Raw genomic sequence first — 57,671 nt, 5'->3', positions numbered from 1 at the left:
TGGTAGATCCAGCTGATGTCCCGTCGACTGTCACCGACGGATCAGGGTGGGTGCGGGAGCGAGAACCAAGCGCGCCGGAGTTGTCCGGTTCGTGAAACGACGACACGGAGGTAATGAATGAGCACGCAGAAGACGGCGATCGTCACCGGGGCCGCACGGGGGATCGGCGCGGCCGTGGCCAAGCGTCTGGCCGACGACGGACTGGCGGTGGCCGTCCTGGACCTCGACGCCGACGCCTGCGCCGACACCGTCAAGGCCATCACCGACGGCGGTGGCAAGGCCATCGCGGTGGGTGCCGACGTCGCCGACGAGGCCTCGGTGAACGCCGCGGTCGAGAAGGTCGTCGCCGAACTCGGCAAGCCGACGGTGGTCGTCAACAACGCGGGCATCACCCGTGACAACCTCCTGTTCAAGATGACTGTCGACGACTGGGACGCGGTCATGGCGGTTCACCTTCGCGGCGCGTTCAACGTCACCAAGGCTGCTCAGAAGTACATGGTCGAGGCGGAGTGGGGACGCATCGTGAACCTGTCGAGCACCTCGGCCCTGGGCAACCGCGGCCAGGTCAACTACTCGGCGGCGAAGGCGGGCATGCAGGGATTCACCAAGACCCTCGCGATCGAGCTCGGCCGGTTCGGCGTGACCGCCAATGCCATCGCACCCGGATTCATCGAGACCGAGATGACCGCGGCGACCGCCGAGCGCGTCGGTGTGCCCTTCGAGGACTTCAAGCGCGCCGCAGCGGGCCAGATCCCGGTCAACCGTGTCGGTGTGCCCGAGGACATCGCGCACACCGCGTCGTTCTTCATCAGTGAGGGTGCGGGCTTCGTGTCCGGCCAGGTCGTCTATGTGGCCGGCGGCCCCAAGGACTGATCGGTCTCAGGCCTCGTTTCGACGACGCGATCCCGACCGGAGGCGCGAAGTCGAAACGAGGTCGCGCCGACGTGAGTGCCGCGGTGCTGTGGCACAATCGTCAGCGCAGTGATCCGCCATGGTGTAATCGGCAACACTCCTGATTTTGGTTCAGGCATTCTAGGTTCGAGTCCTGGTGGCGGAGCTCATGAGTCGAGGCGTGTTCGCCGATCTCAGCTACTCGCAGGTGAGCGGGTGGTTCGCGGGAGAGCAGTTCCTGCTCGACATCCGAAGTTCAGGTGGACAGCAAGTCTTGGGCGGTCTACGTCCTACCTTGTTCTTCGCGGCGATTGCGGACCCGGCCATACGGCTATCACCGCTACCGCTTCAGTAATTTACGGCTATGAATGCTACGTCTTGGTGGATGTGGATTTGTCCGGCAGTGGGTGATCGGTCATCGCGGTCCGCTGACACTGGGACTAGCAACCGCCGACCGTATACTTCGGGACCAGTCGTTCGCATTTCGCATGCCGCTTCACAGTTTTAATTACCCGGGATCGGCGGGTGGCACATGTTGATTTGAATCCGCGGTACTGGCGTCCGGGTACATCTCGGAATACGCGTCCATTACCGGATGTGTGCTCTGATGTTTGACTGGCGCCGGAGGGAGCCCGTGTTTCTCTCGGAATCGGTTGATTACGATCAGCCCGTAAATCATCAGCGCCAATAGATACGTTTCGACCTCATCTCTTGTGATTGTCACCGTTTGGCCAGGCGTGAAGCGGCCGCCGCCGGAATCATCGAAGTAGCGCTTATCGGCGACACCAGCACGGTGTGCCCACACGTTGCGGTCCTGCTGAGCGTGCAAGATTGCAGACTTTATGATTCGTGGAACGTGGCCGTTCAGGCCTACCAACTCGAGTTGGGATTCAAACTTCCCGACGCCCCGGCTGTTCGAACGCTGGGCGCTCACGGCGTCTTTCAATACGCGATCGAGCATGTGCTCATCATCGAGCTGGAGAAAGGTGCTGATGGGGTATCTAGTCTTATTGAAGCACGGCATATCGAGGAGGCTTCGATCATGGGCTATTGCCGCCTTGCAGACATCCTCGATGTACGCTTCAAATCCTCCCCACAGTGATAAGAGAACTAGAGCATTCGTGAAATGAAACTCGGCATCCATTTCACGCTGCGCTTTTGCCCCAGCCTCGACTATTACAGCCTTCTTATCCGCATCCAGATTGATTTTAAATAGTGAAGCTATCGGTTCCGGGATCGAACCCAGCAGTGATGCGACTGGAACTAGCGCCTGGACTGCGGCCTGCGTCGTCCGGAGATAGTCATAACCGCGCTCGAAAAAGGTTATCCAAGTAATGCTCGCAACTCCAAGTCGCGACTGCGTGAATTCGAGTTCGGTCATTGTGATCGAAGGCATATAGTTACTCTCGTTAGTAGGCGGGTTCTTGCTATCCTCGACAAGATAAGTTTAAGACTCTCATAACAGTTCAACGTTCGATCATCGATCGAAATCTCCCATCGTGGAGGATGCTTATCTAGGCGAGGGGGCTCGATAAATGTATTTTCGGGCGAAGGCGTTAGTCGTCAATCTTAATCACCGTGTTTCGCGGTTGAAAATCTACTCCGTCTGATTATTCCTGCATAAGAAGGCGGAATTTCCAACTTGTTCAATTTCGAGTTCGTATCAATAAAATTGAGTCCGCATGTCCGAAAGCTGCAAACAGCGTCTGCGGAATCAATTCAACCGAGGCGGAGCTCTGTCGGCTATCTACACGAGTTGCGCCGAGAAAAACACTAACTAGCACCCCAAGATGGGATAAACTCAGGGCGCCGACGACGCAATTTAGGTTTCGGTGAACTTTCGGCTGCAAGGAAGCGTACCTTCTGGGCGGCGAGCTCTTTCCAGGCTGGTTCGCCGTCCCACTTTCGGGGTGAGCACCACTTGCGAGCGCGTGATTCGTACGCAAGCAACCAATCGTCGCTTGACAAGGCGCCATCGGATTCGGCTCGGCGCCGAAGGGTAGAAAGATCGACGCCGGCTAGGGATACTGGCCTCTGCGAAACTTCGTGCGACAGAAGTATCAGAGAGCAGTTGTCATCCATTGCAGCAACTTTTTGCGCGACGGACGCATCGAGCGGCAATTCAAGCCGCTGCAGAGTGGCTAAAGCCCATGCGACTTCGAAACCGTGGTCCAGCGGCGCATGTTCCTCACATATCTGATTCAGGACTTCGCAGGTCAAATCGTCGCTTGCGTCGAGTCCGCGGTCCTTTGCAAAGGACATCACTTGGTGGACATGTCTCAGCGAACTCGGCTCTTGGACCGCTGACGCAAGAACGCAGTCCCGATACAGAGGCCAAGAATGATCGCCGGCGGGGAACGGGTCACATCGCTTAATTGCGTAGCTAAGCGCTCCGATGTCTGGTCTAACCCTTGACATTTCGAACGCCTGGCTGAATAGTTCAACAACGTCATTAGATAAATTTGAGTCGTTGTCGTCCCGGTATCGAGCATTACGTAACTGGGACACCCACGGTTGTTCAGGCATCTCGATACCCGTCGAAATTCCAACCTTCAAAGGATTGAGCGATAGCTCGTACCGTGCAAGTGCTATTTCATACTCTCCCAAGATCTCGGCAGCTTGATCATGCGTCTTGGCGAAAACAGTCATATCATCACCGAATCGATATGCGTGCGACGCAAACCACGAACCAAAGCTCGGGTTCTTTGCCATATATTCGTCGACGCGAGCCAAGATTATTTCTGACACGATCCACGAGGTGTCTGGGCCAATTGGAATTCCGACTGTTTGGCCGTCTCGACAGTTTCGCAAAAATTTGTCAAGTTCGGAACCAAGGCATTTAACCCTCCGGTTAGCCTTCGCCTTTGACTTTCCCCTAATCGCCCAGTCTACGGCGTGGGTGTATATCGAGGGATAGAACTGGCTAATGTCGGTTTTGATCGTGAAACGGCCGCCGGGAATTCTGCTCATTGTTTCGAGTTGACGGGTCTTGCCTTGTGTTGCGCGGCCTACCAATGAGCGGTAGGCAGCTTTCCTGCGCACTGGTCGGCCGAGAGATACTGGACTGCGTGCTGTAATTCTTTGTAATTTGTCCCAGTTCGCCGCGCAGATATTCGAGACGTGAAACTGGGCGAACGGGTTCGGAATCTCGGTGGAACGACGGGTGCCGCCGACACGTGCGATGCTGAAACGTGTTGCTTGGACGGGGTACGAGGGTTTCGGCGCTGTCAGACGGGGAAGTGCTTTGGAGAGCGAATCTGATGAAAACGCCAGCGGAATTTCACGCGGCAGGTACCCGCGTTGAAGGCTTGCAGTGAGCAGCATCGGCGTAGCCTACACGATTATCAGGCCCGCGTTGGGGACTATTTCGGTGCTGATCACGCGAATCTCTGAATCCGTCTCAGCGCTTACGAAACCTAAAGTTCGCCACGAAAGCGCAGCGCTCACTCCGACTTGCTCCCGACGACCTTCATGAAGTCGGCGCGCGGTCGGGCGATTGCCCTCCTGCCGGAGAACCTCAGCCCGCCGGTCGCGCCAGCCCCAGATTGTCCCGCAGCGTGGTGCCCTCGTAGTCGGTGCGATACACGCCGAGTTCTTGCAGGACCGGCACCACCTCGTCGACGAACCGGTCGAGCCCGCCGGGCACGATGTGGGGCACGAGGATGAAGCCGTCCGCGACGTCGGCCTGCACGAAGTCGTTGATCGTGTGCGCGACGGTCAGCGGCGAGCCGACGAATGACTGGCGGCCGGTGACCTCGATGATGAGTTCACGCGTCGTCAGGTTCTTCGCCTCGGCGAGGTCGCGCCACTCGCGGGCGACGGCGACCGGGTCGCGGTGCATACGCACGCTCGCTCGTCCCTTCGCGACCGTGTTCTCGCCCGGGACCGGATCCTCCTGCGGGAGCGAGCCGTCGGGGTCGTGGGCGGAGAGATCGCGGTTCCACAACTGCTCCAAGAACTTGATCGCAGTCTGCCCGCTGACCTGCTGCAGGCGCACCTCGTGGGCGAGTTCGGCGGCCTGCGCGTCGGTGTCGCCGACGACGAACGTGGCGGCGGGCAGCACCAGGAGTTCCTCGGGACGCCGGCCGTGGGAGGCGAGCCGCCGCTTGACGTCGGCGTAGAAGGCTCGGCCCGCGTCGTAGGTGGCGTGCCGGGAGAAGATGGCGTCGGCGGTCGCGGCCGCGAACTCCCGTCCCTCATCGGAGTCCCCGGCCTGGAAGATGACCGGCCTACCCTGCGGCGGACGAGGGGTCGGAAAGTGCCCGTGGATGTCGAATTGCGAACTCGTGAAGTCGAATTCGCCGGCATCCTCACGAGCCAGGAATCGGCCGCTCGAGGTGTCGGCGAGCACGTCATCGTCGCGCCACGAGTCCCACAGCGTCGCCGCGGCGGTGAGGAATTCCTTGGCGCGTGCATAGCGCTGGTCCTCGGGCAGATAGCCCCCGCGACGGAAGTTCTCGCCGGTGAACTCGTCCCACGAGGTCACCACATTCCAGGCCGCGCGTCCGGCGGACAGATGGTCGAGGGTGGCGAATTGCCGTGCGACGTCGACGGGTTCGTTGAAGGTCGAGTTGATGGTGCCGGTCAGGCCGAGGTGGGTGGTCACCGCGGCCAGGGCGGACAGGACGGTGAACGTGTCCGGTCGCCCGACCACGTCGAGGTCGTAGATCAGCCCGTTCTGCTCGCGGAGTCGCAGGCCTTCGGCGAGGAAGAAGAAGTCGAACTTCCCGCGCTCGGCGGTCTGGGCGAGATGGACGAATGAGTCGAACTCGATCTGGCTGCCCGACGCCGGGTCGCTCCACACCGTGGTGTTGTTGACCCCGGGGAAGTGTGCGGCGAGATGCACCTGCTTGGTCATGCGACACCGGCCTTTCCAGTGGCGAATCGGTTGGACGGGCGGTCGAGGCCGAGGTGTCCGCGCAGCGTCGACTCGGTGTATCCGGAACGAAAGAGGTTGCGGCGTTGCAGTTCCGGTACGAGCCCTTGCGTGATCGCGCGTAGGTCCTCGGACAAGGCGGCCGGGTGCAGCCGGATACCGCTGATTCCCGCCACCGCCGCCCAGCGTTCGATCTCGTCGGCGAGTCCGGTCGGTGTACCGGTGAACGCAGCACTGTCGGGTGTGAACGGTTCACCGGCCCAGTCGTCCAGTTGAGCCCGACGCCCTTCCGCCTCCTCGTCCGATGCGGCCAGCACCACGGACAGGTCGACGAACAACAGTGCGGGATCGTCGATCTCACGACCGGCGTCCGAATGGGCGGCACCCACGGCGTCCACCGCGCGCACGGCGTCGTCGACATCGCGGGGGCTGATGAACCCGACATCGGCACCCCGCCCGATCACCTGTAGGTCGGTGGGATGTGCGCCGGTCGCGGCGACGACCGGCCGCCCCTGCGGCGGGCGCGGGGTGATGGCGGGGCCCCGCACCGAGAAATGGTCCCCGGCGAAGTCGATGTAGTGCAGCTTGTCTCGGTCGATGAAGCGGCCGGTCGCGACGTCGCGGATCTCGGCGTCGTCCTCCCACGAGTCCCAGAGCAGTCCGAGCACGGTCGCGACATCCAGCGCCTCGGACGCGAGGTCGGCGAGCACCGCCGGGTCGTCGGGGAAACTCCGCCTGCCGAACAGAGCGGCCTCGGCTGGGTCCGCGGTGGTGCGCAGGACGACTCCGGCACGGCCGTTGCTGACGTAGTCGAGAGTCGCGATCGCCTTGGAGACGTGGAACGGCTCGGTGTGGGTGACCGTCGCCGTCGGGATCAGCCCGATCGAGCGGGTCGTGGGTGCGAGACGGGAGGCGAGCAGTACCGAGTCGAGTCCACCGGTCGCCCGGTCGGTACGCGGGCGCACGCGGTGCAGGGCAAACGAATCCGCGAAGGTGACGAAGTCGAGCAACCCGGTTTCGGCCTCTGCGATCAGTCGCTGCCAGTATGCCGCCGTCGTCAGGGTGTGTGGCTGGGCCCCGGGCGCGCGCCACGTACCCGGATGCGACCCCGAACCGTCGAGCGCCACGGCAACATGCACGTGTTCGGCCATCGAGTCCTCCCTCAGTCGTGTCGTGGATGTCTGTCCCCGTCTCGAACGGTGGCGGGAAACCGGGGATTCCGGGACCCGGTCATCGGATCGTGGTGGGTCAAACCCTTCCGATCTGCCGCCGACCACGCTTCGGTGATCAGGATGAGGCGTGTTCGGCGGAGGACTCGAGACGGTCAGGGAGAGGCATGACAGACAAGGAACCGATACCGCTGTCGGTGCTCGACCTCGCGCCGGTCACCGAGGGGAGTGACGCCGCGACGGCAGTGCGTCGCAGCGTCACGCTGGCCCAGCACGCCGAACGCCTGGGATACCGGCGGTTCTGGCTCGCCGAGCATCACTTCGTCGCGGTCGCCAGTTCGACGACCACCCTCATCGGGCTGATCGCCGGCGCGACCGAGTCCATCCGGGTGGGGCCGGCGGCGGTACAGAGCGGACTGCACACCCCGGTGTCGATCGTGGAGGCATTCGGGACGATCGACGCGTTGTACCCCGGTCGGCTGGACCTCGGTCTCGGCCGGTCCGCTCAACGTCGCACCGAGTTGTCGACCGCAGACCCGCAACCGGCACCCCGCGAGCCGGCACCCCGACAGCCCGACGAGATCATCGACGGCCTGCTCATCCCGACGCCGTTCCCCGTCGAGTCGGTCCTGAACGCACCGCGGGTCGTCGCCGCGTTCGAGGCGTCGCAGTTCGACGGTGCGTCACCGCCGGACTTCGACGACGCCGTCGGCGACGTCCTCGCACTCTTGTCCGGCGACTTCGTTCACCACGACGTTGCACTGACCGCTGTGCCCGGACGCGGCGCGGACGTGGCGATCTGGATCTTCGGGAGCAGCAAGGGGCAGAGTTCCCAGACCGCGGGGGCGCGTGGCCTGCCGTTCGTGGCCAACTATCACGTCAGCCCGAGCACGGTCCTCGAGGCCGTCGAGGCGTATCGCAGCGCCTTCCGCCCGTCGTCGGTCCTGGCCGAACCCTATGTCGTCGTATCCGCGGATGTCGTTGTCGCCGAGGACGAGCCGACCGCACGTCACCGCGCGTCCACCTACGGACACTGGGTGCACGGCATCCGGAGCGGCGCAGGCGCGCAACCGTATCCGGACCCGGATACGGCACGTCCCCTCGACGACGGTGCGCGCGTTCTCGTCGACGATCGGGTACGCACCCAGTTCGTCGGTGATCCCGAGACCGTCGTGGACGGTCTGCGGACACTCGCCCGGGTGACCGGCGCCGACGAGTTGTTGGTCACCAGCGTCACGCACGACTTCGACCATCGATTGATCTCGCACGAATTGCTCGCCACCGCGTGGGGATTGTGAGGGCAGTGACGTGACCGGTTTCGCGACAGCGGGTTTCGGGAGGCGCGCGGGCGTGCTGGCGTCGTTGAACGCCGTATGTGCGGGCATCGGACGCCGTGTCGACGTCGACCTCCTCGCCGCCGGCGCGGCTCTGCATCCCGAGGCGCCGCCACTGGGTCTGCCGCTCCAGACAGCAAGAACGGTCGGCCGCGAACAGCCCTCGTAGCCGGCTTCCGGTGGCACCATGGGGTTCCTCGGCGACGACGGTCGTCGCCGGTGAACGGCCACGAGGAACTCTCACCATGTACGAGACCCCGGACGAACTCCGCGACCTCCAGACGCTTCTCGACGCGTCCCTGTCCCGATCGACCGACCACCTCCGTTCCATCATCAATACCGAGAACACCGTCGACGCAACCCGATTGACCGAAGTCCTGACCGGTATGCGAGTGCTGGCGCTCTCGACGGTGACCGCATCGGGTGAACCGCGGATCAGTGCCGTCGACGGTCATTTCCTCCACGGCAAGTGGGTCTTCGGGACCGCGCGCACGGCCGCGAAGGCCCGGCACCTCCAGACACGCCCGGCCGCCAGCGCCGCGCACATCCAGGGCGAAGAACTCGGCGTGTTCACGCACGGGACGGTCGAGATCCTCAACCCGCTGGACGGTCCTCGCGCCGATGACTGGCCCGAGTTGGTGGCGCACTTCAAGAAGATCTACGGTGACGACGCCTTCGACTGGGACGTCGAAGTCATCTACTTCCGATTGCACCCGCACTGGATGACGGTGTACGCCCCGAACCCGTCTCGTTGACCGTGCGTCGAAAATCATTGACTGTGCGCCGGTCGAACGTGGGACGCACAGTCAACGGATATGGACGCACGGTCGACGGTCAGTCCACCGGGACGATGAACCCCTCGTCCTTGAGCCAGTTGTACGCGACGTCGGACGGGTCGGCCCCGTCGATGTCGATGAGCCCGTTCAGTTCCTGCATGAGCGGATCGGTCAGCTTGGCCGAGACCGGCGCCATGAGTTCGGCGATCTCCGGATTGGCCTCGTTGAGGCCGGTGTTGACGACGACGCACCCACTGTAGGGGAGGAAGAATTTACGGTCGTCCTCCAGGACGACGAGATCGAGGTTCTTGATGCGGCCGTCGGTGGAGTACACCATGCCGAAGTTGCAGGGTTCGCTGCGTGCGGTCGAGGTGTAGACGACACCGGAATCCATGGTGGTCACGTTGCCCTTGGGCACGCCTCCCGGGGCGCCGAGCGGGATGTCGTAGGCCTCCAGCATCGGGATGAAACCGTCGGCGCGCGAGAGGAACTCGTCGTTGATGCAGAACGTCCGCTCGGACTCGGGCAGCTTGGCGATGTCGGACATCGTGCGGACGTTCAGCCTCTTGGCGGTGGGCGAGGAAGCCGCGAACGCGTAGGTGTTGTTGAAGTTCGACGGCGGCAGCCACTCGACGCCGTTGGCGCGTTCGGCGTCCCGGACGCGTTCGTAGAGCTGTTGCGGGTCGGAGATCGTCTCGGTCTCGCCGAGGTAGGTCTGCCACGCCGTGCCGGTGTACTCCCAGACGATGTCGGCGTCGCCGTTGAGGACCGCCTGTCGCGACGACATCGAACCAGGCGCGTTGGTCAGGTCGTCGACGTCGGCCCCGGCTGCAGCCAGGTAGGTTGCGGTGATCTTGCCGAGCAGGACCTGTTCGGTGAAGTTCTTCGACGTCACCGCGATCGACGTCCCTTCGAGCGGACGTTCGCCGCCGGGAAGGGAGGCGGGACGGAAGGTTCCGGACGAACTGACCAGCCCGCACGCCGACAGTGTCATCACCAGGGCGGCCGACGCGGCCAGGAGAGTGAGTGCGCGCGAGCGGGACAGGCGTGACCGAGCCATCATGCGATCCCCCGTGGTGTGGCGGCGAGTTCGACGAGGCGACCGAGCCAGTCGATCGTCATGGCGAGCAGGGCGACCAGGATCGCGCCCGACACCAGCAGCTTGGGCAGGAACAGCGTGATGCCGGTGGTGATGAGCGTGCCCAGGCTGTTCGCGCCGATGAACGTGCTGAGGGTGGCGGTACCGACGAGGATGACCAGCGCGGTCCGCACCCCGTTCAGGATGACGGGTACGGCGAGGGGGAGTTCGACCTGGACGAGGGTCCGGACGGCCGACAGACCGATGCCCCGGGAGGCCTCGACCGTCCGCTGGTCGACCTGCCGCAGTCCGACGATGGTGTTCTGCAGGATCGGGAGCACCGCGTAGACGACCAGACCGACGATGGCGGTGGTGAAACCGGTGCCGAGCCAGAAGGTGAAGAGCACCAGCAGGCCGATCGCCGGCGCCGCCTGCCCGATGTTGGCGATGTTGACGGCGATGGGGTTCAGCCACCGGAGGGACGGCCGGGTGAGCGCGATGCCCAGCGGAATGGCGATCAGGACGACGATGATCGTCGCGACGAGCGTCAGCTGGATGTGATCGAGGATGGTGGCGCGCAGCGCGGGCCACGACATCGACGCGCTCTCCGTGGTGGTGAACGTCGTGTTCGCGTACCAGATGACGAAACCGACGCCGACGACCACGATCACCAGCGGCTCGAACCAGACGTCGATCGGGATGCGGGCGAGACGGCGTCGAAATCCCTTCGGGACAGATTCCGGCGCAGGCGGTTTCGCGGTCTCAGTGATCCTCGCCTCTTCGGCGATGAAACCCGTCACCGGTCGGCGCTCGTCTCGGGAGCGCCGACCACGGCGGTTCCGGTGCCGGGATCGGTGTCCTCGAAGCCGGGTTCGTCGTCGGCGGCGACGACCGGCGTCTCGACGGGTGCTGATCCCTCGGCGTGGTCGAGGTAGCCGCCGTGATCGTCGTCGTCGCGGACGGTCGCGAGTTGTCCGCGGATCGCTTCCATCACCGACGCGATGTTCAGGGCGCCGACGACCGCGCCGCGCCCGTCGGTCACGAGCACGCCGCCCTGACTGGTCGCGAGCATCGAGTCGAGGGCGTCGTTCAGCGTCGAGGACTTGGCGACGACGGGCAGCCGGTGATCGAGGTAGTCCGAGACCTCCGGCTTGGCGCGGATCTCCTCGACCGACGGCCAGGCGCGTGGGCGGCCGTGCTGATCGACCACGGCGACCCAGTCCTCGCCGGCCGCCTTCGCGCGCGACACCACGGCGCCGGAGGCTTCCCCCACCTGGGCGGTGACGACCTCGCGGAAGTCGACGTCGCGGACGCGGGTCAGCGTCAGGTGGGCGAGGGTGGCGCCCGAACCCACGAACTCCTCGACGAAGGGGCTCGCCGGATTGGCGAGGATCTCCTCCGGGGGAGCGAACTGCTCGATGTGGCCGCCCTCGGAGAGGATCAGCACCTTGTCGCCGAGTTTGGTCGCCTCCTCGAAATCGTGGGTGACGATGACGATGGTCTTGGCCAGCTCGTGCTGGATCGCGATCAGCTTGTCCTGCAAACGAGCCCGGGTGATCGGGTCGACGGCGCCGAACGGCTCGTCCATCAGGAGGACCGGCGGGTCGGCGGCGAGGGCGCGGGCGACGCCCACGCGCTGTTGCTGGCCGCCGGACATGTCCTTGGGGAGCCGGTCGGCGAAGGTGGCGGCGTCGAGACCGACGAGGTCGAGCAGGTACTCGGTGCGTTCGGCGATGCGCTTCTTGTCCCAGTTGAGGATTCGGGGGATGGCGCCGATGTTCTTGCTCACCGACCAGTGCGGGAAGAGCCCCCCGGACTGGATGACGTAGCCGATGGACTGACGTAGCTTGTCCGGGTTCTCCGCGGTGACGTCGCGCCCGCCGATGTAGATGCGACCCTCGGTGGGTTCGATGAGCCGGTTGATCATCTTCAGGGTCGTCGTCTTGCCGCATCCGGACGGGCCGACGAAGGCGACGATGTCGCCGGCGTCGATCTCGAGGTCGAGGCGTGCGACGGCCGGGGTCGTGGTGCCGCGGTAGCGCTTCACCACACCGTCGAGCCGGATGGACTCGCCGGTGACGCTGCGGTTGTCGCCGTTCGGCGCGGGCGAGATGGCGGAGTCGGTCATGAGAGTCCCTTGGAGATGGTGAGTCGGCCGAGCAGAACCAGCAGAGCGTCGAAGACGAGGGCGATGATGACGATCAGAATCGTTCCGGCAAGGGCCATTTCGAGAGCATTGGCGCCGCCCAGGCGGGAAAGCCCGTTGAAGATGAGCGATCCCAGGCCGGGGCCGAGAACGTAGGCGACGATCGCCGCGACACCGACGATCATCTGCGTCGACACCCGGATACCGGTCAGGATCACCGGCCAGGCGATCGGCAGCTCGACGGTGAGCAGGATCCGCCACCTCGAAAGCCCGATCCCGCGGGCGGATTCGACGACGGACGGCGGCACGGAGCGTAGTCCGACCACCGCGTTGCCGATGACCGGCAGCGTGGCGAAGAACGCGAGCATCAGAAACGACGGCGTCACACCGAGTCCGAAGGGCACGATCAGCAGTGCGAGCAGTGCCAGCGACGGAATGGTCAGCGCCACACGGCTCGACGTCAGCGTCAGCGCGCTCGCCAGGGGGAGCCGGTAGACGACGGCGGCGATGAGGATGGCCACGGCCGTACCGACGAGCACTGTCTGGAACGACAGCGACGCGTGCTGATAGGTCAGAAAAGTGAGTGATCGTGCGTTCTCGCTGAGGTAATCCCACAATTGCACTGTCGGTGTCCCATCCCCGGTGTCTGGCTCGACATTACGCACGGAACAACGAGACTGCCGACATTTGGACCGATCCAGTGTGACTTTCGCGCGTCCAGGGTCGAAGTCCGCCCGAAGCGGTGCCATCCTGGACGGGTGAGTGACAGTGCGCTGACCAGTTCGGAGGCCGGGCCCGACGACGACCGGGCCCACCTGGCCGAGGCCGTGCGTTCGTGGACGCGAATCGTCGCCTGGCTGCTGAGTGTCGGCGGGGCCATCGGGTTCGTCGCCGCGTTCGTGCTGACCGTGGAACGGTTCGAACTGGCCGCCGACCCCGACTACGTGCCGTCCTGCAACTTCAATCCCGTGCTGAGCTGCGGTTCGGTGATGGCCGAGCCGCAGGCGGCGCTCTTCGGCTTCCCGAACCCGTTGCTCGGCATCGCCGGTTTCGCGGTCGCGGTCACGACCGGGATGGCGCTGCTGGCCGGGGCCCGCCTCGCGGGGTGGTACTGGGCGGGGCTGCAGGTCGGGGTCACCGCCGCCATGGTGTTCATCGGGTGGCTCATCTACTCGAGCCTGTACTCGATCGGGGCGTTGTGCCCCTACTGCATGGTGGTGTGGGCGGTCACCCTGCCGATCTTCGTCTTCGTCAGTGTGCGCAACGCGCATGCGAGTGGTCTCACCTCGCGTTCGCGCCTCGCGCTGGTTCTCGCGCGCAATCACGCCCCGATCCTCGTCGTGGGCGTCGGCCTCGTGATCGTGCTGATCGCGGTCCGGTTCTGGTCGTACTGGTCGAGTCTCTACTGAGTCGGTGGGGGCGTGGTGTCGTGGCCGGTTCCGACTCGAGCCGCGGTGCGCAGCCGTTCGACCTCCGAACGGGAGTGCCGGACGGCATCGGAGTCCTCGTCGCGGTATTCGGCGACGTCGTGAGCGAGGTCGAGGACCGCTCGTCGTAGGTGGCGTCGGGCCCTGCGCGAACGGCGGTCGGGTGCCGACTTCGCAAAGGCCTTGCGCGCCTGCTTGTCCAGGACACCGTCGATCTCTGCGGCGGTCACCGTCCCGGCTTCGACCTCAGGGGCGAGTATGTCGCGGACGAATTGGTGCTCGCGGGGTGCGGCTCGCCGGAAAGCGACCGTCAGAACCGTGAAGCCGAGGACGATCGAGACGGTCATGACGAGGAACGTCACGGCCGGGACCCCGAAGCCGAGCCCGCTTGCATCGTCCCAGGTGAAGTGGAGGAACATCCCGGTGGCCACGAACGCCACGCCGCGACCGATCCGCCGGGGTTGGGCCATGGTACCGATGAGGTAGATGGCGCCCGCGCACACGAGCGCGCTGAACAGCGGGTGGGAGGCGAAACTGACGGCGATCCGGACCGCGGACATCTGCACCGCGTTGCCGATCGGGTCGGTTCCGAAGGCCCGCGAGGTCGCGTTGGCGGCATACAGGAAGTCCTCGAAGATCGCGAACCCGAGTCCGATGAACGCACCGACGACGAGACCGTCGTTGGCGGTGCGGATCAGGCGGGGCGCCAGACCCATGAGGAGGATGAAGCCGCACAGTTTCGCTGCTTCCTCGGTGATCGGCGCGGTGGCGCCGGCAGCCCAGTTCGCGCTCCACTCCTGGCCGAAGAGCTTGGGGTAGATGCCCAGCATCGCCGTGTTGACCGTCAGCGCGAAGGCGAACGTCGCGGGCACGGCGCCCCACAGGATCGCGGCCGCGACGAGCCGTCCGGGTTGACGCTCCCACCGGTCGATGTGTCGGAACCACGCGAACCAGGCGAGCCCGCACAACCCGCAGAGGATGGCGCCCACCGTGAAGCCGCCGGCGTAGAACCCGGCTTCGGGCGCGAAGTAGTTCCAGGCCCGCCAGGCCCCTAGAACGGTGAGTGCGACGTACACCCAGAAGCAGAGATTGTGCGGCTGGACGAGTGTGAATTGTTCGCCCCAGCCGGAGAGTGCGATGGCCTCGTCGCGCCGGCGCCGGGCGGGGCTCTCGGTCTCGTCGACGGTGCTCATCCTCGGTCCTCCTCGACGGTGCGGATGCTGGTCGTCATGCTGCGGACGGTGTCGACGGCCTCGGCCATCTGGGCGGGTGGGCCGTAGGCCCTGACCTCGACCCCGGTGGGGCCGACGACGAACGCGGCGACCACACCGTCTCCGGTGAGGCTGCTGTAGCCCTGGATGACGCCGGTGTGGCCGCTCGTCGTGGTGAGGGTGGCGCGGTCGCCGTCGACACGGAAGGTCGGATCCGTGGTCCGGGACGTCACCTTCTCCACCTGGTCGAGCAGCTCGTCGGGATCACCGTCGAAGGCTGCGGACGAGATGTCGATGGTGACGCCGGCATCGGCGAGAGTCGCATCGCCGGACCTGCTGCTGCCGGCGCGGAATCCGGCTTCGACGTCCCACCCGGTCGCAGGGGTGAACACGATGTCCTTCGTGAGCGCGAGTTCCTCGCCCGCACGTACCGGGTCGTCCCAGGCGATGGCGGCGTCGATGCGCGGCACGATCACCGTCAGGATCACGAAGACCGCCAGGACGACGAGGGCAGGCGGTAGCGTTCGTCGATCCAGGCCGAGTATGCGGTGCTCGACCGGCACCCGCTTCTGGTGCTGACCGTGATGGGTGTGACGCACGGCGTCCTCTCTTTGGCGGCTCGTCAGACACTCTGTCACGGCTGACGCGTCGAGGCGTCTCGCGGCGCCGGGGCCGAAGGCGTGACCTACTCTGAGCACATGGCAATCGGGCGTCCGACGGAGGGTTCGGCCGAGGTGCAGCGCGCGCCCCGGGCGAGGATGACGGGCGCGCAGCGGCGATTGCAGCTCATCGAAGTCGCTCGGGGTCTGTTCGCCGAGCGCGGTTTCGAGGGCACGTCGATCGAGGAGATCGCGCAGCGGGCCGGCGTCTCGAAGCCGATCGTGTACGAGCACTTCGGCGGCAAGGAGGGGCTGTATGCGGTCGTCGTGGACCGCGAGATGGAGACCCTGCTCGAGATGGTCACCTCGTCGCTCTCGAAGAACCGTTCGCTCTACCGCATCCAGCAGGTGGCGCTCGCGCTGCTGACGTACATGGAGGAGCGCACGGACGGCTTCCGCATCCTGGTCCGCGGCGACAGCACCGCCAGCACCGACGAGACGGCCACGTATTCGAGTCTCCTGAACGATGCGATCAGCCAGGTCGAGCACATCCTCGCCAACGACTTCGAACGACGCGGTTTCGATCCCACACTCGCCCCGCTCTACGCCCAGGCGCTCGTCGGGATGGTGTCGGTCACCGCGCAGTGGTGGCTCGATGTCCGCGAGCCGTCGAAGGAGGTCGTGGCCGCTCACCTGGTCAACCTGTGCTGGAACGGGCTGACGCGGCTCGACCCGGATCCCACTCTGGTCGGGCCTGACTACGTGGAATCGCTGAAGCGGACGAGGGTCGACGACGCCTGACCGACGCGCAACTATGGTTGATTCACTCTGCGTCCCCCCGGCCGGAAGGATCACCCTGATGTCGACCCCCGGTGCCGACCGGCCGAACCCCGCCCTCCGCTGAGACTCCGGAGATGGAGACCGTCGGGATCTACCTGGTCGTCATCTTCGGATGCGGTTTCCTCGCGCGCGCGGCACGTCTGCCGACGCTGGTCGGCTACCTCGCCGCCGGATTCATCTTGCACGCCCCGGGAATCGACGAACTGCCGATCGTCGACACGATGGCCGAACTGGGCGTCACGATCCTGCTGTTCACGATCGGACTCAAGCTCGACGTGCGGATGCTGCTCCGGCGGGAGGTGGTCGTCACCACCGGGGTGAACCTCCTCGTCATCCTCGGTCTCACGACGGGCTTCCTCGGCATCCTGGGTGCGGTCGGGGTGCCCATGCTCGCCGGCGAGGGCTGGGAGACGCTCGCGCTGTTGGGGTTTGCGCTGTCGTTCTCGAGTACGGTGTTCGTCGTCCAGGTGCTCGACGAGCGCTCGGAGTCGCATTCCCTCTACGGCCGGATCGCCATCGGTGTCCTGGTCCTCCAGGACATCGTCGCCGTCGTCTATCTGACCGCGATGCAGGGCGAACCGCCCAGCGCCTGGGCGCTGGCCCTCGTGCTGTTGATACCCGGCGCGTGGATCGTCCGCAGGCTCTGGAACACCCTCGGCCACGGCGAGTTGCAGACGCTGTTCGGGATCGTGATGGCCCTCGTGCCCGGTTACTGGCTCTTCGAATCCGTCGGGGTGAAGGGCGATTTCGGTGCGATGGTCGTCGGCGTCCTGCTGGCGTCGCATCCTCGCGCGGGGGAGTTGTCGCGCACGTTGTTCGGGCTCCGTGAACTGCTCCTGGTCGGCTTCTTCGTGTCGATCGGGCTGCATGTCACCCCCACGACCGAAACGGTTCTGCTCGGCCTGCTCCTGATCGTCCTGCTGCCGTTCGAGGGGGCGGTGTACACACTCGTCCTTGCCCTGTTCGGCCTGCGTCGGCGGACGTCGATCCTGACCGGACTCGCGTTGGCCAACTTCTCGGAGTTCGGGCTGATCGTGATCGCGACCGGGGTGGGAGCGGGGGTCATCGGCGAGGACTGGCTGGTCGTGACATCGGTGGCTGTGGCGGGAAGCTTCGTGTTCTCGTCCCTGCTCAATCGCCGCGGTTCCGGCCTGGTGAACCGGTTGTCGGCGTTCGTCCCGACCACGGCCGCGGCCCGGAGACACCCCGACGACGCGCCGATCGTGCTGGCGCCGGCGCGGGTGCTCGTCCTCGGCATGGGCCGCGTCGGGCACTCGGTGTACGAGCGGCTCGTCGACGAGTACGGCCTTCCGGTGATCGGTGTGGAGAACGATCCGCTGAAGGCGAGCGAACTCGCCGGACGCGGCGTCCGGGTGCTCGACGCCGACGCCACCGAGACCGACTTCTGGGACCGTGCGGTCGGCGTCCACGAGCTCGAACTGCTTGTCCTGGCGATGCCCTTCCACGGCTCGAATCTGGTGGCGCTGGAACGGATCGAGGAACTCGGCGTCACCGGGACGATCGCCGTCGTCGCGCAATACGACGACGAACGCGACGAACTGCTCCTCCGCGGCGCCGACGTGGCGTTCCACATCTACGAGGGCACCGGCGTCGGGCTCGCCGACGCGGCGGCCGAGGCCGCCGGCCTGGAACGGTGACGTCCGTGGCGAACCTCCGCGCCGGTGTTTCCGGTCGTCAGCCGTCCGCGCCGTCGGGAGCGTCGCCGCCCGGCCACAGGTCCTTCTGCATGTAGACACAGTCGATCCACTGCTCGGCCTTGTGACCGATGGCGCGTAGACGGCCCACCTCGGCGAATCCGAACCGCCGGTGCAGTGCGATCGACCCGTCACCGCCCGTCGCGGCGATCACCGCGACGATCTGGCGGACGTTGTCCGGATTCGCCCGCTCGAGCAACGCCGCCATGAGCGCGGTTCCGACCCCGCGCCCGCCCTGACCGGGCCGCACGTAGATGGAGTCCTCGGTCGACAGGTCGTAGGCCGGCATCGTCCGGAAGGTCCCGAGATAGGCGTAGCCGACGACTCGCTCGACCCCGTCGTCGACGGCTCGTGCGACCACGAAGGGCCGCCCCGCGGCCGTGATCGCGGCGTGTTTGGCATGCCACTGGGACAGGGACGGGACCAGATAGTCGAAGGTCGCGACGGTGTTCTGCACGTAGTGGGCGTAGATGTCGGCGATGGCGTCGCAGTCGTCGATCGTCGCGTCGGTGACCCGGATGGGGGTCGCGGGTGCCTCGGGTACGCGCTCGCTCATGCCGACGAGGGTAGGACAGCGGCACCGACCGCGAGAACTCCTGCTGACCGGGCGGGGACCGGCGGATCGTCGACCCATAGAATCGACGGAGTGTCGACGCAGTCTGCTCTGTCCGGTCTGGCCGCGCTCGCGTGTGCGGACAAGTCCTTCCGCGAGGTGCACACGCACCGGAACGAGCGTCGGCTGGACATCACCGCACCCGACGCGGCGCGGCCGTTCCTCGTCTCGTGCCTGGTCGCCGGTGCCGAGTCCCCGCTCCTCGTCGTGTCGGCCAACGGCCGGGAGGCCGACGATCTGACCGCCGAGCTCGCCGAACTCCTCGACGACGCCGACGCCGTCGCGCAGTTCCCGTCGTGGGAGACACTGCCGCACGAGCGGTTGTCCCCGAGTGCGGACACCGTGGGCCAGCGGCTCGCCGTGTTGCACCGCCTCGCCAACCCGGGTGACAACCCGTTGCGGGTCGTCGTGACCACCGTTCGCTCTCTGGTCCAGCCGATGGCCCCCGGGCTCGGCGACGTCGCGACGGTGACCTTGCGCGAGGGCATCGAGATCGACTTCGACGCGCTGCTGTCCCAGCTCGTCGAGATGGCCTACGAGCGCGTCGACATGGTCGGGCGCCGCGGCGAATTCGCGGTGCGCGGCGGCATACTCGACGTGTTCCCGACCACGGCGGCCGACCATCCGGTCCGCGTGGAGTTCTGGGGCGACGAGATCACCGAGATGCGCGCGTTCTCGGTCGCCGACCAGCGCAGTCAGCCGGAGGTCGAGACCAGCGAGGTCCGGATCCACCCCTGCCGTGAGCTGCTCCTGACCGAGAAGGTCCGCACGCGCGCCGGCGATCTGGCGGCGAGCAACGCCGACGACCCGACCCTCGCCGAGATGCTCGGCAAGCTCGCCGAGGGCATTCCGGTCGAGGGGATGGAGGCCCTGATCCCCGCGCTCGTCGACGGTGGCATGCAGTTGCTGACCGAGGTGATCCCGGACGGCACCCGGGTGCTCATCCTGGACCCGGAGAAGGTGCGGACCCGTGCATCGGATCTGTCGAAGACGGGGGCGGAGTTCCTCGAGGCGTCGTGGACCGCGGCCGCCATGGGTGCCGGGGCGCCGATCGACGGCAGGTCCTCGGCGGGCCTCGGCATCGATCTGCAGGCCAGCGCGTACCGCCCGCTCGACGAGGTGCGGAAGGCGACGCTCGCCGCCGGCCGTCCCTGGTGGACGCTGAGTCCGCTGGCGACCGGCAGCGGTGACGAACTCGAACTCGATCTCGCGCCCGGCCCCGCGCCGCGCGGTGACGAGCAGGAGATCGCGGCGACGTTCGCGCAGTTGCGCGCACACGTGTCCGACGGCAAGACCGCAGCGATCGTGGTGGCGGGCAAGGGCACTGCCCAGCGCGTCGGGGAGCGGCTGTCCGACGCCGAGGTGCCGCATGTGATCGCCGACCCCGGGCATCGTCCGCAGCCCGGTGAGGTCACCGTGTTCTGCGCCCCGCTGCGCGCCGGGATCGTCTGTCCCGATGCGGGACTCGTGGTCGTGGCCGAGGCCGACCTCACCGGTACGCGGGTCGCCAACGTCCGGGACGGCAGGCGGCTGCCGGCCAAGCGGCGCAACCAGGTCGATCCGCTCGCCCTGGCCGCGGGCGACCTCGTGGTGCACGACCAGCACGGCATCGGCAAGTTCGTCGAGATGATCGAACGGACCGTGTCCGGTGCCCGGCGTGAGTACCTCGTGCTGGAGTACGCCTCGAGCAAACGTGGGCAACCGGCCGACCGGTTGTATGTCCCGATGGATGCGCTCGACCAGCTCTCCCGCTATGTCGGCGGCGAGCAGCCGTCGCTGTCGAAGCTCGGCGGATCGGACTGGCAGAACACGAAGCGCAAGGCGCGCAAGGCCGTTCGTGAGATCGCCGGTGAGCTCGTCCAACTCTATGCCGCCCGCCACGCCGCGCCCGGACACGCGTTCGGTCCCGACACCCCGTGGCAGCAGGAGATGGAGGACGCCTTCGACTTCACCGAGACCGTGGATCAGCTCACGGTCATCGCCGAGGTCAAGGCCGACATGGAGCGTGCGGTCCCGATGGACCGCGTCGTGGTCGGCGACGTCGGCTACGGCAAGACCGAGATCGCGGTCCGCGCCGCGTTCAAGGCGGTGCAGGACGGCAAGCAGGTCGCCGTCCTCGTCCCGACGACGATTCTGGCGCAACAACATCTGCAGACCTTCACCGAACGGATGAGCGGGTTCCCGGTGCGGGTGCGCGGACTGTCGCGGTTCACCGACGCCAAGGAATCCCGCGAGATCACCCAGGCGATGTCGAAGGGCGAGGTGGATGTCGTCATCGGCACCCACCGCCTCCTGCAGACCGGGATCGTCTGGAAAGACCTCGGACTCGTCATCGTCGACGAGGAGCAGCGCTTCGGTGTGGAGCACAAGGAGCACATCAAGTCGCTGCGCACCCACGTCGACGTGCTGACGATGTCGGCGACCCCGATCCCGCGCACACTCGAGATGTCGATGGCCGGCATCCGGGAGATGTCGACGATCCTCACCCCGCCCGAGGAGCGGCATCCGGTCCTGACCTACGTCGGCGCCTACGCGCCCAAACAGGTCGCCGCCGCCATCCGCCGAGAACTGCTGCGCGACGGTCAGGTGTTCTACGTGCACAACCGCGTCTCGACCATCGACAAGATGGCCAAGGACATCGCGGCGATGGTCCCGGAAGCGAGAGTCGTTGTCGCACACGGGCAGATGGGTGAAGATCAGCTCGAGCGAACGGTCTCGGGGTTCTGGAATCGCGAATACGACGTGCTGGTCTGCACGACGATCATCGAGACGGGCCTGGACATCTCGAACGCGAACACCCTGATCGTCGACCGCGCCGAGAACCTCGGTCTCTCGCAGTTGCACCAGTTGCGCGGTCGAGTCGGCCGTAGTCGTGAACGCGGGTACGCGTACCTGCTCTACAGTCCGGACCGGCCGCTGACGGAGACCGCGTACGACCGGCTCGCGACGATCGCGCAGAACAACGAGTTGGGCGCGGGCATGGCGGTGGCACTGAAGGATCTCGAATTGCGCGGCGCCGGGAACGTGCTGGGCGCCGAGCAGTCCGGGCACGTGGCCGGTGTCGGCTTCGATCTCTACGTCCGTCTGGTCGGCGAGGCGGTGGAGGCGTATCGCGCTGCCGCGGACGGGAAGCCGGTCGAATCCCGTGAGACGGGTGAGGTTCGCATCGATCTGCCCGTCGATGCGCACATCCCGGTCGAGTACGTGGACTCCGACCGCCTGCGTCTCGAGGCGTACCGCAAACTCGCGTCGGCAACCGACGACGCCGCAGTCGATTCGGTCCTCGTCGAACTCAACGACCGCTACGGTCCGCCGCCGGTCGAGACCACGCGCCTCGCGTCGATCGCCCGGCTGCGGTTGCGGTGCCGGGAGCGGGGGATCGCCGAGATCGGTCTCGCCGGTCAGGGCGTCAAGATCTCGCCGCTCTCGCTCCTCGACAGCGAGCAGGTGCGCCTGCGTCGTCTCTACTCGTCGGCCACCTACCGCGCGACGACATCCGTGGTCAACCTGCCGATCCCGCGCACCGGTGGCGTCGGGTCGGCGCGTCTGCGCGACGACGAACTGATCGAGTATCTGACGACGTTCCTCACGCAGCTCCGGCCGGAGCCGGTCGCGTGACGGTGGTGCTGCTGGACCCGGCACGGCCAGACCTGATCCCCATCCGGGCGCGTAAGAGTCTCGCCGGACCGGTGCGGGTCACCGAGGACGTGCCCGCGGCGATGCTGTGGGAGTTCGACCATGTCGAGCCGGTCTTCGACGACTCGCCGGACGAATCGGAGTCGGTACTCGTCAGCACCGACCCCGACCATCCACTGGTGCGGTCCCGGATCGCGCGCGGGGAGGAGGTCGTCGCCGCGCAGACGGTCGCCGGCATGGCACTGCTCGAGTCCGTGGCGCTGATGGACACCCTGAGGCGGAACGGGCCATGGGAGAGCACACAGACGCACCACTCGCTGCGCCGCTACCTGCTCGAAGAGGTCTACGAACTCCTCGACGCGATCGAAGCCGGCGATCCCGTCGAGCTCCGCGAAGAACTCGGAGACCTGTTGCTGCAGGTGCTGTTCCACGCGCGGATCGCCGCCGACGATCCCGACGCCCCGTTCGACATCGACGACGTCGCCCGCAGTTTCACCGCCAAGGTCTCGGGCCGCACCCCCGGCGTGCTGTCCGGGGCGCACTCGGATCTCGAGACGCAGATCCGGGAGTGGGAAGAACGCAAGGCCGCCGAGAAGCGGCGCGGATCGGTGCTCGACGGGGTGGCGATCACCCAACCCGCGCTCGCGCTGCTGCAGAAGGTGCTCGAACGTCTCACCGCGGCGCACTATCCCGTCGACACCATCCCGGTGGAGACCCTCACCGTGACGGTGACCGCAGGCGACGACAGCGTCGAGGCGCAGGCGCGAGATCGGGCGCTCGCGTTGATGTCCGATGTCCGGGCAGCCGAGAAGCGCGCAGCCGAGCGGGGCATGACTCTCGACTCGCCGGAGGCGTGGGCGGCCGTGCTCGACGAGAACCCGGCCTGAGCGGGGGCCGAGACGCTGCGAGCGAGGAACGGTGAGCGCACAGTCGACGAAATCTGGTGCTCAGTCGACGGAATTCGCTGCACAGTCGACGTCGGGTCAGCTCTCGCTTCAGATGGCGAGCGCGGCCAGCTGCTCGGTGAACCCGGCCTCGTCGATCCGGGTGTTGCGTCCGTCCTCGACGAGGATCTCGCCGCCGACCATCACCGTGTCGACGATGGACCGCGAGCCGGTGGTGAGCAGCGATGCGCCGGGATCCCGGACGGGCAGTGTGGCGTAATCGCGGTCGAAGCGCAGCAGCGTGAGGTCCGCGGGGACCCCGACCGTCACGCCACCGGCAACCGGCGGCAGGCCGAGTGCGGAGTTCGCACCGCCGCAGGCGATGTCGAGCATCTCGGCGTACCCGAGGAGGTCGGCGCGCCGATGGACGGCCCGCTGGAGGTAGGCGGCGATACGCAGGGTCGCCAGCATGTCCTGGGTGTCGTTGCTCGCGGCGCCGTCGACACCCAGCCCGACGGCCAGTCCGCGCTCCAGCATCGCCGGTATCGGGGCCACCCCGCTTCCCAGCCGCATGTTCGACAACGGGTTGTGCGACACCGCCACGCCTCGGGCCGCGAGGGTTCGCCGGCCGGCGTCGTCGAGCTCGACGCAGTGGACGGCGAGGACCCGATCCCACAGGAAGCCGTTCTGGTCGAGGTGATCGACGGCTCCGAATCCGGTGTGCTGCAGACACATCTGCTCGTCGGTGAGTGTCTCGAGAAGATGGATGGACACCGGCAGGCCGCGGTCTCGGGCGAATTCGCGGATCGTCCCCATCCCGGCCTCGGTGACCGAGCGTGGATTGGGTACCGCCAGGGCCATCGAGATCCGAGACCCGGCGACCTCGTTGCGGAGGTGGTCGACGTGCTCGAGAACGTCGCCGAGCGGTTGCATCAGCCGCGGCTCGAATCCCCACTTGCGAGTCGGATCGGCTCGGTCCGCGACTCCGCGGCCGAGGATCGCGCGGATTCCGGTGTCGCGCAGTGCTCGAACGACGGCGTCGTGGACCTCGCCCGAGGGGTGGGGCCACATGTGTTCGACGACGGTCGTCGTGCCCGACCGCAACAGTTCCAGGCACCCGGACACGGCGGCCAGGTAGGCGCGCTCGGGGGTGATCGCGACCGATTCCTCGCCGACCGCAAGCAACCACTCGAGCAGGGGCGTGCATTCGGCGACGCCTCGCATGAGGGTCTGTTGGAGGTGGGTGTGGGTGTTCACGAAGCCGGGGATCACGAATCCGCCGGTGCCCCCGGCTCCCCGGGTGGTCGACTCGATCGAGGTGACGACCCCCGCGGTGACGTGGATGTCGCAATGGGGTTGCCATCGACCCGCGGTGTACACGGTGACGTCGCGGAAGGCCGGGGCCGCCGTCGGATCGGCGGCCCCGGGGAGGTGTGCGTCCATCACTTCGCGAAGTTCGCGGCGATGCGCTGGGCGAGATAGTCGGCAGCGGTGATCGGCGGGTAGGTGCCGCCGGCGCTCTTGATCAGCACGTCGGAGTTCGCCTGTGCGAAGTACGCGAGCGTGTAGCGCGGACCGGTGTACTCGCCTCGTCGTGGGGCCCGGACCCGGTGGAAGTTCGACGGCAACCGGTCGTCGGACCAGCGCATGAGCATGTCGCCGATGTTGCAGGTGATGGCGTCGTCGGATGGCTCGACCGACGTCCAGGCCTGGCCGTCGGCCTCCGCTCCGGGAAGCACCTGGAGGCCGCCCTGGCCGGACCGCTGGAAGAGTAGGGTCAGGGCGTCGAAATCGGTGTGTGCGCCTGCGCGCCAGCTGTTCTCGGAATCGATCAACTCGTCCGGGAAGGCATAGTAGTGCAGTAGCCGCAGCGTGCTCTGATAGGTGTCCGCCGACGGGTCGTGCGCCCGGGTGAAGAAGTCGTGGGCAAGTCCGAGGCGCTCGGCGAAGCAGCTGAGCAGGGTCATGGCCAGCGACCAGCACCGGTGCTCGAACTCCTCGATGGTGGCGCGGAATCCGGCCAGCTCGTCCTCACTCGGCCACAGACCCTCCATGCGCGGGCGGGTGAACTGGTAGGACTCCTTCTGGTCCGGGGTTCCGATCGACGGGCGGACCTGGGTGCGGTACTCCCAGCCGGCGTTCTGACCCTTCTTGAGCGGGTACTGCTCCTTCACCTCACGGGGGAGTGCGAAGAACCGGGCGGACATGTCGAACGCGTGGTCCACCGCGGCCAGGTCGATGCCGTGGTCGACGACCTGGAAGAAGCCGATGTCGGTTGCGGCCGACCAGAGTTGATCGGCGATCTCGTCGCGGCGGTTGTCGAGGTCGGCAAGGCTGATGCGGCGAATCTCGCGGGCGGTGGTCTCGGTGCCCAGCCCGCCCATCCGGCGTTCGCGGTCGAGCTCGGCCATGTCGGCCGGTGAGTGCAGTGGGGTGGTCTCGGTCATCGTGAATCTCTTCTGTGGTCGGAGACGGTGGAACGGACGTGTCGGGTCAGCGGATCTGTTCGCTGATGAACTCGGTCGTGAACAACTGGTCGGCGGGCAGCGACGGTGGGAGGTCGGCGCCGCCGGCGTTCAGGATCGGGACGAGATCGTTGATCACGTTCTGTGCCTTGACCATGTCGTAACTGCCGTACACACCGTCGGTGCCCGGGGCGATGACCGCGCGATCCTTGAGCAGCCCCGCCGAGTACGCCGCCTCGCCGGCCGAATAGGGGGTGAAAGAGACGTCCTGGGACACCCAGTCGACGATGGTCGCGTTGATCGATTCCGGCGCGGCCACATAGTCCTTACCGGTCTGCTGGATCATCGGGACCAGCTTCGCCAGGCACGGCGACATCTCCGCGACGTCATCCGCGCGTACCGAGACGTTCGACGCATACACGTCGTACCCGGCGTCTTTCACCATCGCGTAGGCGACCGGCTTGTTCCACGACGGGGTCTCGTTCTCGTAGGTGTAGGGCTCGGAGTTGGCGAATCCCTGCTGGGTGATGGACGGGTCGCCGACGAAGCGGGCCGGTGCACCGTCGTAGCTGGTGTCGAGCTGACTCTGATCGAGCAGTCCCTTCGCCACCAGCCACTGCGGGAAGATCTGATCCTTCGAGACCACCACGCTGGCGTCGGATCTGCCGATGTCGGCGATCGTCGTGACGTCCGGGTGGGATGCGGGGTCCCACATGATGATCGACGGGTTGTACTGCAGCAACGGCGTCACTCCGACGACACGTTGATCTCTGGCCGCGGAAATCATCTGGTCGCCGTGGACGAGGCCGAGGTGGATGGAGTCGTCGGAGTACATCGCGGAGGGGACCGACTGGAATCCGATCGCGGGACCGCCTGCGCGCAAGGTGATGTCGACACCGGTGTCCAGGCCATCGAAGGCGAGCGGCCCGGAGACCGACTTGTTGTCGGTGTCGACGGTGTACCCCGGGCCGAGGAGTCCGATGACCCCGGCCATGTCGGACTGCGGTTGCCACTGCAGTTGGATCACGACGTTGTCGGGACAGGTTCCGGCAAGGGAGTATTCGGCGGGCGCCGGCGGCAGGCTCGACGCCGCGGTGTCGTCGGACCCCGAGCTCGAGCATCCGGCCAGAACGGCCGCGCAGAGGGTCGCCGCCGTGGCCACGGCCAGACGCGAGGCGTTGGTACGGGACGGTGGGTGAGAAGTCATGGGATCTCCTGGACTCAGGCCGGACGTTCGCGACACATTCGCGATCTACATGTGAAGCTAGGCGGCCGATTCGGATTCCGCCAGCCGGGACGAGGCGCGGTCTCATCGACATGAATCCGTCGGTAAATACTCCTGAACTGGACTTATGTCGTTGGATAGATTCGGTGATGGGGTTGGTTCCCCGTTGCCGGTGACGCAGTGTTTACACGATGTCATCGGGCGGAAATACATGTAACCAATCATGAACAGGCAGACATTGGCTGTTGCCTACATGTAGCGAAGACGGGAAGGCCGCATGAGACTCTACGACACGGTGAACGACGTGGATGCGCGACATCTCACCAAGGATGTCGTCGCCTCCGTCTCCGGGGTGACGAAGCGATTCCATTCGGGGACCCGTGCGCTGGACCGGGTGGACCTCGACGTGCGCATCGGCGACTTCGTGGCGGTCGTGGGACCGTCGGGATGCGGCAAGTCCACCCTGCTCCGGATGGTCGCGGGACTCGAGAAGCCTACGGACGGAAGCGTGGCGCTCGCCACGGAGTCGGTCGGGTTCATCTTCCAGGAGCCCACCCTCCTGGCCTGGCGCAGCGTGCGGGGCAATGTCGAACTCTGCGCCGAGATCGCACGACTGCCGCGGGGCGAACGCCGGCGCCGGGCGCAGTCCGCGATCGATGCGGTTGGTCTCACCGGATTCGAGTCGCAGCTGCCGCGCATGCTGTCGGGCGGCATGAAGATGCGTGCCTCACTGGCCCGGGCACTGACCTCCGAGCCCGAACTGCTGCTCCTCGACGAGCCCTTCGGTGCTCTTGACGAGATGACCCGACTCGACATGCAATCCGAGTTGCAACGGCTCTACGCCGAACGCCGATTCACCGCGATGTTCATCACGCACTCGGTGTCCGAAGCGGTGTTCCTCGCCAACCGGGTGATCGTGATGTCCGCACGTCCCGGGCGAATCGTCGCCGACATCGGCATCGACTTCGCTCACCCCCGCCACCCGGATCTGCGTCATGACAGCCGCTTCACCGACCGTGTCGCCGAGATCTCCGAAACCCTCCGAGGTGCACGATGACCACTGCCGCCCGATCCCGCCCCGTCACCGGCGTGCAACCCGATCAGACGCCGGCGTCCGCAGGGGGACCGTCGGGGTCATCGCGGCGCGGTACCGTGCGCCGCGCGGCGCTGGGCGTGCTCCGATACGGGGCCCCACCGGTACTGTCCCTCGCCGTCGCGATCGGCGCCTGGTATGCGGTCAGCTATCTGATCCTCGCTCCCGCAAGGCGTTTTCTGCTCCCACCCCCGCACGCCGTGCTGTTCGACTCGCTGCTCGAACCGGATCACGTGGGCCCCATGCTCGACGCGCTCTGGGTCACCGCCAAGGTGTGCCTCGTCGGCTTCGTCGTCGCCGCGCTCATCGGGGTGTCCATCGGGGTCCTGATGAGCCGAGGGTCCTTTCTCGAACGCGCGATCTACCCCTGGGCCGTTGTGCTCCAGGTGATCCCGGTGCTGGCGATCGTGCCGTTGATCGGTCTGTGGTTCGGTTACGGGATGGTCGCCCGCACCATCGTGTGCGTGATCATCGCCATCTTCCCGATCATCGCCAACACGCACTTCGGTCTCGTCTCGGTCGACAAGTCCTCACAGGAGCTGTTCACGCTGTCCAAGGCGACGCCGGTGCAACGCCTGCTGATGCTCGAGTTCCCGTCGGCGCTGCCGTCGATGATGACGGGTTTCCGGACCGCCTCGGGGCTCGTCGTGGTCGGCGCCATCATCGGAGACATGTTCTTCGCCAAGGGCGAACCGGGAATCGGCACGCTGCTCGACATCTACCGGGCCCGCCTGCAGTCCGACGACCTGATCGCCGCGATCGTCCTGGCATCGGTCTTCGGCATCCTCGTCTTCGGCATCTTCGGCATCCTCAACGCCGCCGTCAACCGCCGACGCTGACGACACGTCGCATCCACGCTCGCACCACTCCACTTTCGTCTCGACTCCACCCGGAGGACACATGTTCACCGTTCCCACGATCGACATCTCGGCCTACCGCGACCCGCACGGCACGCCCGCGGAGCGGAGCCGAGTGGCGCGCGCCCTCGACGACGCCTGCAGCGGAGTCGGTTTCGTCCAGATCGTCGGTCACGGCATCGCACCGGCCGTCATCGATGCCCTGACCGCGGCGCTCGACGAGTTCTACGCGCTACCGCTCGAGGAGAAGAAGCGATATGCCCGGCCGGGTCAGAACCGTGGCTACAGCCCCCCGAAGAGCGAATCGCTGAGCATGAGTCTCGGTGTCGCGGCGGCCAACCAGATGAACGACTTCTACGAGGCGTTCACCGTCGGCTCGGAGGGTGCCTGGTTCCCGGACCTGGACCTACCGGAGTCCAGCTACCCGACGAACACGTGGCCGGACGCGGCCCCGGGCTTCCGCGGTGCCGTAGAGGACTGGTTCGGCGCCGCGCGCGACCTCTCCCGAGTTCTGCTCACCGCGTTCACCGATGCGCTCGGTCTGCCTGCGGGCTACTTCGACTCGATGACCGACCACTCCATCGATGCGCTGAAGTTGAACAACTACACCCTCCCCGAAGGGGAGATCGAACTCGCCGGGGACTTGACCGGGATGGGTGCGCACACCGACTTCGGCATCCTCACCGTGCTGTGGGCCGACCAGGTACCCGGGCTCCAGGTGCTCGATCACGAGGCCCGATGGCACGACGTGGCGCCCGCCGACGGCGCATTGCTGGTCAACCTCGGGGATGCCATGGCGCGGTGGACGAATGACCGGTGGCGTTCGACCGTGCACCGCGTCGACCCGCCGGTCGTCGACGGCCGGATCCTCCGTCGCCGGTCGGCGGCGTTCTTCTTCGACGGCAACGCCGACGCCCTCATCGAGACGCTGCCCGGGTGCGCCCGCACCGATCACCCCGGATATCCACCGATCACCGTCGCCGAGAACATCAACGCGAAACTGGCCGGGATGAAGAACGGCGTCGCACCCGCCGGAGCCGATCGCGAGGCGCAGCGCGTGATGGCCGCGGGATGATGCCGTCGGCGATGATGCCGTCTGGGCCGCGGCCTTCTACGCTGGGACGGTCATGACTGGAAACGGAGACGACGGCGCCCTGCTCACGCAGTCGGTCCTGCGCCGCATACGCGACGAGATCTTCGACGGCACCCTCGAACCCGGTGCGTCGCTCTCGGTTCCGGGGTTGGCCGCTCGACTGGACGTCTCGCGCAGTCCGGTTCGGGAGGCGGTCCAGCAACTCGTCATGGACGGGCTGGCCGTCTACACCCCGCGAGTCGGGGCGAAGGTCGCGGTGCTCGACGACGCGATGCTGCGGCACGTCTTCGAGGTCCGCGAGGTGCTCGACGGTCTCGCCGCCCGCCAGGCCACGGTGCGGGTGACGCGCGCGGAGCTGGCGGGCCTGTGGGAGCGGGTCCGAGAACAGGAGCGGTTGCTGGACACCGATCCCGATCACCGACGCGACGCCGAACTCGACCTCGACTTCCACACCGCGGTCCGGTCGTTGTCGGGCAATGCGCCGCTGTGCGATGCCCTGCTGAAGCTCGACACCCAGTCACACCTGTACCGGTCCGACATGTGGTCGCACGAGGACAACCGCCGGCATGCCGTGACCGAACACCGCCGGATCGTCGCGGCGCTGGAGGCCGGCGACGCCGACGGGGCCGACCGGGCCGCACGGGCGCACGCCGCCGGCGTCCTCGTGCGCCTGCTCCGGACCTGAGGCCCTCTCGTCGGGGCGCGACTCAGGCGAAGAGGTGTTGTCCCCACCACTCGCCGGGAGCGAGCCCGGGGGGTATGGCGAAGACGGACGACCCGTTGGGGATGAGGTATTCGGTCATCGCGTCTCTGCGGGAGAGCGCGTGTTGCATCGGGACGAACTGCCGTCCGGTGTCTCGGTTGAACGCGATGAAGAACAGGCCTGCGTCCAGGTGGCCGAAGCCGTCCGAGCCGTCGGTGAAGTTGTACCCGCGCCGCAGGATTCGGACGCCGCCGAGGTTGTCGGGATGCGCGAGCCGGATGTGGGCGTCGCGGGGGATGACCGGCGTGCGGCCGGAGGTGACCGCGAAGTCGGGTGTGTCGAATTCGTCGGTCTGTCCCAGCGGTGCGCCGGCCGCCTTCGTGCGACCGACGATCTGTTCCTGTTCGAGCAGGTGGGCGCGGTCCCACGGCTCGATGTCCATGCGGATGCGTCGGGCGACGAGGTAGGTGCCGCCGGTCATCCAGCGGGCGGCCGGCGGGTTGTCCTCGGCGCCGACCCACACCCAGCGGTCGAGCAGCTCGGTGTCCTCCGCCCGGAGGTTGTTGGTCCCGTCCTTGAACCCGAACAGGTTTCGTGGTGTCGACTGCGACTGGGTGGTCGACGAGGTGCGGCCGAAGCCGAGCTGGGACCAGCGCACCGCGGCCACGCCGAAGGCCATGCGGGCCAGGTTGCGGATCGCGTGGACCGCGACCTGCGGATCGTCGGCACATGCCTGGATGCAGATGTCGCCGTAGGACCGTGCGGGTTCGATCTTCTCCGCCGCGAAACCGGGAAGGTCTCGCAGGGCAGCGGGTTTGCGGTCACCGATGCCGAACCGGTCGGGGCGGGTGGGGTCGGCGGCGCAGGGACCGAACAGTCCCGGGCCGAAACCGATGGTGAGAGTGAGGTTCGCGGCGCCGAGTCCGAGCGCTTCGCCGGTGTCGGCCGGTGGTGTGTAGTCACCGAGTCCGGTCGCACCGTCGTCGACGGTCTCCTCGCCGCGAGTCATCCGTTCGGCCGCCGCGGTCCAGCGTTGCAGCATGGCGATGAGTTCGGCGCGGGAGTCGGTGACGACGTCGAAGCTGGCGAAGTGCAACCGGTCCTGGGCTGCGGTGGTGATGCCTGCCTGGTGCTCGCCGCGGAACTCGACGATCTGGCCGGGTGGCGACTGCGACGACGCCGAGGCCCGCCCGAGGGCGACCCCGCCCGCGGCGACGACGAGTCCGGCGCCGGCGCCGCCGATCACCGCGCGACGGGAGAACCCGCGCCGTGGGGACCGGGGTGCGGCATCGGTTTCGCCGTCGCGCGGGTCGGAGGTCGGATCACTCACTGGGCCAGCACGATCCCGGGAACCTGCGACAGTGTCGCCGACAGCGCGTCGATCTGGTTGGACATCTCCTTGCGCTGGTCCGCGGAGACCTCGGTGTAGGACACGTACCCGTCGCCGGAGCGATAGGTGTTCACCGAGTCGCGCACGGTGGCGAACTGGGCGGTGATGGTGTCCATCAGCTTCGGGTCCTTCGCCGAGATGATCGGCTGCAGTGTCGCGATCGCGGTCTCCGAGCCGTCGAGATTGCCGGCGAAGTCCCACAGGTCGGTGTGCGAGTACCGGTCTTCCTCGCCGTCGATCTTGGTGGCGGCGACCTCGTCGATGAGCGCCTGGGGGCCCTTCACGAACGACCCGGTCTCGAACTCGAACCCGGGTGCGTTGACCTCGTCGCGGAGCTTGGTCACGTCGGCGAGGAGCTGATCGGCGACCGGCGCGATGGTCTGCGGGTTGTCGGTGGCGGCCGCGTTCTGTGCGTCGGCCGGGGTGATCTGGCCGGGTGCGTCGCCGATCTCGGCCGGCTGCGGCGGCCACAGGAAACGTTCGATGCGGTGGAAGCCGGTGAACGGCTGGGCGCCGTCCTCGGTGTCGTCCCACCGCATGTCGATGGCGGGGTCGAGGTCGGGGAAGGATTCGGCGACGGGCTCGATGCGTTCGTACGGTGTGCGTGCGAGTCCGAACTGGGCGCGCGCGGCGTCGAGGTCGCCTGCCTTGACGCTGCCGACGAAGGCGGTCACCTGTGCGTGCAGGGTGTTGAGCTGGTTGCGGACGTACTCGAGGTACTGGCCCTTGGCGGCGGTCACGTCCGCGGGCACGTCGGCCTTTTCCTTGCGCTCGCCGCCGACGGTGAGTTCGGTGCGGATGCCGGTTCCGACCATGCCCGGTTTGCAGGCCACCGTGTAGGTGCCGGGTTCGACGATCTCCACGCTGAGGTTGCCCGACAGTCCGGGACCGATGTTCTCGACCTCGCCGAGTACGCGGTTGTTGGTGCCGTACACGTAGAACTCGGTGACCTTGTCGCCGGAGTTGGTGACGGCGAAATCGACGTTGCCCGTGGTCGCCTCCGTGCTCGCGAGGTCGCATGCATCGTTGGTGGACGTGACCGTGATCGCACCGTCCGAGGTGGCCTTCTGGGTACAGCCGGCCAGCAGCACGGGTGACACGAGTGCCACGGCCGCGCCGGCGGCCATCACGGTTCTGCGATTCACTGAGGGTTCCTTTCGGTTGCGGATTCCGCGGATGCGGGGTTCTGCGTGGTCGTCGAGCCCGGAGCGGAGGCGGCGGAGGAGACCTGGGGAGCCGGGCTCAGTTGCCGCCGGCAGAAGATCGTCAGTACGACGGCCACGTAGGTGATCCACGCGACGACCTGCAGGACGGTGGGGTCGGGCCGGAAGTTGAAGATGCCGCCGAGCACGGTGCCGTACCAGGACGACGCGTCGTATCCCCCGGAGACGTCGAAGGCCACCGCCCCGTGCCCGGGTAGCCACCCGACGGTCTGCAGGGCGCCGACGCCGTAGGTGAGGATCCCGGCCGCCACGAAGATCAGGAAGATGCCGGTGTAGATGAAGAACAACCGCAGATCCAGTCGGATCGCGCCGAGGTAGATCAGCACGGTCAGTGCGACCGCGGCCACGACCCCGAGCAGCAGCCCGACCAACGGCCACACTCCGCCGGAAACGCTCTCGGCATAACCGACCATCAGCAACGCGGTCTCGAATCCCTCGCGCCCGACGGCGAGGAACGCCAGTCCCATCACCGAGGCCCGACCGGCGACGAGCGCCCGCGACATCCCGCTCTTGAGATCGGCGGAGATGTGCCGGGCGGCCTTGCTCATCCACAGCACCATGAACGTCACGATCCCGACCGCGACCAGCGAGGCGATCCCCGCGATGGTCTCGGCCGCGAGCGGGGTCATGGTGGACGTGCCGAAGTGGATCACCAGGAACACCACGACGACCATCGCGACCGCGGCGGCCACACCCGACCAGATCCACTTGAGCGCGTCTCGTCGTCCGGTCTTCACCACGTAGGCGACGAGAACCATGACCACGATGCCGGTTTCGAGCCCTTCGCGTAATCCGATCAAACCGCTGCCGAACATCTGCGTGAACGTCGAGGGCGCGTCGCTCGCTGCTGCGAACAGGCCGCCGTCCGATACGACCAGTGTCACGAAGCCTTCCCTCCCGGTTCGGTGGCGCCGCAGGTTCGCTGAGGCTAACCACACCGAAGGTTAGACCCGAAAGGGTCTCCGGCATAGGGCATATCGGCTCACTCGGCCGCCCGCACCCCCGAATTCGGTCCCGGCCAGGACTTTTGCGCACGGTGATTTGATGTCGTCTGGCTGTGCGGTGGGCGGATTGTCGGAATCGGCCCGCGTGAGTGGGGCCCGGGACGGGAATCGTCTGCGTCATCATGGGTGGATGGTCTCCTCACCCGATGCCGCGCGCCGCGACAACGTGATCCTCGTGCATTGGCACGATCTCGGTCGCCATCTGCGGTGTTACGGCGCCGACGGCGTCGAGAGTCCCGTGCTCGACGACCTCGCCGCGTCCGGTATCCGGTTCGCCGACGCGCACGCGACGGCGCCCCTCTGCTCGCCCGCCCGCGGTTCCCTGTTCACCGGGCGCTATCCGCACGGCAACGGTCTCGTCGGCCTCGCACACCACGGCTTCGAATACTTCCCGGACGTGCAGACCCTCCCGGCGCTCCTCGGCGGCGCCGGGTATCGATCGGCGCTCTTCGGGATGCAGCACGAGAGCGCCGACCCGGGCCGGCTCGGCTTCGACTCGGTGGACGTGTCGGATTCGCGATGCGACTACGTGGTCGACCGCTCCCAGGACTGGTTGCGGCGTCATGCCCACGACGATCGGCCGTTCTTCCTGACCGCGGGCTTCTTCGAGACGCATCGGCCCTACCCGGCCGACGAGTACAAACCTGCCGACACCAGCACCATCGCCGTACCCGGCTTCCTGCCGGACACCGAAGACGTCCGCGATGACCTGGCGGGTCTGCACGGGTCGATCACCAAGGCCGACGCCGCCGTGGGCCGGCTTCTCGACACCGTGGCCGAACTGGGCCTCGATGACTCCACCTGGATCGTGTTCGTCACCGACCACGGCCTGGCCTTTCCGCGCGCCAAGTCGACGCTGTATGCCGAGGGCACCGGGGTGGCGCTGATCATGCGGCCGCCCGCGCGGCTCGGCATCGCACCGACGGTCTACGACGACCTGTTCTCCGGAGTGGACCTCACCCCGACACTGCTGGAGTTGGTGGGTCTGGACATCCCGGAGGCCGTCGACGGCGACTCGCACGCCGCGGCGCTCGCGGGCGCGGCAGACGCCGCGGTCCGGACCGAGGTGTTCACCGAGAAGACCTACCACGATGCCTTCGATCCGATCCGGGCCGTGCGCACCAAGGAGTTCAGCTACATCGAGAACTACGCGGCGCGACCGGCGCTGCTGCTCCCGCTCGACATCGCCGACAGCCTGTCCGCTCGATCGCTGGATCAGCAAGAAGTGCAACGGGATCGGCCCCGCGCCGAACTCTACGACCTGCGTTCCGATCCCCATGAGCGCAACAATGTCGCCGACGACCCGTCCTACGCCCGGATCCGGTCCGATCTCGCGCGAGCACTGGTGGACTGGCGGGCGCGCACCGGTGACGAGCTACCCGACGACGCCACCGGAACGGCGATCGCACAGGCCTTCATGGACGCATTCCACGCCAAGGCGGCGCAGGTCGCGAGTGAGGAGGAGGCGTTGCCGTCGCGGCGTCCGCTGGGCGCGCGGCGCGAGCTGGCCGGCGACATCACGTCGGGCGAGGGCTGAGCGGCGCGCCGCGAGAACTCCTCGACTCGGACACCGCGGTCCTGACCCTGCACAGCGACGTTCCGGTGTCAATGGTTTCACCCCTCTTGCGCGTAAAAGGCCAGCTTGCGGTGGGTTTCCGGCTCGCTAGACTCATCGTTCATGTCACTGACGTCCTCAGCGGGACCGGCAAACTATCTGGTGTGCGCGAGCCAGCGCAGCGGCAGCACGCTCCTGGTGGAGTCGCTCGCCGCCACCGGCGTCGCGGGTCGTCCGGAGGAGTTCTTCCAGTACTTTCCCGACTCGTCTCAGGCGCCGCAGCCGCGTGAATGGTTCGCCGGAGTCGCCGATCCGGCCATCGTCGAGCTGCTCGATCCGCTCGACCCCGGAGTGATCGACACCCGCGATTCGGCGACATGGCGCGCGGACGTCCGGGCCGCGGGACGCACCCCCAACGGGGTGTGGGGTGGCAAGCTGATGTGGAACCAGACGCCGCTGCTGATCTCGCGTAGCCGCATCGCCTCGGGCGCGCTGCGCGAAGCCGTCCGGTGGGTGTTCGACGGGGCCGACCCGCTCTACGTCCATGTCCATCGTGATGATGTTGTGCCGCAGGCTGTCTCGATGTGGCGTGCGGTGCAGACCCGCGTGTGGCGCCACGATGGCTCCGACGCCGACGAGCACGACGACGCGGTGTATCACGCAGGTGGTATCGCGCACCTTGCCGGCATCCTCGTCGACCAGGAACGACAGTGGCGCAACTGGTTTGCCGCCGAAGGGATCGAACCGCTGGAGATCGAGTTCCGCGACCTGGTCAACGATCCCACGAAGGCGACCGCGCGTGTGCTGGAGAAGATCGGGCAGGACCCGGAGCTGGCGCCCCCGCCGCCGCTGAAGCCACAGTCCAATTCGCGGTCCAAGGAGTGGGCCCGACGCTATCGAGACGACGCCGAACGGAACGGATACCCACTGTGACCGCTGTAGACGAGGGCTCGCGCTATCGGGCGACCGCCGGCCGGGACCGTCCCGGCGACGACGTCGACCATGTGACCGCCATCCGGGTGCTGGAGGCCGAGGCGGTCCACATCATCCGCGAGGTCGTCGCCGAACTGGAACGGCCGGTGCTGCTGTTCTCCGGCGGCAAGGATTCCATCGTCCTGCTCCGGCTGGCCGAGAAGGCTTTTCGGCCCGCGCCGTTACCCTTCCCGATCATGCACGTCGACACCGGGCACAATTTCGACGAGGTGATCGAGTTCCGTGACCGTCGGGTCGCGCCGACCGCGGAGAACCCCGAGGGCATCGACCTCATCGTGGCCTCGGTCCAGGAGTCCATCGACTCGGGACGAGTCGCCGAGTCCACCGACCCGTCGGGTTCGCGGAACCGCCTGCAGACGCGCACCCTGCTCGACGCACTCGAGAAGGGCGGATTCGACGCCGCCTTCGGCGGTGCCCGTCGCGACGAGGAGCGCGCCCGCGCGAAAGAGCGCATCTTCAGCTTCCGCGACGAGTTCGGCCAATGGGATCCCCGCGCGCAGCGCCCCGAGCCGTGGTCGTTGTACAACGGGCGTATCCGTCGCGGAGAATCGGTCCGAGTGTTCCCCCTCTCGAACTGGACCGAGACCGACATCTGGCGCTACATCGAACTCGAGGGCCTCGAACTCCCGTCGATCTACTTCGCCGCCGAGCGCGAGGTGTTCGACCGGGACGGCATCCTGCTCTCGGTCTCGGAGCATTCTCGCCCCCGCGAGGGCGACGAGGTACGGACCGAGTGGGTGCGGTACCGCACGGTCGGCGATCTCACGATCACCGGCGCCGTCCGGTCCACCGCGACCACCATCTCCGAGATCATCGCCGAGATCAGTGAATCCACCGTCTCCGAGCGCGGCGAGACCCGTGCCGACGACCGCACGTCCAGCGCCGCCATGGAAGACCGTAAGCGCGAAGGGTATTTCTGATGACTCTCACCTCTCCGCAGCCGGTCGTATCCGGTGGCGACCAGACCGGCACGGCCGCACGGCAATTCCTGCGCATCGCCACCGCGGGCAGCGTCGATGACGGCAAGTCGACCCTGATCGGCCGGATTCTGCACGACACCGGAAGTCTGCCGACCGACCACCTCGCCGCGGTCACCGACGGCGATGGTGACATCGACCTGGCCGCCCTCTCCGACGGCCTGCGTGCCGAACGCGAGCAGGGCATCACGATCGACGTGGCCTACCGCTTCTTCTCCACGCCCACACGCAGTTACGTCCTCGCCGACACACCCGGACACGAGCGGTACACCCGCAACATGTTCACCGGGGCGTCCAATGCGCATGTCGCGATCCTGCTCGTCGACGCGCGGCACGGGTTGCTCCGGCAGACCCGCAGGCACGCGCGGATCGCGACGCTCGTCGGTGTGCCCCACGTGATCGCGGCGGTCAACAAGATCGACCTCGTCGACTACTCCGAGCACCGTTTCGACGAGATCCGCGCCGATCTCGCCGAACTCGCGGTGCAACTCGGGATCGGGGAGATCCCGGCGATCCCGGTGGCCGCCAAGCACGGGGACAACGTCGTGCACCGCTCGTCGAACACCCCGTGGTACTCCGGGGCAACCCTGTTGGAGTACCTCGAGGACGTCGAACTGCACGCGCCCGCGCCGGTGACCGAGGAACTGCGCCTCCCGATCCAGTGGGTGTCGCGTCCCAGCGAGTCGAACCGGCGCACCTACACCGGCCGGCTCGCCTCCGGAACACTGCGCGTCGGTGACGAGATCGTCGTGCTGCCGTCGGGCAGTCGATCGACCGTGACCGCACTGGACACCCTGGATCCCACGAGAGACGTTGCGGTGGCGCCGCTCTCGGTGGGAATCCAGATCGACGACGACATCGACATCGGCCGCGGCGACATCATCGTCAGCGGCGCGCCGGGAGCGCACGTGCCGGTCCTCGCGCGAGAGATCGACGCACACGTGTGCTGGCTGTCGAACTCGCCGCTGCGCGCCGGTGACCGCGTCGCGCTCAAACACGGTCCGTCGACGGTGCGTGCGACCGTCCAGTCGCTCGAGCGGCGCCTCGACCCGGACACCCTCATCGAACATGTCGCCCCGGGTGAACTCGTGCTCAACGACATCGGCACCGTCACGATGCGGACGTCGTCGGTGGTGCCGGCGGATCCCTATGCGAGCAACCGGGACACGGGCGCGTTCATCCTCATCGACGAGGCGTCCAACGACACGGTCGGCGCGGGGACGATCCTCGAACCGCGCGAGGTCGTCCCCGGCAAGGCGACCCGCAACGACATCAAGTGGCATCCGAGTTCGCTGGCCCGGGCCGAACGATGGGCGCACACCGAACAGCGCGGCGCCACGGTATGGCTCACCGGTCTGCCGGCGTCGGGCAAGTCCACGGTCGCCGTGGCACTCGAACGGGCCGTCGTCAGCCGCGGTCGCGTCGCCTATCTGCTCGACGGCGACAACATCCGGCACGGGATCTCCGACGACCTCGGCTTCTCGGCCGGTGACCGCGCGGAGAACATCCGGCGCGTCGGACACGTCGCCCGACTCTTCGCCGACGCGGGGGTCATCGCCATCGCGTCGATGGTCTCGCCGCTGCGCTCGGATCGTGAGATCGCCCGCGAACTCCACCGTGCCGCCGACCTCGACTTCATCGAGGTCCACGTGTCCACACCGGTCACCGAGTGCGAACGCCGCGACCCCAAGGGGCTCTACGAGCGTGCCCGTCGCGGCGAACTGCGCGGGCTCACCGGCATCGACGCGCCCTACGAGAGTCCCGAGAACCCCGATCTGCGATTCGACACCACCGGCGCGGACATCGACCGGCTGGCGTCGCTGATCCTCGGCGCCCTGATGGATCGCGGCATCATGGCGGGGTGAGTTGCTGTCATCCCCGAGGACCCGCGCGCGACGGCGCGGATGAGTCGCCGACGGTCGAGCAGAACGGGATCCTCGGGTCCGGTCCGCACCTCGTCGAGACCGTGAGTGTCCCGGCCGGGGTCTTCGACATGGGCGATGCCTTCGGCGAGGGTTACCGCACCGACGGCGAGACGCCGGTCCACGAGGTCGAGCTCAGCGCCTTCTCGATCGACACCACCGCGGTGACCAACGCCGCGTTCGCGTCCTTCGTGGCGGCGACCGGTCACCGGACCGACGCCGAGACCTTCGGCGGATCCGCGGTCTTCCACACCTACGCGACCGCCCCGGGACGGCCGGTGCCGGGCACCCCGTGGTGGCTGGCGGTCGACGGAGCATCGTGGCGACACCCGGCCGGTCCGGGCAGCACCCTCGACGGTCTGGCGGATCACCCCGTCGTCCACGTCAGCCACCGCGACGCAGCGGCCTACTGCGACTGGGCCGGGCGCGCCCTGCCCACCGAGGCGCAGTGGGAGTACGCGGCCCGGGGTGGGCTGCGCGGGGCGCGATACCCCTGGGGCGACGAGCCGCCCACCGCGGACGATCCGCGCTGCACCATCTTTCGCGGCGATTTCCCGAACGGCCCGACCGCGCGGATCGGCACCACACCGGTACGGACCTTCGAGCCCAACGGCCACGGCCTGTACCAATGCGCCGGCAACGTGTGGGAATGGTGTGCCGACAGGTTCAGCGCCCGGTACTACCGGGTGTCCGACCGCACCGATCCGTCGGGGCCGGCCCGGGGGAGCGCACGGGTTCTCCGCGGCGGCAGCCACCTGTGCCACGACTCGTACTGTCACCGCTACCGCGTCGCCGCGCGATCGCACAACACGCCGGAGTCGACGGCGAGCAACATCGGGTTCCGGACCGTGAGTCCCCGGGACACCCGACGGGAACCGATCTCCACCGCGGTCAGTTGAGTCACCAGACTGTGTGTTGATCTTCGGGCGACCCGATCGGTTGTGCGATCGTGGTCCACCGGGCGGTTCCGCCCGGGAAAGCACCCCCGACCGGGACAGGAGTAGGGCAGGAATGCGTGTGGTGGGCCGGGATGCGTCGCGTCGGGAATCGAGGCGGCGGCTCTCGTGGAAGAACGGCCTCGTGGCCTCGACCGTGGCGGTCGCGTCGTCGGTGTTGCTGGCCGGGTGCATCGATCTGCCGTCGCTGAGCAGACCGGACATCCCGGAGGGCATCCCGCCGGGCGCGGGCGTTCCGCAGCCGTACATCGACATCAACGCGCCCGGACGGACCGCGAACAAGATGCACGACTGGGCGGTGCCGATCTCGGAGTCCACCGGCATCCCGATCATCTCGTTGCAGGCATACGGCAACGCCGCCGAGATCCAACGGCAGCAGCACCCCGAATGCGGCATCGCCTGGACGACGCTGGCCGGTATCGCCGGCGTGGAGAGCAAGCACGGCCAGTACCGGGGGTCAGAGGTGGCCGAGAACGGGGACGTCAGCCCACCCATCCGCGGCGCGAAACTCGACGGCACCCGCGGGAACATGGAGATCCGCGACACCGACGGCGGCGAGCTCGACGGGGACCCCACCCACGATCGCGCGATGGGGCCGTTCCAGTTCATCCCCCAGACATGGAAGCGATACGGAGTCGACGCCAGCGGCGACGGCATCCCAGACCCGGACAACATCGACGACGCCGCCTTGTCGGCGGCCCGCTACCTCTGTGTCTCCTCCGGCAACGACATGACGAATCCGGAGGGGTGGGAGAAGGCCGTCCGGACCTACAACAACTCGATGGCCTACGTCCTCGACGTGCGCGATCACGCGAACGCCTACTCGATCAACGTCCGCTTCTGACAGTCGTCGGCGACGGCCGCGCCGGTTGCGCCGACCTTGTCACGTGCGGCTTCGGCGCAGCCACTAGGCTCTTGCGTATCGGCCGGCACCAGAACCGGCCGTCGTCGGCGTAGGCGGCCCCGCGGAGGCCTCGCCCCCTGGGATATCGCCGACGAACTCGTCCACCGAGATTGGGGTGCAACCGTGGCAATCATCGAGCAGGTAGGTGCGCGTGAGATTCTCGATTCGCGGGGCAACCCGACGGTCGAGGTCGAGGTCGTCCTGGACGACGGCACCTTCACCCGTGCCGCAGTGCCGTCCGGTGCGTCGACCGGCGAACACGAGGCCGTCGAGCTGCGCGACGGTGGCGAACGGTACCTGGGCAAGGGCGTCACCAAGGCCGTCGAAGGTGTCCTCGGAGACCTGGCTCCGGCCGTGATCGGTATCGAGGCCGAGGAACAGCGCCTCGTCGATCAGGCGCTGCTCGACTGCGATGGCACCCCCGACAAGAGCCGCATCGGCGCCAACGCGCTGCTCGGTGTCTCTCTCGCGGTCGCCAAGGGCGCCGCCGAATCGGCCGGGCTGCCGCTGTTCCGCTACATCGGCGGACCGAATGCCCACATCCTGCCGGTGCCGATGATGAACATCATCAACGGCGGTGAGCACGCCGACAACGGCATCGACTTCCAGGAATTCATGATCGCCCCGGTCGGCGCGCCGACCTTCAAGGAAGCACTCCGTTGCGGCGCCGAGGTGTACCACGCTCTCAAGGGTGTCCTGGGCAAGCAGGGCATGAGCACCGCCCTCGGTGACGAGGGCGGCTTCGCCCCCGACCTGCCGAACACCGAGGCGGCCATCGCGGTCATCGGCGAGGCGGTCGGCAAGGCCGGCTACAACTTCGGCCGTGACGTCGTCATCGCGCTCGACGCCGCGGCGACCGAGTTCTTCTCCAACGGTGCCTACAAGCTCGAGGGCAAGGAACTGGGCGCCGATGAGATGGTCTCGTTCTACGAGAAACTGATCAGCGACTTCCCGATCGTCTCGATCGAGGACGGACTGTCCGAGGACGACTGGGACGGCTGGGCCAAGCTGACCGAGTCGATCGGCGATCGCGTGCAGCTCGTCGGCGACGACCTGTTCGTGACCAACCCCGAGCGTCTCGAGGAGGGCATCTCCAAGGGCATCGCGAACGCGCTGCTGGTGAAGGTCAATCAGATCGGCACGCTGACCGAGACCCTCGACGCCGTCGCGCTCGCGCACAACAACGGCTACAAGACGATGATGAGCCACCGGTCGGGCGAGACCGAGGACACCACCATCGCCGACCTCGCGGTCGCCTGCAGCTGCGGTCAGATCAAGACCGGTGCGCCCGCTCGTTCCGAGCGGGTCGCCAAGTACAACCAGCTGCTGCGCATCGAGGAAGGACTCGGTGACGCGGCACGGTACGCGGGCGACCTCGCCTTCCCGCGTTTCTCGTTTGGTTCGTGATTAGCTGTCTGCATGGCTTCGCAGCGACGTCACCGCGGTGACGGGCGTCAGCGTGGGCGCGATCGTCGGGTAGACGCGCGCTCACGCGAACGCGCCCGTCGCACGCGGCGGCACGCTCGCCCGACCCAGCCCGTGTGGTCCGACGACACGGTCGAGGCCGCCGAGCAGGAGGTCCACGCCGACCCTGCCCCGCCGGCCGCCGACGACGCCTTGGATGCCGACACCTCGGACGCCGGCACCCCTCGTGTCGCGTGGGAGCGTTCGCCGCGGAACCGGCGCCGCCCCGCCCGCAACGGACTCGGTGCTCGCCTGCGGGGAATCGCGATGACCCCCGCGAGCCTCGCGACACTCGTGATCACCGTCGTCGTGGTGTGCGTCGTGGCGTTGACCCTGGCGATGCCGCTGCGGACGTACTTCAGCCAGCGGTCGGAGTTCCGTCAGCTGACCGCGTCGAACGAACAGTTGCGACGCGAGGTCGCGGACTACCAGCAGAAGGTCAACGAGCAGAACGATCCCGCCTACATCGAGGCCCAGGCGCGGACACGTCTGCAGTTCGTCAAACCAGGAGAGATCCCGCTCGTGATGTTGTTCCCCGCCGACGAGGCGCGGCGCGAGGCCGCCGAACGTGCCGAGGAGCGTGCTCGCGCACCGTGGTACGGAAATCTCTGGGACACCTTGTCGACCCCACCCGGCGTGCAGTGAGCATCTCCGCGTGACCAATCCTCACCCCGACGTCTCCGCGGAGGACCTCGCGACGGTGGCCGCCCAGCTCGGGCGCGAGCCGCGGGGGGTCCTCGAGATCAGCTATCGCACACCCGACGGCAGGCCCGCCGTGGTGAAGACCGCGCCCCGGCTGCCCGACGGCACGCCGTTCCCGACCCTGTACTACCTGACCGATCCGCGTCTGACCGCCGAGGCCAGCCGCCAGGAGTCGGCCGGTGTGATGAAGGAGATGACCGCGCGCCTGCACGACGACGCGGAGCTCGCCGCCGCATACCGGAGTGCGCACGAGGACTACCTCGCCGAACGCGACGCGATCGAGCCGCTCGGGACCGACTTCACCGGCGGGGGCATGCCGGATCGGGTGAAGTGCCTCCACGTCCTGATCGCGCACTCACTGGCCAAGGGCCCGGGGCTGAACCCGTTCGGCGACGAGGCGGTGGCGCTCGCAGCCGCGAACGGGTTGCGCGGCACCGCGATCCCGGCAGACTGGCCCGAGCCGGCCGACCCCGCAGGGGACGGCGGGTGAGCGTCGTCGGCGCCGTGGACTGCGGCACCAACTCGATCCGATTGCTGGTGGCGAAGCCGGGACCGGACGGGACTCTGATCGATCTCCATCGTGAGATGCGGGTCGTCCGACTGGGTTACGGCGTGGACGCGACCGGGATGTTCGCCGCCGAGTCGATCGAACGGACGCGGGTCGCACTGAGTGACTACGTCGACACGATGGAATCGCTCGGCGTCGAGCGGGTACGGATGGTCGCGACGTCGGCGACCCGCGATGCGTCGAACCGCGACGAGTTCTTCGCGATGACCGCCGATCTGCTCGGCTGCGTGTCCACGGGCGCCATCGCCGAGGTCATCACCGGTGACGAGGAAGCGCGGCTGTCGTTCCGCGGCGCCGTCGGCGAATTGGATTCGGCAGCTGGGCCTTTCGTGGTCACCGATCTCGGTGGCGGCTCGACGGAGGTGGTGCTCGGCGATGCCGACGGAGTGACCGCGGCGCACTCGGCCGACATCGGATGTGTCCGTCTGACCGAGCGGGCGCTGCCCTCGGATCCGCCGACTCCCGAGGAGTTGGCGGAGGCGACCGAATTCGCGCGCACACGTCTGGCCGAGGCCTTTGCCGCGGTACCGGTGGAGTCGGCGCGCACGTGGGTCGGCGTCGCCGGAACGATGACGACGCTGGCCGCGCTCGGCGCCGGCCTCCCCGAATACGACTCCGACAAGATCCATCTGTCGAGGATCTCGCTGCCCGAACTCGATCGGGTCTGCCGGAACCTGATCGGGATGACACGCGCCGACCGCGCAGCGTTGGGGCCCATGCACCCCGGCCGCGTCGACGTGATCGGCGGGGGTGCACTGGTGACCCTCGAGCTCGCGAGAGTGCTGTCCGCGCGGGCCGGCATCACCGAACTGGTCGTGAGCGAGCACGACATCCTCGACGGGATCGCGATGGGAATCCTCGACTGAGTACCCGGCAACCCGGTTACCATGCGACACATGGCATATAACCTGCGTTGCCCCTGTGGCGAGTCCATCACGGCTCTCGAGACCGACTTCGTGCCGGCTGTCCAGGCCCACCTCGCGGCCGAACACCCCGGTCGCGACTACAGCGAGACCGAGATCATGATGATGGCCATGACGGTTCCGGACCGCTCGGTGCAGTCGGACGGCTGAACCGGCCACCTGAAACGACGAACGGCCGTGCCCACCACCTCGCGGGTGGTGGGCACGGCCGTTGGTGATGAATGGGCGCTAGACGGCGGCCGGATTGCGGAGCGAGATGTTGTTGCACGCCTCGCAGACGGACTCGGGGATGACGCCGCGGCGCTGCAGGAATCCGAAGATGGTGCATCCCAGGCAGAAGCCGAAGACGGCCTCGAGGGTCGCGGCTGCGATCAGGACGCCCGTGGTGATCTGAGCGGCCAACCCGTAGCCGAGCAGGCTCAGCACGAATGCGGTGGCGCTGACGACGAGTCCGATGGTCTGTGCGAACCGTTTGGGCGGCCCCGGTACCAGTTTCTCCTTACGGATGACCTTGGGCACGAGCACGCGCACCGAGAGCTGTCCGAATGGCGAGAGGGTGGGCCCCGACGCCACGCGCAGGACGAATCCGAGGGCCAGGATTCCGTACAGCACGGGGGTGTCAACCGCGACCGCGACGATGGCGAGGACGACGACGAGACCCGCGGTGGACCGCGCGGCATAGTCGTTGACCGGGTTCGGGAACGTGAGTACAGAGCGCACCGACATCGGGCGACAACCTCCGGAAGAGCAGGGACAACCGCCGACCAAGGTACGTGCGGTCGTCGCTGCGGGCAACGATTGTGCCCAGGGTGATCCGATCAGCCGGGGTCAGGACCCCGCGGTCGGATCCATTCGCGGCTCCGAGGCCGCGACATCGCGCGGATCGTCGACGTCCGGTTCGTCCTTGTCGGTCTCACCGCCGTCGGAGGCGAGTTCGGCCTCCCGTGAGATTTCACCCTCCTGATCGATCCCGGCCTGCTCGCCGACGTCGATGCGGTCGGGGAGTTCGTCCATGTCCACTCCGGTCACCTCTCTCGCCTGTTCGGATTCGGCATACGGATCCGTCGGGTCGACCTCGGTCGATGCGTCCGCGAACTCGGCATCGATGATGCCGAAGGTCTCGTCCGACCGCTCGTCGGCCTTGGCCTTGCGGGCGGCCTCGCGCATCTCGAAGCCGTCGGTCACGATCTCACCGATCTCGCGGGTCACGCCTGCTACGGCGCCGGTGATGATCGTTGCGATCCGGCCGACGTGCGTGGCCGTGGACTCGATCAATTCCTGGAACAGATCCTTGTTGCGTTCGATGCTGTCGACCATCGCTGTGGGAATCCCCCTGGAGGAGTTGGTTGCGGCACAAAGCCTTGATCGGTGTGTCCCGAGGCTACCCCCGGGACACACCGATCAAACAGCCTCAGGCGACCGACGCGGGCTTCTCGCGCTCGACGATCACCGTCAGATCATCGTCGTCGCGGGTCATCCAGTTGGGCAGCGACAGCTTGGCGATCTTCTTCCAGGTCGACGCGAGCTGGTGGCTCAGGGACCCGGTGTTGTAGGGCAGCCCGTAGCGCTCGCAGATCTCCTGGACCTCTGCGGACATCTCGGGGTAGCGGCTGGCCGGGATGTCGGGGAACAGGTGGTGCTCGATCTGGTGGGACAGGTTGCCGCTCATGATGTGGAACAGCGGACTCCCGGTGATGTTCGCCGAACCGAGCATCTGCCGCAGGTACCACTGGCCGCGCGTCTCGTTCTGGCATTCCTCGGACGTGAATGTCTGGGCGCCGGTCGGGAAGTGGCCGCAGAAGATGATCGAGTAGGTCCAGACGTTGCGCACGAGGTTCGCGGTCGCGTTACCGATGAGGGTCGGGACGAACAACGGGCCGGTGAGCGCCGGGAACACCACGTAGTCCTTCAGGACCTGGCGACCGGCCTTGCGCCACATGCCTTTCACGAGGCCCTTGATGTCGCTCCACTTGCGCTTGCCGGTAATGACGTTCTCGGCTTCGAGGTCGTGCAGCATGACGCCCCACTCGAACAGCAGCATCAGTGCGGTCGCGTACCCGAGGTTCCCCAGGTAGTAGGGGTTCCACTTCTGATCGCGGGCCATGCGCAGGATGCCGTAGCCGATGTCGCGGTCCTCACCGAGGATGTTGGTGAAGGTGTGGTGCAGGTAGTTGTGACTGTGCTTCCACTGGTCGGCCGGACAGACGGTGTCCCACTCGAATTCGCGGGAGTTGTAGGTGTCCTCGCGCATCCAGTCGTACTGGCCGTGCATGACGTTGTGGCCGATCTCCATGTTGTCGAGGATCTTCGACACGGAGAGCGCGCCGACCGCGGCGATCCAGGCCGGCGGGAAGAACCCGAGATACATGAGTGCGCGCCCGCCGATCTCGAAGCCGCGCTGGGCGCGGATCACCGAGTACAGGTAGTCGCGGTCTTTCTGGCCGAGGTCGGCGACGATGCGGGCACGTAGGGCGTCGAGGTCCTTCCCGAGCGCTTCGACCTGCTCGTAGGACAGCACGACGGTGTTCGGGTCGTTCGCGACGGTGTCGTCGGCGCCGACTCGGTGCAGCGCGGGCAGGTTGTCGCCGATGGTGGTCTCGAGGTCACGGCTGATGTCGATGGTCATGGCAATGCCTCCTTCTGGGAGAGGAGATGTGGCTGGGGAGGGTGGATCTGTGGGGGTGTCAGCTCGCGGACATCAGATCTCGATGTCGACGGAGCCGACCGGGGCGCTGATGCACAGCTGGATCTGGGTGTCGGATTCGTCGTCGACCTCGCCGGTCAGGACGTTGCGGGTGCATCCGGACTTCTTCGTCGCGACACAGGAGAAGCAGATGCCCATCCGGCACCCGGACTCGGGCGTGAGTCCGGCGGACTCGGCCTGGTCGAGGATCGGACGGCCGTCGTTGGCCGCCGATGTCCCCGATGTGGAGAACGTGACCTCGCCCTCGACGGAGTCCGGGTCGACGGCCGGGACGACCGGAGCGAAGGCCTCGCTGTGCAGCGGCTGCGAGATCTCGAGTTCCGCGTGTGCCCGGGCGACCTCGTCCATCAGCGTGGCCGGGCCGCAGACGAAGACGTCGGCGTCGGACAGTCCGGGGATTCCGTCGAGGTGCGCGGCGGTGAAGTGTCCGTCGGCCTCGTCGCGCGTGTGGTGCAGGCGCAGATCGAACCGGGGATGCGCGGCGGCGAGCTCACGGAGTTCCGTGCGGTAGGCGACGTCGGACGGGGTGCGCGCGTAGTGCACGAACGTGATCGGTCCGGCGTACTGTCGGGCGACGAGTGTTCTCGCCATTGAGAGTACAGGTGTAATCCCACTGCCGCCGCTGACGAAGACCGCCGAGGTCGGATCGGTCTCCGGCAACACGAAGTCACCGCTCGCGGCGGACAGGCCGACGACTTCGCCGGCGCGGGCGTGCTCGCGCAGGTGAGTGGACACGAAGCCGTCGTCGTGGGCGGTGATCGTCAGTTCGATGTCGCCGTCCGGGCCCGCGGCGGCATTGGCCGGCGAGAAACAGCGCGTGTGGCGGACGCCGTCGATGACGACCTTGAGCTGCACGAACTGGCCCGCTTCATGACCTTGCCACTGCCGGGTGGGACGAATGGTGAGTCGGACGGTGCGCGACGTGGGCCGCTCGACGCGGGTGATCTCGCCGCGCAGGTCGCGCCAGGTGATCATCGGGTCGAGAAGTTCGAGATAGCGGTCGACCGGATGCGGCGAGAGTGCGGCTTCGACGATCGAACCGACCAGGCGGCTCCACCGGCCGGGCGTGGTGTCGGCGTCGGCGCGGGTCTGGTCCTGGGGTGTGCGGATGCTCATGGGCTGGGCTCCGTTCGGTTCATTTCGGTGTACATGTGTACACCGGCAAGTGTGACATGCGGTGGTCGGTGATCGTCAAGGGTTCACCGTTGTGACTGCCGTCACCCCGGCTCTCGGCCGGTTCGCGGCGGGCCTCGGCGTGACGCATAGACTCGGGTGCGTGACACGCACGCGAGAGCCGGGCCGACGCGATGCTCAGACGCGTGCGGACCGCAAGAACCAGACGCGCCAGGCGCTGCTGGACACCACGCGGTCACTGGTCGGTGAGCGCAGCTTCGGCAGCATCAGCCTCCGCGAGGTCGCCCGCGGCGCCGGGATCGTGCCGACTGCCTTCTATCGCCACTTCGCGTCGATGGAAGATCTCGGGGTCACCGTCGTCGAGGACTCGATGCGCGTCCTACGCCGGGCGCTGCGTGACGGTCGACGCGACCTGGCGGCGCGCGAGGCCCTGCCGACCGCGCAGAACTCGCTCGCGATCCTGCTGCGACATGTGCGCGAGAACGAATCGCAGTTCCGGTTCCTGGTGCGGGAACAGCACGGCGGCATCGCCGAGATCCGGCGCGCGATCGACACCGAACTCCGGCTGTTCTCCAAAGAGCTCGCGATCGATCTCGCGCGTATCCCCGACCTGTCGCGCTGGCAGCCCGACGACCTCGAACTCGCGGCGGAACTGATCGTCGTCATCATGCTCACCGCCGTGGCCGATCTGCTCGACGGGGAGTACCGCGGCCGTGGCGCGGAGCAGGAGATCGTCGAACGCACCGAGCGGCAGCTCGTGATGGTCTTTCTCGGCATGGGCCAGTGGCGCCCGTCGACCGACTGACCTGCGAGAACACATCGTCTAGCTGGCCGGACCCGCGGTTGTCGATTTGCCCTCAGGGCGATTTCAACTGTGGTCCGTCGTCGTGATGGTGCCCGACACTGGGCCGAGACACCGTGGCGGCCCTCTCTGAGAACGAGACTCGTGGCGGTGTCGTGCTCGCTCTCTGCCGTCTCGACCGAAAGGTGCCCTCGCGGTGTCTCTGCATTTTCACTGGTTTCTGCCCACCTACGGCGACTCGCGCAACCTGATCGCCGGCGGACACGGCAGCCAGATGACGGGGGACCGCCCGGCCGATCTGCGATACCTCAAGCAACTCGCCGGTGCCGCCGAGGCCAACGGCTTCGAGGCGGTCCTGACCCCGGCCGGGCTGTGGTGTGAGGACGCCTGGCTGACCACGGCCGCACTGATCGACGCCACCGAGAGCCTCAAGTTCCTGGTGGCGTTCCGGCCCGGACTCATCTCGCCGACACTGGCAGCGCAGATGGCCGCCACGTTCCAATGGCATTCGCAGGGCCGTCTGCTGGTCAACGTCGTGACCGGCGGCGAGTCGAGTGAGCAGCGCGCCTTCGGTGACTTCCTGGCGAAGAACGCGCGGTACGAGCGCTGCGACGAGTACCTGGAGATCATCCGGCGGCTCTGGACCGAGGACGCGCCCGTCGACGTGGTGGGGAAGTACCTCCGCGTCGAAGGTGCGCAGCTCGGCCGCCGCCCCGATCCGACGCCGGAGATCTTCTTCGGCGGGTCCTCGCCGGCCGCCGGCGACGTCGCGGCCAAACACGCCGACACCTACCTCACCTGGGGTGAGCGTCCGGACGCGGTCGCCGAGAAGATCGCCTGGGTCAACGGCCTCGCCGCCGCGCAGGGCCGCGAGCTCTCCCACGGCATCCGGTTCCACGTGATCGCCCGCGAGACGTCCGAGCAGGCCTGGGCCGAGGCGGCTCGTCTGCTCGGTGCGCTCGACCCCGCGCAGGTCGCCACCGCTCAGCAGAATCTGGCGCGCTCGGAGTCCGAGGGGCAGCGCCGTATGTCCGAACTCCACGGTCGTGGAACCGGTTTCGCCGACCACAACGATCCGCACTCGCTGGAGATCCACCCCGGCGTGTGGGCCGGGGTCGGACTGGTCCGTGGTGGTGCCGGTACCGCTCTGGTCGGTTCGTACGACGAGGTGGCCGCACTCATCGCCGAGTACGCCGCGCTCGGACTCGACCATTTCATCCTGTCCGGCTATCCGCACCTCGAAGAGGCGTACCACTTCGGCGACGGGGTCCGGCCCGCTCTCGCCCGGCTGGGCCTGCTCGACCCGGCGTCGGCAGGCCCGTCCGAGGCCGTGCGGACCGCATTCCTGCCGCGCTTGCAGGCTGCATCATCCTGATCGACAACTCTTTTCACTCTCACCACGTCCCTTCTCGCCATTCCACCGACACCTCGCGGAGGTAGCCATGTCCACCGAGTCCATCGCGGATCAGATCAAATTCGCCTACTGGGTGCCCAATGTCAGCGGCGGGCTGGTCACCAGCACCATCGAGCAGCGCACCGGCTGGGACTACGACTACAACGTCAAACTCGCCCAGACCGCCGAGAACAACGGGTTCGAATACGCGCTGTCACAGGTGCGGTACGAGGCGAGCTACGGAGCCGAATACCAGCACGAGAGCACCAGTTTCAGCCTCGCCCTGCTACTCGCCACCCAGCGACTGAAGGTCATCGCGGCGGTGCACCCGGGACTCTGGCATCCGGCCGTGCTGGCCAAGCTCGGCGCGACCGCCGACCATCTCTCCAAGGGCCGCTTCGCGATCAACGTCGTCAGCGGCTGGTTCAAGGACGAGTTCACCCATCTCGGCGAGCCGTGGCTCGAGCACGACGAGCGGTATCGGCGCAGCGGCGAGTTCCTCGAGGTGATCCGCAAGATCTGGACCGAGGACGAGGTCGACTACCGCGGTGACTTCTACCGGATCCACGACTTCACGCTGAAGCCCAAGCCGCTCAACACCCCTGAGCGTCCGAACCCGGAGTTGTTCCAAGGTGGGAACTCGTCGGCCGCCCGCAACAACGGCGGGCGCTATGCGGACTGGTACTTCTCCAACGGCAAGGACTTCGACGGCGTCACCGAACAACTCGACGACCTCCGCGCCGTCGCACGCGCTCACGAGCGCGAGGTGAAGTTCGGGCTCAACGGCTTCATCATCGCGCGCGACACCGAGAAGGAGGCCCGCGACACCCTGCGCGAGATCGTCGAGAAGGCGAATCGTCCGGCGGTGGAGGGCTTCCGGGACGCCGTGCAGCAGGCCGGCAACTCCACCGGCGACAAGAAGGGCATGTGGGCCGACTCCTCGTTCGAGGACCTCGTCCAGTACAACGACGGCTTCCGCACGCAGTTGATCGGTACCCCGGAGCAGGTGGCCGAGCGCATCGTCGCCTACAAGCGTCTGGGCGTCGACCTCATCCTCGGCGGCTTCCTGCACTTCCAAGAGGAGATCGAGTACTTCGGGGAAAAGGTCCTTCCCCTGGTCCGTGAGATCGAGGGCGCCCAGAGCGAGTCATCTCGGACTGCTGCGGGAGTGGCGTGACCGCAGTGAGCCAGGGCCGACGGTCCGCGACGCGAATCGGGACCGACGCCGAGGCGTTGTCCGTGGCCCGCGAACTGGCCGCAGAGTTCGCGGTCGGGGCGGCCGAACGGGACCGCGAGCGGCGGTTGCCCCATGCCGAGATCGATCGGCTCTCGGAGTCCGGTCTGCTGGCGCTCACCGTCCCCGCCCGTTTCGGGGGTCTCGACGTGCGGCCCAGCGTGCTGGCGGAGGTGGTGTCGATCCTGGCCGCGGCGGACGCGAGCATCGCGCAGATCCCGCACAGTCACTTCGTCTACCTCAACCTCGTCCGGCTGTCGGCAGGACCGGCGTTGCAGGAGCGGATCTTCACCGACGTGCTCGGCGGCGGGCGGGTGGCCAATGCCCAGTCCGAGCGGGGCGGCAAGACCATCGCCGACATCTCGACGCGGTTGAGCCCGGTGGGGGCGGGCTCCCCGGCGCGATTCGTCCTCGACGGTGAGAAGTTCTATTGCACCGGATCACTTTTCGCAGACACCCTGGCCGTCCTCGCGAAATCGGACGTCGCCGTCGGCGACCTCGTGCCCGGGGAGTACGTCGCCTTCATCCCGGCCGACGCCGCCGGCGTGGAGATCGTCGATGACTGGGATGCGGTGGGGCAGCGCACGACCGGATCGGGGACCGTCCGCTTCACCGGGGTGACAGTGGGGGTCGAAGATCTGGTGGCGCGCGCACCGGCCACGTCCACACCCACCGGGTACGGCGCGTTCGCCCAGTTGCTGCATGTGGCGATCGACGTCGGGATCGCCCGGGGTGCGCTGCGGGAGGCGGCCGAGTTCGTGCGCACCAAGTCACGGCCGTGGTTCGAGGCCGAGGTCGATCGCGCCGTCGACGATCCGCTCGTGGTCCAGCGATTCGGCGAGCTGGAGGTCGACGTGGCGACCGCCGAGGCGACTCTTGCGGCCGCCGGCCGTCGGGTCGACACGGCCGTGGGGGCGGCGTCGGGGGAGTCGGGTCGCGCCGGCGTCGTCGTCGACGCGTCGCTCGCCGTCGCCGAGGCGTCGATCGCCGTCGCCACGGCCAAGGCGGTCGCCGATCGGGTTGCCACGCCGGTGGCCTCGGCGCTGTTCGAGGTGAGCGGAACCCGCAGTGCCGCAGCCGGGAGCGGTCTCGACCGCTACTGGCGTGACGCCCGCACTCACACGCTCCACGATCCGGTCCGCTGGAAGTACCAGCACATCGGCCGTTGGGTGCTGCGCGGCGAGGAGCCGCCCCTGCACGGCGTGATCTGATCGATCGGTCTCAGAGGTATGTGCCGACGTGCGATATGGCCTTCTTCGGTGTCTTCGCGTTGAAACCGTCGCCGATCGCCCGGAGCTTCCATTCGCCGCCGTCGCGGGAGATGACAGCCATCGCGACGGCGGTGAACGGCATACCGCCCTTGAGGGTGTAGCGGGCCAGCTCGGCCGAGGTCGTCTCGTCGACGAGACGGCAGTAGGCGTTCTCGATCTTCTCGAATGTGTGGCCCCGGTAGGACGTGACGATGAACATCAACGCGTCGATCTGGGGTGGGACCGATTGCAGCGCAACGCGGATGACCTCGTCGTCGCCCTCGCCCTCGCCGGTGAGGTTGTCCCCGGAGTGCAGGATCGAACGGTTCTTGCTGTTGAGATGGCCGTAGTAGACGGTCTCCACGCACTTCCCACCCGAGAACATGAGCACCGAGGCGTCGAGATCGATCGAGCCGCCCCGGCCGAATCCGCCACGTACCGGGTCCCATCCCAACCCCATCTGGATGTCGGTGAGCGCCACGCCGCCTTCTTTGCGGAGGGTCACCCGCTGCCCTTTGGTCAGGCTGACGGGCGCGCCCTTGCGGAGACTGATCTCCGGGGACGACGGCGGGGCCGGGGGTTGCGGCACCGCGGCGGGCTGCGGCGGGGTGGCCGGGGGTGCCGGGGGCGGCGTGGGCGCAGCCGGACGTGAGTAGCTGACCGGCGCCGGCGGGGCGGGTGCAGCGTGCGGTTCGTCGTCGACGCTCACGCCGTGGTCACGGACGAGGTCGGCGAAACCACCGGCGTATCCCTGCCCGACCGCACGAACCTTCCAGTCGTCGTGTCGGCGGTACACCTCGAGCGCGACGACAACGGACTCACTGGTGAGACCGGTGATGGTGAAGTCATACAGAGGGCGGCCGGCGGCGTCGGTGACCCGCGCAACCGGCGGTGCGAACCGGCCGAAGGTCGACGACGCGTCGTCGAGGGTGATCACCGCGCGCACCGCATCGATGTCCGCTGGAATCCCGGTCGTCGAGACGTGCAGTTGCGCACCACCTCCCGGAGCCTGCTGCAACCGGACGCCCGGTCCCGAGGGCTGGTTGTAGAAGACGAAGTCGTCGTCGGTGCGTACGACGCCACGGTCGGTCACCAGCAGCGCCGACAGGTCGGCGGCGGTCGCGAGATCCACGGAGACGATGACATCGGGGGTCGGCAACGGGCCGTTCTGGCCTTTGGTCAGAGCAGACATGTCCGGGCGGTTCCTCACATGAGTCGGGGCGCACTGGCGCCGGGAGCGGAGCGAGCGGGCCGGTTCCGCCTCGCGCCGGGAGCGGAGCGAGCGGGCCGGTTCCGCCTCGCGCCGGGAGCGGAGCGAGCGGGCCGGTTCCGCCTCGCGCCGGGAGTAGAGCGGGCGGGCCGAATACGGACAGCGTAGTCATGTGAGGCGGCCATGCGAGGCCACGCCTTCGGGCGCCCGACGCGATGTCCCGGCGGGGAAGTTGCAATCGAGCGGCCGACAGACGGTGTCCGATTGGGGGCATATGCTCCTGCGTATGGCTGGGAGTCGGGTCAACACACAGTTCGGGCCGTACCGCCTCGACGAGTTGCTGGGCCGCGGTGGGATGGGCGAGGTCTACCGCGCATACGACACGACCAAGGATCGGGTCGTCGCGCTCAAGCTGCTCAATCCCGGACTGGCCCACGATCCGATGTACCAGGAGCGGTTTCGCCGCGAATCGCATGCCGCGGCACGGCTCGGGGAGCCCCACGTCATCCCGATTCACGACTGGGGTGAGATCGACGGGGTGCTGTTCATCGACATGCGCCTGGTCGCGGGCGAGGATCTACGCGCGCTTCTGACGCAGAACACCCGGCTCGCTCCTGAACGCGCGGTGTCGATCGTCGAGCAGGTGGCCGCAGCGCTCGACGCCGCGCATTCCGAGGGGCTCGTGCACCGCGACATCAAGCCGGAGAACATCCTGGTCGGCGCCAACGACTTCGCCTACCTCGTCGATTTCGGTATCGCGCACGCTGCCGAGGACACCCACCTCACCCAGACCGGTACGGCGGTCGGGTCGATCGCCTACATGGCGCCGGAGCTCTTCGACGCCGCGCAGGTCAGCGCTGCCAGCGACATCTACGCCCTGGCATGTGTCCTCTTCGAGTGTCTGACCGGCCGCGTGCCGCACCCGGCGAAGACGGTGAGCGCGGCCATCAAGGCGGCGGTGCTGTCACCGCCGCCATCACCCAGTGCGGTCAACGCCGACGTACCGCCCGCGATGGACGAGGTGATCCGCACGGCCCTGGCCGCCGACCCCGCGGTGCGCCACGGCTCCGCGCTCGCGCTCGCCCGGGCGGCCCGCGCCGCTCTCGCCGGGGGCGTGGACGATGTCCGGTCGGGGCCGATCCTCGTCAAGCCGGCGCCCGCAGCGCCGGAGGCGCCGACCGGTGTCGTGCGTGCGCCGGACACGGTCATCGCGCCCACCGACCCGGTGTACGAACCGACCCTCGTACGGCACACGACGGGTCCTGAGGCGGGAGCCGGGACCACGCAGCTCTCCGGCCCGCAGCAGCTTTCCGGCCCGCAGCAGTTCTCGGGCCCGCACGGTTACGCGCCGCCGCAGCACTATTCGGGTGCCCAGTACCTCGGGGGTCGGGATCAGGGGTATCCGCCAGGCTTCTCGGGTCCGCACGAGGGGGCCTCGGCGTACGGACCACCCGGGTATCCGCCCGCATACCCGCCGGCCCAGCGCCGCTCGGTCGCGATTCCGGTGCTGATCGCCTTGATCGCGGTGGCGCTCGTCGGGCTCGCCGTCCTCGGCGGCGTCCTGATCGCGGGCTCGGGCGACGACACCACCACGCGGGCCGACGACGAACCGACCACGCCGACGGTGACCGAGACGGTCGCACCTCCGCCGACCGTCCAGAACGCCCCGCCGGCACCCCCGGCCCCGGCAGCGCCGCCTCCTGGCTCGAGCCCGTGCGATGCGACGGTCGGGATCGGTACCTCGGTGACCAGTTGCCCGTTCGCGTTCGCAGTCCGCGACGCCTACGCGGTGTCGGGGGCTGCGCGGTCCCCGCGCGTCGTGGTTGCGATCAGCCCGGTCACCGGCCAGGCCTATGCGATGAACTGCGTGCCCGAGGGCGCGATCGTCGCCTGCCGCGGAGGCAACGACGCCGTGGTGCACATCTACTAATGGGGATCACCGAACACCAGTCCCGGCGTACGTCGAGTCCGAAGCCCCGGATGACAGGTGCGATCGCACTGGGCATGGCCGCGCTTCTCGCGGGATGCGCGGGCGGACCCGAGCCGGAGCCCGTCGAACCGGTCACGGTCACGGTGACCGCGGACCCCTCCGCATCGACACCCGCGCCCGGTCCGAACGCGCCGACCGCGTCGTCGACCGTTCCTCCTGCCGCGTTCGGGGGCCTGGCAGCCAGTTTCCGCAAGGTCGCGGCGTCGACCGGCCTGACGGTCGGCATGGCGATCGCGCCCGTCGGGGGGTCGGCCGTCCCGGCACTGACCCTCGGTGACGACGCGCCGAGGGTGGCGTGGTCGACGATCAAGGTGCCGCTGGCGGTCGCCGCGGAACGCGCCAACGGCCCGAGTCCTTCGGCGCGCGCCGCGATCGTCGATTCCGACAACGCCGCCGCGGAGAGTCTCTGGTCCTCGCTCGGCGGTGGACAATCGGCGGCCGGTGCGGTGACCGCGGTGCTGCGCGACGGTGGCGACACCACGACGGTCGTCCCGGCGACACAGCGTCGCGCCGGCTTCACGGTCTTCGGACAGACGGTGTGGTCGTTGCCCGACGCGGCGACGTTCACTGCCGGTTTGCCCTGCCTGGAAGGTGCGCGCAATGTGGTCGCGCTCATGGGGCAGGTGGCCGGCAACCAACAGTGGGGCATCGAGATCATGCCGGCACCGCGTGCCACCGCCGTCAAGGGCGGCTGGGGCCCGGGTGTCACGGACGGATACCTGGTCCGGCAGATCGGAATCCT

Annotated in this window: 52 protein-coding genes and 1 tRNA gene (1 of these 53 running past the window's edge); 31 read left to right on the top strand and 22 right to left on the bottom strand. The window is 67.5% G+C overall.

The annotated features are described in order from the left end of the window. The first annotated feature begins 117 nt into the window (after positions 1-117). Both fabG and MHN80_RS07915 read left to right on the top strand, forming a co-directional pair. On the top strand, positions 118-873 hold the full coding sequence (gene fabG / locus MHN80_RS07920) for a 3-oxoacyl-ACP reductase FabG (protein ID WP_101819216.1): 756 nt from the start codon (positions 118-120) through the stop codon (positions 871-873). 112 nt (positions 874-985) lie between these two features. Beyond that, a tRNA-Gln gene (locus tag MHN80_RS07915) sits at positions 986-1,057 on the top strand. 342 nt (positions 1,058-1,399) lie between these two features. Here MHN80_RS07915 and MHN80_RS07910 read toward each other — a convergent pair. The 4 genes from MHN80_RS07910 to MHN80_RS07895 all read right to left on the bottom strand — a co-directional run bounded on the left by MHN80_RS07910 (position 1,400) and on the right by MHN80_RS07895 (position 6,918). Continuing rightward, positions 1,400-2,287 (bottom strand): hypothetical protein, encoded by an 888-nt coding sequence (locus MHN80_RS07910; protein ID WP_239400731.1) that lies wholly within the window; start codon positions 2,285-2,287, stop codon positions 1,400-1,402. A 377-nt stretch (positions 2,288-2,664) separates the two neighbouring features. Continuing rightward, the gene (locus tag MHN80_RS07905) at positions 2,665-4,215 is read right to left on the bottom strand and encodes an RNA-directed DNA polymerase (protein ID WP_239400729.1); all 1,551 of its coding nucleotides are present in this window, start codon (positions 4,213-4,215) and stop codon (positions 2,665-2,667) included. A 193-nt stretch (positions 4,216-4,408) separates the two neighbouring features. Continuing rightward, positions 4,409-5,749 carry an NtaA/DmoA family FMN-dependent monooxygenase gene (locus MHN80_RS07900; RefSeq protein ID WP_239400727.1) on the bottom strand — a complete coding sequence of 447 codons (1,341 nt, stop codon included), beginning with the start codon at positions 5,747-5,749 and terminating at the stop codon, positions 4,409-4,411. Further along, positions 5,746-6,918 (bottom strand): LLM class flavin-dependent oxidoreductase, encoded by a 1,173-nt coding sequence (locus tag MHN80_RS07895; RefSeq protein ID WP_239400725.1) that lies wholly within the window; start codon positions 6,916-6,918, stop codon positions 5,746-5,748. Before MHN80_RS07895 ends, MHN80_RS07900 begins: the two co-directional genes overlap by 4 nt. Before the next feature lie 185 nt (positions 6,919-7,103). Between MHN80_RS07895 and MHN80_RS07890 the strand changes: the two genes are divergently transcribed. The 3 genes from MHN80_RS07890 to MHN80_RS07880 all read left to right on the top strand — a co-directional run bounded on the left by MHN80_RS07890 (position 7,104) and on the right by MHN80_RS07880 (position 9,025). Next, positions 7,104-8,234, top strand: coding sequence for an LLM class flavin-dependent oxidoreductase (locus MHN80_RS07890; RefSeq protein WP_239400723.1), 1,131 nt, complete (start codon positions 7,104-7,106; stop codon positions 8,232-8,234). Between the two features lie 10 nt (positions 8,235-8,244). Next, the gene (locus tag MHN80_RS07885; RefSeq protein ID WP_033203652.1) at positions 8,245-8,439 is read left to right on the top strand and encodes a hypothetical protein; all 195 of its coding nucleotides are present in this window, start codon (positions 8,245-8,247) and stop codon (positions 8,437-8,439) included. Between the two features lie 76 nt (positions 8,440-8,515). Continuing rightward, complete coding sequence (locus MHN80_RS07880) at positions 8,516-9,025, top strand: pyridoxamine 5'-phosphate oxidase family protein (protein ID WP_239400721.1); 510 nt, start codon at positions 8,516-8,518, stop codon at positions 9,023-9,025. 79 nt (positions 9,026-9,104) lie between these two features. Here MHN80_RS07880 and MHN80_RS07875 read toward each other — a convergent pair whose 3' ends face one another. The 4 genes from MHN80_RS07875 to MHN80_RS07860 form a co-directional block, all read right to left on the bottom strand. After that, positions 9,105-10,040 (bottom strand): glycine betaine ABC transporter substrate-binding protein, encoded by a 936-nt coding sequence (locus MHN80_RS07875; protein ID WP_373278302.1) that lies wholly within the window; start codon positions 10,038-10,040, stop codon positions 9,105-9,107. 65 nt (positions 10,041-10,105) lie between these two features. After that, positions 10,106-10,924, bottom strand: coding sequence for an ABC transporter permease (locus MHN80_RS07870; protein ID WP_004022651.1), 819 nt, complete (start codon positions 10,922-10,924; stop codon positions 10,106-10,108). Next, the gene (locus MHN80_RS07865; protein WP_239400719.1) at positions 10,921-12,252 is read right to left on the bottom strand and encodes an ATP-binding cassette domain-containing protein; all 1,332 of its coding nucleotides are present in this window, start codon (positions 12,250-12,252) and stop codon (positions 10,921-10,923) included. The genes MHN80_RS07870 and MHN80_RS07865 overlap by 4 nt, the downstream gene beginning before the upstream one ends. After that, positions 12,249-12,893 (bottom strand): ABC transporter permease, encoded by a 645-nt coding sequence (locus tag MHN80_RS07860; RefSeq protein ID WP_004022653.1) that lies wholly within the window; start codon positions 12,891-12,893, stop codon positions 12,249-12,251. Before MHN80_RS07860 ends, MHN80_RS07865 begins: the two co-directional genes overlap by 4 nt. A 135-nt stretch (positions 12,894-13,028) precedes the next feature. Here MHN80_RS07860 and MHN80_RS07855 point away from each other — a divergent pair, with 135 nt between their 5' ends. Then, complete coding sequence (locus MHN80_RS07855; protein ID WP_004022654.1) at positions 13,029-13,679, top strand: vitamin K epoxide reductase family protein; 651 nt, start codon at positions 13,029-13,031, stop codon at positions 13,677-13,679. Here MHN80_RS07855 and MHN80_RS07850 read toward each other — a convergent pair. Both MHN80_RS07850 and MHN80_RS07845 read right to left on the bottom strand, forming a co-directional pair. Next, entirely contained in the window at positions 13,673-14,890 is a 1,218-nt protein-coding gene (locus MHN80_RS07850; RefSeq protein ID WP_239400717.1) for a PrsW family intramembrane metalloprotease, read from the bottom strand. The genes MHN80_RS07855 and MHN80_RS07850 overlap by 7 nt on opposite strands. Further along, the gene (locus tag MHN80_RS07845) at positions 14,887-15,507 is read right to left on the bottom strand and encodes a hypothetical protein (protein WP_239400715.1); all 621 of its coding nucleotides are present in this window, start codon (positions 15,505-15,507) and stop codon (positions 14,887-14,889) included. The genes MHN80_RS07850 and MHN80_RS07845 overlap by 4 nt, the downstream gene beginning before the upstream one ends. Positions 15,508-15,606: 99 nt before the next feature. On the opposite strand from MHN80_RS07845, the gene MHN80_RS07840 reads away from it, so the two are divergent. Together MHN80_RS07840 and MHN80_RS07835 are read left to right on the top strand one after the other, a co-directional pair. Further along, on the top strand, positions 15,607-16,308 hold the full coding sequence (locus MHN80_RS07840) for a TetR/AcrR family transcriptional regulator (RefSeq protein ID WP_239400713.1): 702 nt from the start codon (positions 15,607-15,609) through the stop codon (positions 16,306-16,308). Positions 16,309-16,421: 113 nt separating this feature from the next. Continuing rightward, positions 16,422-18,005 carry a cation:proton antiporter family protein gene (locus MHN80_RS07835; protein ID WP_239400711.1) on the top strand — a complete coding sequence of 528 codons (1,584 nt, stop codon included), beginning with the start codon at positions 16,422-16,424 and terminating at the stop codon, positions 18,003-18,005. A gap of 37 nt (positions 18,006-18,042) precedes the next feature. On the opposite strand, the gene MHN80_RS07830 is transcribed toward MHN80_RS07835, so the two are convergent. Further along, a complete protein-coding gene (locus MHN80_RS07830; protein ID WP_239400709.1) occupies positions 18,043-18,618 on the bottom strand; it encodes a GNAT family N-acetyltransferase in 576 nt (191 codons plus the stop codon). 90 nt (positions 18,619-18,708) lie between these two features. Here MHN80_RS07830 and mfd point away from each other — a divergent pair, with 90 nt between their 5' ends. Continuing rightward, positions 18,709-22,293: a transcription-repair coupling factor gene (gene mfd, locus MHN80_RS07825; protein ID WP_239400707.1), complete on the top strand. Its 3,585-nt coding sequence runs from the start codon at positions 18,709-18,711 to the stop codon at positions 22,291-22,293. Next, positions 22,290-23,198: a MazG family protein gene (locus MHN80_RS07820; protein ID WP_239400705.1), complete on the top strand. Its 909-nt coding sequence runs from the start codon at positions 22,290-22,292 to the stop codon at positions 23,196-23,198. The genes mfd and MHN80_RS07820 overlap by 4 nt, the downstream gene beginning before the upstream one ends. A gap of 108 nt (positions 23,199-23,306) precedes the next feature. Here MHN80_RS07820 and MHN80_RS07815 read toward each other — a convergent pair whose 3' ends face one another. From MHN80_RS07815 to MHN80_RS07805, 3 genes are read right to left on the bottom strand one after another with little or no spacing between them, the layout of a single operon-like run. Continuing rightward, complete coding sequence (locus MHN80_RS07815; RefSeq protein WP_239400703.1) at positions 23,307-24,638, bottom strand: amidohydrolase family protein; 1,332 nt, start codon at positions 24,636-24,638, stop codon at positions 23,307-23,309. Then, entirely contained in the window at positions 24,638-25,642 is a 1,005-nt protein-coding gene (locus MHN80_RS07810) for an isopenicillin N synthase family oxygenase (RefSeq protein WP_239400701.1), read from the bottom strand. Before MHN80_RS07810 ends, MHN80_RS07815 begins: the two co-directional genes overlap by 1 nt. 46 nt (positions 25,643-25,688) lie before the next feature. Next, entirely contained in the window at positions 25,689-26,867 is a 1,179-nt protein-coding gene (locus MHN80_RS07805) for a nitrate ABC transporter substrate-binding protein (protein ID WP_239400699.1), read from the bottom strand. 295 nt (positions 26,868-27,162) lie between these two features. On the opposite strand from MHN80_RS07805, the gene MHN80_RS07800 reads away from it, so the two are divergent. The 4 genes from MHN80_RS07800 (at position 27,163) to MHN80_RS07785 (ending at position 30,613) form a co-directional block, all read left to right on the top strand. Next, positions 27,163-27,942, top strand: coding sequence for an ABC transporter ATP-binding protein (locus tag MHN80_RS07800; RefSeq protein WP_239400697.1), 780 nt, complete (start codon positions 27,163-27,165; stop codon positions 27,940-27,942). After that, positions 27,939-28,817 (top strand): ABC transporter permease, encoded by an 879-nt coding sequence (locus tag MHN80_RS07795; RefSeq protein WP_239400695.1) that lies wholly within the window; start codon positions 27,939-27,941, stop codon positions 28,815-28,817. The genes MHN80_RS07800 and MHN80_RS07795 overlap by 4 nt, the downstream gene beginning before the upstream one ends. Before the next feature lie 61 nt (positions 28,818-28,878). Then, positions 28,879-29,910, top strand: a complete 1,032-nt coding sequence (locus MHN80_RS07790) for an isopenicillin N synthase family oxygenase (RefSeq protein WP_239400693.1) — start codon at positions 28,879-28,881, stop codon at positions 29,908-29,910. Between the two features lie 52 nt (positions 29,911-29,962). Beyond that, positions 29,963-30,613: a GntR family transcriptional regulator gene (locus tag MHN80_RS07785; protein WP_004022666.1), complete on the top strand. Its 651-nt coding sequence runs from the start codon at positions 29,963-29,965 to the stop codon at positions 30,611-30,613. Between the two features lie 22 nt (positions 30,614-30,635). On the opposite strand, the gene efeB is transcribed toward MHN80_RS07785, so the two are convergent. From efeB to efeU, 3 genes are read right to left on the bottom strand one after another with little or no spacing between them, the layout of a single operon-like run. Continuing rightward, the gene (gene efeB / locus MHN80_RS07780) at positions 30,636-31,961 is read right to left on the bottom strand and encodes an iron uptake transporter deferrochelatase/peroxidase subunit (protein ID WP_239400691.1); all 1,326 of its coding nucleotides are present in this window, start codon (positions 31,959-31,961) and stop codon (positions 30,636-30,638) included. Continuing rightward, on the bottom strand, positions 31,958-33,166 hold the full coding sequence (gene efeO, locus MHN80_RS07775; RefSeq protein WP_004022668.1) for an iron uptake system protein EfeO: 1,209 nt from the start codon (positions 33,164-33,166) through the stop codon (positions 31,958-31,960). Before efeO ends, efeB begins: the two co-directional genes overlap by 4 nt. Next, positions 33,163-34,059, bottom strand: a complete 897-nt coding sequence (gene efeU / locus MHN80_RS07770) for an iron uptake transporter permease EfeU (protein ID WP_239400811.1) — start codon at positions 34,057-34,059, stop codon at positions 33,163-33,165. The genes efeO and efeU overlap by 4 nt, the downstream gene beginning before the upstream one ends. A gap of 319 nt (positions 34,060-34,378) precedes the next feature. Here efeU and MHN80_RS07765 point away from each other — a divergent pair, with 319 nt between their 5' ends. The 11 genes from MHN80_RS07765 (at position 34,379) to MHN80_RS07715 (ending at position 45,362) form a co-directional block, all read left to right on the top strand. Continuing rightward, entirely contained in the window at positions 34,379-35,785 is a 1,407-nt protein-coding gene (locus MHN80_RS07765) for a sulfatase (RefSeq protein WP_239400689.1), read from the top strand. Between the two features lie 141 nt (positions 35,786-35,926). After that, the gene (locus tag MHN80_RS07760; RefSeq protein ID WP_239400687.1) at positions 35,927-36,736 is read left to right on the top strand and encodes a Stf0 family sulfotransferase; all 810 of its coding nucleotides are present in this window, start codon (positions 35,927-35,929) and stop codon (positions 36,734-36,736) included. Then, positions 36,733-37,716 carry a sulfate adenylyltransferase subunit CysD gene (cysD, locus tag MHN80_RS07755; RefSeq protein ID WP_239400685.1) on the top strand — a complete coding sequence of 328 codons (984 nt, stop codon included), beginning with the start codon at positions 36,733-36,735 and terminating at the stop codon, positions 37,714-37,716. The genes MHN80_RS07760 and cysD overlap by 4 nt, the downstream gene beginning before the upstream one ends. Beyond that, complete coding sequence (gene cysC, locus MHN80_RS07750) at positions 37,716-39,638, top strand: adenylyl-sulfate kinase (RefSeq protein ID WP_239400683.1); 1,923 nt, start codon at positions 37,716-37,718, stop codon at positions 39,636-39,638. The genes cysD and cysC overlap by 1 nt, the downstream gene beginning before the upstream one ends. Continuing rightward, the gene (locus tag MHN80_RS07745) at positions 39,635-40,594 is read left to right on the top strand and encodes a formylglycine-generating enzyme family protein (RefSeq protein ID WP_374206313.1); all 960 of its coding nucleotides are present in this window, start codon (positions 39,635-39,637) and stop codon (positions 40,592-40,594) included. Before cysC ends, MHN80_RS07745 begins: the two co-directional genes overlap by 4 nt. A gap of 112 nt (positions 40,595-40,706) precedes the next feature. After that, complete coding sequence (locus MHN80_RS07740) at positions 40,707-41,495, top strand: lytic transglycosylase domain-containing protein (protein ID WP_239400681.1); 789 nt, start codon at positions 40,707-40,709, stop codon at positions 41,493-41,495. 183 nt (positions 41,496-41,678) lie between these two features. Continuing rightward, entirely contained in the window at positions 41,679-42,962 is a 1,284-nt protein-coding gene (eno, locus tag MHN80_RS07735; protein WP_064569250.1) for a phosphopyruvate hydratase, read from the top strand. Positions 42,963-42,974: 12 nt separating this feature from the next. Next, a complete protein-coding gene (locus MHN80_RS07730) occupies positions 42,975-43,664 on the top strand; it encodes a septum formation initiator family protein (protein ID WP_239400679.1) in 690 nt (229 codons plus the stop codon). Positions 43,665-43,674: 10 nt separating this feature from the next. Next, the gene (locus tag MHN80_RS07725; protein ID WP_004022678.1) at positions 43,675-44,211 is read left to right on the top strand and encodes a DUF501 domain-containing protein; all 537 of its coding nucleotides are present in this window, start codon (positions 43,675-43,677) and stop codon (positions 44,209-44,211) included. Beyond that, a complete protein-coding gene (locus tag MHN80_RS07720) occupies positions 44,208-45,155 on the top strand; it encodes a Ppx/GppA phosphatase family protein (RefSeq protein ID WP_004022679.1) in 948 nt (315 codons plus the stop codon). The genes MHN80_RS07725 and MHN80_RS07720 overlap by 4 nt, the downstream gene beginning before the upstream one ends. Before the next feature lie 30 nt (positions 45,156-45,185). Then, positions 45,186-45,362 (top strand): hypothetical protein, encoded by a 177-nt coding sequence (locus MHN80_RS07715; RefSeq protein ID WP_239400677.1) that lies wholly within the window; start codon positions 45,186-45,188, stop codon positions 45,360-45,362. 78 nt (positions 45,363-45,440) lie between these two features. Here MHN80_RS07715 and MHN80_RS07710 read toward each other — a convergent pair whose 3' ends face one another. The 4 genes from MHN80_RS07710 to MHN80_RS07695 all read right to left on the bottom strand — a co-directional run bounded on the left by MHN80_RS07710 (position 45,441) and on the right by MHN80_RS07695 (position 49,032). Beyond that, a complete protein-coding gene (locus tag MHN80_RS07710) occupies positions 45,441-45,938 on the bottom strand; it encodes a DUF4395 domain-containing protein (RefSeq protein ID WP_004022681.1) in 498 nt (165 codons plus the stop codon). A 102-nt stretch (positions 45,939-46,040) separates the two neighbouring features. Beyond that, complete coding sequence (locus tag MHN80_RS07705) at positions 46,041-46,529, bottom strand: hypothetical protein (RefSeq protein WP_004022682.1); 489 nt, start codon at positions 46,527-46,529, stop codon at positions 46,041-46,043. A 94-nt stretch (positions 46,530-46,623) separates the two neighbouring features. Next, positions 46,624-47,838, bottom strand: coding sequence for an acyl-CoA desaturase (locus MHN80_RS07700; RefSeq protein WP_004022683.1), 1,215 nt, complete (start codon positions 47,836-47,838; stop codon positions 46,624-46,626). A 72-nt stretch (positions 47,839-47,910) separates the two neighbouring features. After that, positions 47,911-49,032, bottom strand: a complete 1,122-nt coding sequence (locus MHN80_RS07695) for a ferredoxin reductase (RefSeq protein ID WP_239400675.1) — start codon at positions 49,030-49,032, stop codon at positions 47,911-47,913. 160 nt (positions 49,033-49,192) lie between these two features. Here MHN80_RS07695 and MHN80_RS07690 point away from each other — a divergent pair, with 160 nt between their 5' ends. The 4 genes from MHN80_RS07690 to MHN80_RS07675 all read left to right on the top strand — a co-directional run bounded on the left by MHN80_RS07690 (position 49,193) and on the right by MHN80_RS07675 (position 53,690). Then, positions 49,193-49,855: a TetR family transcriptional regulator gene (locus MHN80_RS07690; RefSeq protein ID WP_004022685.1), complete on the top strand. Its 663-nt coding sequence runs from the start codon at positions 49,193-49,195 to the stop codon at positions 49,853-49,855. Positions 49,856-50,048: 193 nt separating this feature from the next. Next, positions 50,049-51,227 carry an LLM class flavin-dependent oxidoreductase gene (locus MHN80_RS07685; RefSeq protein WP_064569254.1) on the top strand — a complete coding sequence of 393 codons (1,179 nt, stop codon included), beginning with the start codon at positions 50,049-50,051 and terminating at the stop codon, positions 51,225-51,227. 67 nt (positions 51,228-51,294) lie between these two features. Further along, positions 51,295-52,422 (top strand): dimethylsulfone monooxygenase SfnG, encoded by a 1,128-nt coding sequence (sfnG, locus tag MHN80_RS07680; RefSeq protein WP_064569255.1) that lies wholly within the window; start codon positions 51,295-51,297, stop codon positions 52,420-52,422. Continuing rightward, positions 52,419-53,690, top strand: a complete 1,272-nt coding sequence (locus tag MHN80_RS07675; protein WP_239400673.1) for an SfnB family sulfur acquisition oxidoreductase — start codon at positions 52,419-52,421, stop codon at positions 53,688-53,690. Before sfnG ends, MHN80_RS07675 begins: the two co-directional genes overlap by 4 nt. Before the next feature lie 10 nt (positions 53,691-53,700). On the opposite strand, the gene MHN80_RS07670 is transcribed toward MHN80_RS07675, so the two are convergent. Then, positions 53,701-54,921, bottom strand: coding sequence for a TerD family protein (locus MHN80_RS07670; RefSeq protein ID WP_101819188.1), 1,221 nt, complete (start codon positions 54,919-54,921; stop codon positions 53,701-53,703). 304 nt (positions 54,922-55,225) lie between these two features. Between MHN80_RS07670 and MHN80_RS07665 the strand changes: the two genes are divergently transcribed. Together MHN80_RS07665 and MHN80_RS07660 are read left to right on the top strand one after the other, a co-directional pair. Continuing rightward, positions 55,226-56,869, top strand: a complete 1,644-nt coding sequence (locus tag MHN80_RS07665; RefSeq protein ID WP_239400671.1) for a serine/threonine-protein kinase — start codon at positions 55,226-55,228, stop codon at positions 56,867-56,869. A 50-nt stretch (positions 56,870-56,919) separates the two neighbouring features. Beyond that, positions 56,920-57,671: the 5' portion of a hypothetical protein gene (locus tag MHN80_RS07660; RefSeq protein WP_239400669.1), read on the top strand. Its footprint extends 145 nt past the window's final position; only the first 752 of its 897 coding nucleotides appear in the window; the start codon lies at positions 56,920-56,922; its stop codon lies off the right edge, out of view.

Source organism: Gordonia sp. McavH-238-E, assembly GCF_022348225.1.
Taxonomy (GTDB): Bacteria; Actinomycetota; Actinomycetes; order Mycobacteriales; family Mycobacteriaceae; genus Gordonia; species Gordonia terrae.
The sequence above is the reverse complement of the archived record's forward strand: the minus strand, read 5'-3'. Positions and strand labels throughout refer to the sequence as shown.

Coding starts and splice junctions, on each gene's coding strand:
- cysC (WP_239400683.1), top strand. CDS start 37,716: ATGACTCTCACCTCTCCGCAGCCGGTCGTATCCGGTGGCGACCAGACC.
- efeU (WP_239400811.1), bottom strand. CDS start 34,059: ATGTTCGGCAGCGGTTTGATCGGATTACGCGAAGGGCTCGAAACCGGC.
- MHN80_RS07815 (WP_239400703.1), bottom strand. CDS start 24,638: ATGGACGCACACCTCCCCGGGGCCGCCGATCCGACGGCGGCCCCGGCC.
- fabG (WP_101819216.1), top strand. CDS start 118: ATGAGCACGCAGAAGACGGCGATCGTCACCGGGGCCGCACGGGGGATC.
- MHN80_RS07740 (WP_239400681.1), top strand. CDS start 40,707: ATGCGTGTGGTGGGCCGGGATGCGTCGCGTCGGGAATCGAGGCGGCGG.
- MHN80_RS07880 (WP_239400721.1), top strand. CDS start 8,516: ATGTACGAGACCCCGGACGAACTCCGCGACCTCCAGACGCTTCTCGAC.
- MHN80_RS07835 (WP_239400711.1), top strand. CDS start 16,422: ATGGAGACCGTCGGGATCTACCTGGTCGTCATCTTCGGATGCGGTTTC.
- MHN80_RS07875 (WP_373278302.1), bottom strand. CDS start 10,040: ATGACACTGTCGGCGTGCGGGCTGGTCAGTTCGTCCGGAACCTTCCGT.
- MHN80_RS07900 (WP_239400727.1), bottom strand. CDS start 5,749: ATGACCAAGCAGGTGCATCTCGCCGCACACTTCCCCGGGGTCAACAAC.
- MHN80_RS07665 (WP_239400671.1), top strand. CDS start 55,226: ATGGCTGGGAGTCGGGTCAACACACAGTTCGGGCCGTACCGCCTCGAC.
- MHN80_RS07800 (WP_239400697.1), top strand. CDS start 27,163: ATGAGACTCTACGACACGGTGAACGACGTGGATGCGCGACATCTCACC.
- MHN80_RS07760 (WP_239400687.1), top strand. CDS start 35,927: ATGTCACTGACGTCCTCAGCGGGACCGGCAAACTATCTGGTGTGCGCG.
- MHN80_RS07705 (WP_004022682.1), bottom strand. CDS start 46,529: ATGGTCGACAGCATCGAACGCAACAAGGATCTGTTCCAGGAATTGATC.
- MHN80_RS07765 (WP_239400689.1), top strand. CDS start 34,379: ATGGTCTCCTCACCCGATGCCGCGCGCCGCGACAACGTGATCCTCGTG.
- MHN80_RS07715 (WP_239400677.1), top strand. CDS start 45,186: ATGGCATATAACCTGCGTTGCCCCTGTGGCGAGTCCATCACGGCTCTC.
- MHN80_RS07810 (WP_239400701.1), bottom strand. CDS start 25,642: ATGACCGAGACCACCCCACTGCACTCACCGGCCGACATGGCCGAGCTC.
- MHN80_RS07890 (WP_239400723.1), top strand. CDS start 7,104: ATGACAGACAAGGAACCGATACCGCTGTCGGTGCTCGACCTCGCGCCG.
- MHN80_RS07895 (WP_239400725.1), bottom strand. CDS start 6,918: ATGGCCGAACACGTGCATGTTGCCGTGGCGCTCGACGGTTCGGGGTCG.
- MHN80_RS07790 (WP_239400693.1), top strand. CDS start 28,879: ATGTTCACCGTTCCCACGATCGACATCTCGGCCTACCGCGACCCGCAC.
- MHN80_RS07785 (WP_004022666.1), top strand. CDS start 29,963: ATGACTGGAAACGGAGACGACGGCGCCCTGCTCACGCAGTCGGTCCTG.
- MHN80_RS07840 (WP_239400713.1), top strand. CDS start 15,607: ATGGCAATCGGGCGTCCGACGGAGGGTTCGGCCGAGGTGCAGCGCGCG.
- MHN80_RS07695 (WP_239400675.1), bottom strand. CDS start 49,032: ATGAGCATCCGCACACCCCAGGACCAGACCCGCGCCGACGCCGACACC.
- MHN80_RS07730 (WP_239400679.1), top strand. CDS start 42,975: ATGGCTTCGCAGCGACGTCACCGCGGTGACGGGCGTCAGCGTGGGCGC.
- MHN80_RS07805 (WP_239400699.1), bottom strand. CDS start 26,867: ATGACTTCTCACCCACCGTCCCGTACCAACGCCTCGCGTCTGGCCGTG.
- MHN80_RS07670 (WP_101819188.1), bottom strand. CDS start 54,921: ATGTCTGCTCTGACCAAAGGCCAGAACGGCCCGTTGCCGACCCCCGAT.
- MHN80_RS07905 (WP_239400729.1), bottom strand. CDS start 4,215: ATGCTGCTCACTGCAAGCCTTCAACGCGGGTACCTGCCGCGTGAAATT.
- MHN80_RS07865 (WP_239400719.1), bottom strand. CDS start 12,252: ATGACCGACTCCGCCATCTCGCCCGCGCCGAACGGCGACAACCGCAGC.
- MHN80_RS07830 (WP_239400709.1), bottom strand. CDS start 18,618: ATGAGCGAGCGCGTACCCGAGGCACCCGCGACCCCCATCCGGGTCACC.
- MHN80_RS07910 (WP_239400731.1), bottom strand. CDS start 2,287: ATGCCTTCGATCACAATGACCGAACTCGAATTCACGCAGTCGCGACTT.
- MHN80_RS07795 (WP_239400695.1), top strand. CDS start 27,939: ATGACCACTGCCGCCCGATCCCGCCCCGTCACCGGCGTGCAACCCGAT.
- MHN80_RS07710 (WP_004022681.1), bottom strand. CDS start 45,938: ATGTCGGTGCGCTCTGTACTCACGTTCCCGAACCCGGTCAACGACTAT.
- sfnG (WP_064569255.1), top strand. CDS start 51,295: ATGTCCACCGAGTCCATCGCGGATCAGATCAAATTCGCCTACTGGGTG.
- MHN80_RS07700 (WP_004022683.1), bottom strand. CDS start 47,838: ATGACCATCGACATCAGCCGTGACCTCGAGACCACCATCGGCGACAAC.
- MHN80_RS07850 (WP_239400717.1), bottom strand. CDS start 14,890: ATGAGCACCGTCGACGAGACCGAGAGCCCCGCCCGGCGCCGGCGCGAC.